Origin of the sequence: uncultured Tateyamaria sp., from assembly GCF_947504105.1 — a bacterium.
Taxonomy (GTDB): Bacteria; Pseudomonadota; Alphaproteobacteria; order Rhodobacterales; family Rhodobacteraceae; genus Tateyamaria.
Genome location: NZ_CANNGP010000038.1, coordinates 1 through 41,925, shown reverse-complemented (window position 1 = coordinate 41,925; position 41,925 = coordinate 1). Strand labels below are relative to the sequence as shown.

The 41,925-nt window shown below is 59.4% G+C and carries 41 protein-coding genes and 1 pseudogene; 25 read left to right on the top strand and 17 right to left on the bottom strand.

Annotated features, from left to right (window positions below; translation table 11 throughout):
* Positions 1–77: 77 nt before the first annotated feature.
* The 4 genes and pseudogenes from Q1A75_RS18720 to Q1A75_RS18705 all read left to right on the top strand — a co-directional run.
* Positions 78–929 (top strand): annotated as a pseudogene (locus Q1A75_RS18720) (IS30 family transposase); the annotation flags it as partial.
* Positions 930–1,143: 214 nt separating this feature from the next.
* Complete coding sequence (locus tag Q1A75_RS18715) at positions 1,144–2,532, top strand: cytochrome ubiquinol oxidase subunit I (RefSeq protein ID WP_299552063.1); 1,389 nt, start codon at positions 1,144–1,146, stop codon at positions 2,530–2,532.
* Positions 2,533–2,537: 5 nt separating this feature from the next.
* Positions 2,538–3,548 (top strand): cytochrome d ubiquinol oxidase subunit II, encoded by a 1,011-nt coding sequence (locus Q1A75_RS18710; protein WP_299552066.1) that lies wholly within the window; start codon positions 2,538–2,540, stop codon positions 3,546–3,548.
* A gap of 121 nt (positions 3,549–3,669) precedes the next feature.
* Complete coding sequence (locus tag Q1A75_RS18705) at positions 3,670–4,878, top strand: urate hydroxylase PuuD (protein ID WP_299552069.1); 1,209 nt, start codon at positions 3,670–3,672, stop codon at positions 4,876–4,878.
* A gap of 37 nt (positions 4,879–4,915) precedes the next feature.
* On the opposite strand, the gene Q1A75_RS18700 is transcribed toward Q1A75_RS18705, so the two are convergent.
* The 5 genes from Q1A75_RS18700 to Q1A75_RS18680 form a co-directional block, all read right to left on the bottom strand.
* Positions 4,916–6,184, bottom strand: a complete 1,269-nt coding sequence (locus Q1A75_RS18700; RefSeq protein ID WP_299552072.1) for an adenylate/guanylate cyclase domain-containing protein — start codon at positions 6,182–6,184, stop codon at positions 4,916–4,918.
* Positions 6,181–7,419, bottom strand: a complete 1,239-nt coding sequence (gene rmuC / locus Q1A75_RS18695; RefSeq protein ID WP_299552075.1) for a DNA recombination protein RmuC — start codon at positions 7,417–7,419, stop codon at positions 6,181–6,183. Before rmuC ends, Q1A75_RS18700 begins: the two co-directional genes overlap by 4 nt.
* Positions 7,416–9,230 carry a DNA mismatch repair endonuclease MutL gene (mutL, locus tag Q1A75_RS18690; protein WP_299552078.1) on the bottom strand — a complete coding sequence of 605 codons (1,815 nt, stop codon included), beginning with the start codon at positions 9,228–9,230 and terminating at the stop codon, positions 7,416–7,418. Before mutL ends, rmuC begins: the two co-directional genes overlap by 4 nt.
* 120 nt (positions 9,231–9,350) lie before the next feature.
* Positions 9,351–10,007, bottom strand: a complete 657-nt coding sequence (locus tag Q1A75_RS18685) for a ChrR family anti-sigma-E factor (RefSeq protein ID WP_299552081.1) — start codon at positions 10,005–10,007, stop codon at positions 9,351–9,353.
* A 5-nt stretch (positions 10,008–10,012) separates the two neighbouring features.
* Positions 10,013–10,561, bottom strand: a complete 549-nt coding sequence (locus Q1A75_RS18680) for a sigma-70 family RNA polymerase sigma factor (RefSeq protein ID WP_299552175.1) — start codon at positions 10,559–10,561, stop codon at positions 10,013–10,015.
* A 206-nt stretch (positions 10,562–10,767) separates the two neighbouring features.
* Between Q1A75_RS18680 and Q1A75_RS18675 the strand changes: the two genes are divergently transcribed.
* The 6 genes from Q1A75_RS18675 (at position 10,768) to Q1A75_RS18650 (ending at position 15,962) form a co-directional block, all read left to right on the top strand.
* Positions 10,768–12,069, top strand: coding sequence for an FAD-dependent oxidoreductase (locus Q1A75_RS18675; protein WP_299552084.1), 1,302 nt, complete (start codon positions 10,768–10,770; stop codon positions 12,067–12,069).
* Complete coding sequence (locus Q1A75_RS18670) at positions 12,066–12,827, top strand: DUF1365 domain-containing protein (RefSeq protein ID WP_299552086.1); 762 nt, start codon at positions 12,066–12,068, stop codon at positions 12,825–12,827. The genes Q1A75_RS18675 and Q1A75_RS18670 overlap by 4 nt, the downstream gene beginning before the upstream one ends.
* Positions 12,824–14,059 carry an MFS transporter gene (locus tag Q1A75_RS18665; protein WP_299552089.1) on the top strand — a complete coding sequence of 412 codons (1,236 nt, stop codon included), beginning with the start codon at positions 12,824–12,826 and terminating at the stop codon, positions 14,057–14,059. Before Q1A75_RS18670 ends, Q1A75_RS18665 begins: the two co-directional genes overlap by 4 nt.
* A 1-nt stretch (position 14,060) precedes the next feature.
* Positions 14,061–14,642, top strand: a complete 582-nt coding sequence (locus Q1A75_RS18660; protein WP_299552092.1) for a DUF3833 family protein — start codon at positions 14,061–14,063, stop codon at positions 14,640–14,642.
* Positions 14,639–15,376, top strand: coding sequence for an SDR family NAD(P)-dependent oxidoreductase (locus tag Q1A75_RS18655; RefSeq protein ID WP_299552095.1), 738 nt, complete (start codon positions 14,639–14,641; stop codon positions 15,374–15,376). Before Q1A75_RS18660 ends, Q1A75_RS18655 begins: the two co-directional genes overlap by 4 nt.
* A 259-nt stretch (positions 15,377–15,635) precedes the next feature.
* Positions 15,636–15,962 carry a DUF3775 domain-containing protein gene (locus Q1A75_RS18650; RefSeq protein WP_299552098.1) on the top strand — a complete coding sequence of 109 codons (327 nt, stop codon included), beginning with the start codon at positions 15,636–15,638 and terminating at the stop codon, positions 15,960–15,962.
* 81 nt (positions 15,963–16,043) lie between these two features.
* On the opposite strand, the gene Q1A75_RS18645 is transcribed toward Q1A75_RS18650, so the two are convergent.
* The 4 genes from Q1A75_RS18645 to Q1A75_RS18630 form a co-directional block, all read right to left on the bottom strand.
* Positions 16,044–17,096: a saccharopine dehydrogenase gene (locus Q1A75_RS18645; protein WP_299552101.1), complete on the bottom strand. Its 1,053-nt coding sequence runs from the start codon at positions 17,094–17,096 to the stop codon at positions 16,044–16,046.
* Positions 17,093–17,704, bottom strand: a complete 612-nt coding sequence (locus Q1A75_RS18640; RefSeq protein ID WP_299552104.1) for a glutathione S-transferase family protein — start codon at positions 17,702–17,704, stop codon at positions 17,093–17,095. Before Q1A75_RS18640 ends, Q1A75_RS18645 begins: the two co-directional genes overlap by 4 nt.
* A 36-nt stretch (positions 17,705–17,740) precedes the next feature.
* Complete coding sequence (locus tag Q1A75_RS18635; protein ID WP_299552107.1) at positions 17,741–18,394, bottom strand: histidine phosphatase family protein; 654 nt, start codon at positions 18,392–18,394, stop codon at positions 17,741–17,743.
* A gap of 100 nt (positions 18,395–18,494) precedes the next feature.
* Positions 18,495–19,538: an AbrB family transcriptional regulator gene (locus tag Q1A75_RS18630; RefSeq protein WP_299552110.1), complete on the bottom strand. Its 1,044-nt coding sequence runs from the start codon at positions 19,536–19,538 to the stop codon at positions 18,495–18,497.
* Positions 19,539–19,688: 150 nt separating this feature from the next.
* Between Q1A75_RS18630 and fdhF the strand changes: the two genes are divergently transcribed.
* Positions 19,689–22,454 (top strand): formate dehydrogenase subunit alpha, encoded by a 2,766-nt coding sequence (gene fdhF, locus Q1A75_RS18625; RefSeq protein ID WP_299552113.1) that lies wholly within the window; start codon positions 19,689–19,691, stop codon positions 22,452–22,454.
* A 73-nt stretch (positions 22,455–22,527) separates the two neighbouring features.
* Here the strand turns inward: fdhF and Q1A75_RS18620 are convergent, their stop codons facing one another.
* Positions 22,528–22,710, bottom strand: coding sequence for a hypothetical protein (locus tag Q1A75_RS18620; protein WP_299552116.1), 183 nt, complete (start codon positions 22,708–22,710; stop codon positions 22,528–22,530).
* Between the two features lie 96 nt (positions 22,711–22,806).
* Between Q1A75_RS18620 and Q1A75_RS18615 the strand changes: the two genes are divergently transcribed.
* Entirely contained in the window at positions 22,807–23,994 is a 1,188-nt protein-coding gene (locus tag Q1A75_RS18615; protein ID WP_299552119.1) for a hydantoinase/carbamoylase family amidase, read from the top strand.
* On the opposite strand, the gene Q1A75_RS18610 is transcribed toward Q1A75_RS18615, so the two are convergent.
* The 4 genes from Q1A75_RS18610 to Q1A75_RS18595 all read right to left on the bottom strand — a co-directional run bounded on the left by Q1A75_RS18610 (position 23,991) and on the right by Q1A75_RS18595 (position 27,587).
* Positions 23,991–24,212, bottom strand: a complete 222-nt coding sequence (locus tag Q1A75_RS18610; RefSeq protein ID WP_299552122.1) for a WGR domain-containing protein — start codon at positions 24,210–24,212, stop codon at positions 23,991–23,993. The two genes, Q1A75_RS18615 and Q1A75_RS18610, sit on opposite strands and share 4 nt — an antisense overlap.
* Before the next feature lie 27 nt (positions 24,213–24,239).
* Positions 24,240–24,941 (bottom strand): response regulator transcription factor, encoded by a 702-nt coding sequence (locus Q1A75_RS18605; RefSeq protein WP_299552125.1) that lies wholly within the window; start codon positions 24,939–24,941, stop codon positions 24,240–24,242.
* On the bottom strand, positions 24,938–26,830 hold the full coding sequence (locus Q1A75_RS18600; protein ID WP_299552128.1) for a PAS-domain containing protein: 1,893 nt from the start codon (positions 26,828–26,830) through the stop codon (positions 24,938–24,940). Before Q1A75_RS18600 ends, Q1A75_RS18605 begins: the two co-directional genes overlap by 4 nt.
* 154 nt (positions 26,831–26,984) lie before the next feature.
* Positions 26,985–27,587, bottom strand: coding sequence for an SH3 domain-containing protein (locus Q1A75_RS18595; protein WP_299552131.1), 603 nt, complete (start codon positions 27,585–27,587; stop codon positions 26,985–26,987).
* Between the two features lie 402 nt (positions 27,588–27,989).
* On the opposite strand from Q1A75_RS18595, the gene Q1A75_RS18590 reads away from it, so the two are divergent.
* The gene (locus tag Q1A75_RS18590) at positions 27,990–30,005 is read left to right on the top strand and encodes an AMP-binding protein (RefSeq protein ID WP_299552134.1); all 2,016 of its coding nucleotides are present in this window, start codon (positions 27,990–27,992) and stop codon (positions 30,003–30,005) included.
* A gap of 125 nt (positions 30,006–30,130) precedes the next feature.
* On the opposite strand, the gene Q1A75_RS18585 is transcribed toward Q1A75_RS18590, so the two are convergent.
* The gene (locus Q1A75_RS18585) at positions 30,131–30,295 is read right to left on the bottom strand and encodes a hypothetical protein (protein ID WP_299552136.1); all 165 of its coding nucleotides are present in this window, start codon (positions 30,293–30,295) and stop codon (positions 30,131–30,133) included.
* A gap of 82 nt (positions 30,296–30,377) precedes the next feature.
* Here Q1A75_RS18585 and Q1A75_RS18580 point away from each other — a divergent pair, with 82 nt between their 5' ends.
* The 5 genes from Q1A75_RS18580 (at position 30,378) to Q1A75_RS18560 (ending at position 33,814) form a co-directional block, all read left to right on the top strand.
* On the top strand, positions 30,378–31,196 hold the full coding sequence (locus Q1A75_RS18580) for an ABC transporter ATP-binding protein (protein WP_299552138.1): 819 nt from the start codon (positions 30,378–30,380) through the stop codon (positions 31,194–31,196).
* The gene (locus Q1A75_RS18575) at positions 31,189–31,632 is read left to right on the top strand and encodes a hypothetical protein (RefSeq protein ID WP_299552141.1); all 444 of its coding nucleotides are present in this window, start codon (positions 31,189–31,191) and stop codon (positions 31,630–31,632) included. The genes Q1A75_RS18580 and Q1A75_RS18575 overlap by 8 nt, the downstream gene beginning before the upstream one ends.
* Positions 31,622–32,209 (top strand): hypothetical protein, encoded by a 588-nt coding sequence (locus Q1A75_RS18570; protein WP_299592685.1) that lies wholly within the window; start codon positions 31,622–31,624, stop codon positions 32,207–32,209. The genes Q1A75_RS18575 and Q1A75_RS18570 overlap by 11 nt, the downstream gene beginning before the upstream one ends.
* A 71-nt stretch (positions 32,210–32,280) precedes the next feature.
* Entirely contained in the window at positions 32,281–32,790 is a 510-nt protein-coding gene (locus Q1A75_RS18565; RefSeq protein ID WP_299592686.1) for a hypothetical protein, read from the top strand.
* A complete protein-coding gene (locus Q1A75_RS18560) occupies positions 32,783–33,814 on the top strand; it encodes a branched-chain amino acid ABC transporter permease (protein WP_299552150.1) in 1,032 nt (343 codons plus the stop codon). The genes Q1A75_RS18565 and Q1A75_RS18560 overlap by 8 nt, the downstream gene beginning before the upstream one ends.
* Before the next feature lie 12 nt (positions 33,815–33,826).
* On the opposite strand, the gene Q1A75_RS18555 is transcribed toward Q1A75_RS18560, so the two are convergent.
* Positions 33,827–34,156, bottom strand: a complete 330-nt coding sequence (locus tag Q1A75_RS18555; protein WP_299552153.1) for an SHOCT domain-containing protein — start codon at positions 34,154–34,156, stop codon at positions 33,827–33,829.
* Between the two features lie 126 nt (positions 34,157–34,282).
* On the opposite strand from Q1A75_RS18555, the gene Q1A75_RS18550 reads away from it, so the two are divergent.
* The 6 genes from Q1A75_RS18550 to Q1A75_RS18525 all read left to right on the top strand — a co-directional run bounded on the left by Q1A75_RS18550 (position 34,283) and on the right by Q1A75_RS18525 (position 39,510).
* Complete coding sequence (locus Q1A75_RS18550) at positions 34,283–35,359, top strand: branched-chain amino acid ABC transporter permease (RefSeq protein ID WP_299552156.1); 1,077 nt, start codon at positions 34,283–34,285, stop codon at positions 35,357–35,359.
* A 90-nt stretch (positions 35,360–35,449) separates the two neighbouring features.
* A complete protein-coding gene (locus Q1A75_RS18545) occupies positions 35,450–36,724 on the top strand; it encodes an ABC transporter substrate-binding protein (RefSeq protein ID WP_299552159.1) in 1,275 nt (424 codons plus the stop codon).
* 68 nt (positions 36,725–36,792) lie between these two features.
* Positions 36,793–37,617, top strand: a complete 825-nt coding sequence (locus Q1A75_RS18540; RefSeq protein ID WP_299203797.1) for an ABC transporter ATP-binding protein — start codon at positions 36,793–36,795, stop codon at positions 37,615–37,617.
* A gap of 12 nt (positions 37,618–37,629) precedes the next feature.
* Positions 37,630–38,010 carry a cupin domain-containing protein gene (locus tag Q1A75_RS18535; RefSeq protein ID WP_299552163.1) on the top strand — a complete coding sequence of 127 codons (381 nt, stop codon included), beginning with the start codon at positions 37,630–37,632 and terminating at the stop codon, positions 38,008–38,010.
* Between the two features lies 1 nt (position 38,011).
* A complete protein-coding gene (locus Q1A75_RS18530) occupies positions 38,012–38,299 on the top strand; it encodes a hypothetical protein (protein ID WP_299552166.1) in 288 nt (95 codons plus the stop codon).
* Positions 38,296–39,510, top strand: a complete 1,215-nt coding sequence (locus Q1A75_RS18525; protein WP_299552169.1) for a phenylacetate--CoA ligase family protein — start codon at positions 38,296–38,298, stop codon at positions 39,508–39,510. The genes Q1A75_RS18530 and Q1A75_RS18525 overlap by 4 nt, the downstream gene beginning before the upstream one ends.
* Here the strand turns inward: Q1A75_RS18525 and Q1A75_RS18520 are convergent.
* Positions 39,507–39,863 carry a DUF1428 domain-containing protein gene (locus tag Q1A75_RS18520; protein WP_299552172.1) on the bottom strand — a complete coding sequence of 119 codons (357 nt, stop codon included), beginning with the start codon at positions 39,861–39,863 and terminating at the stop codon, positions 39,507–39,509. The genes Q1A75_RS18525 and Q1A75_RS18520 overlap by 4 nt on opposite strands.
* A gap of 204 nt (positions 39,864–40,067) precedes the next feature.
* Between Q1A75_RS18520 and Q1A75_RS18515 the strand changes: the two genes are divergently transcribed.
* Complete coding sequence (locus tag Q1A75_RS18515; RefSeq protein ID WP_299552178.1) at positions 40,068–41,669, top strand: iron ABC transporter permease; 1,602 nt, start codon at positions 40,068–40,070, stop codon at positions 41,667–41,669.
* Positions 41,670–41,925 lie beyond the last annotated feature (256 nt).

The following is a 41,925-nucleotide window of genomic DNA, read 5'->3' as shown; positions in this document are numbered from 1 at the left end:
CTGCGTTTCATAGTCCATCCTTTCTTGGGACGGATTACTAGCACCTCAGTGGCCTGATTTCAGGGGGCTGGGTCAGTGGGCGCAAGGCTTATGGCGCGGCATTGTCGGATCAGCGCGCATGGGACTGCGCAAGGCGGCCCAAAGCTTGTAAACTCGCCTTCAACGAACACTTGTGTCGGTTCATTGCCCGGAAGCTGCGGCTGAAGCGGTCGCCGCAGCAGATTGCAGGCTGGCTGATGCGCAGGCACCCCGACGAAGAGCAAAAGCGTGCGTCTCACGAAACGATCTATCGCAGCCTGTATGTGCAGACCCGTGGGGTTCTGAAGAAAGAACTTCAGCAGTGTCTGCGCAGCCCACGTGCTATCCGACGGTCCCGGCATGCAACGCAGAAGGGCCTGAAGCTGCGCAAGATCAAGGATGCGGTGCCGATCAGTGAACGCCCACCCGAGATCGAGGATCGGGCGGTGCCTGGGCATTAGGAGAGCGATCTGATCGTCGGGGCCAATAACAGCTACATCGCCACGCTGGTCGAGCGGCACTCGCGGTTCGTGATGCTGGCCAAAATTGCCAACAAGGACACACAAAGCGTTATCACCGCCCCGATCAAGCAGGCCCGCAAATTGCCCAAAGAGCTTTACCGCTCGCTGACATGGGATCGCGGCTCAGAGATGACTGACCACGTAACGTTCACCATGGCCACGTAGATCGACGTCTACTTTTGCGACCCGCAATCACCCTGGCAATGCGGCAGCAACGAAAACACCAACCGGCTTCTCCGCCAGTACTTCCCACGCGGCCTCGACATGTCGACCCACAGTCAGGCCAAACTCAGCGCAGTCGCCAGACAGCTCAACGAGCGCCCGAGAAAGACCTTGCAATACGAAACCCCGGCTGAAAAGTTTGCCCAGTGTGTTGCGGCGATCCGTTGAATCCTCGGATGCATAGCGGACACTGTTTTAGCCCATCAGACTCGCTAGAATACGACCCGCATCGGGCTGATGCTGACTTCGCAGACTGGAACAAGTCTGTGTGACAAAACGCGCAGGCGCACCCTGTCGCACCCCCGCTGATCTGCTGCGCGCGGTTTCTATATGTGGTTCACGACCAAACACGTAACCGTTATTCCTTGAGCGGAGACCTCGCATGGACACCCTCATGCTGTCCCGAATTCAGTTCGGCGCCAACATCTCGTTTCACATCTTGTTCCCGACGATCACGATTGCACTGGGCTGGGTGCTTTTGTTCTTCAAGCTGCGCTTCAACGCAACTGGCAACGTGCGCTGGATGGACGCCTACCGGTTCTGGGTGAAGGTCTTTGCCCTATCCTTTGCCATGGGCGTCGTGTCGGGCATTACCATGTCGTTCCAGTTCGGCACCAACTGGCCTGGTTTCATGGAAACAGTTGGTAACATCGCTGGGCCGCTCCTGGCCTATGAGGTGATGACCGCCTTTTTCCTTGAGGCCGTGTTCCTTGGCATCATGCTCTTCGGCTTTTCCCGCGTGCCGGGGTGGTTGCACACACTGGCCACGTTCCTTGTGGCCTTCGGCACCACCATGTCGGCCTTCTGGATCCTTGTGTTGAACAGCTGGATGCACACGCCCCAAGGATTCGAGATGCGCGAGGGCGTGGCCCATGCCACCAGCTGGTTCGAGATCATATTCAACCCATCCATGCCTTATCGCCTGTCCCACATGCTGCTGGCGTCGGGCCTGACCGTCGCGTTCCTGATTGCCGGCTTGAGTGCGTTCCGTTGGTTGCTCGGGGACCGCAGCAAGAGCGTACATGTGACCATGAAGACGGGCGTCTATATGGGCGCATTGCTGATCCCGTTACAGATTTTCATGGGTGACATGCATGGGCTGAATACGCTTGAGCATCAGCCGCAGAAGGTTGCAGCGATGGAGGGGAACTTGGACACTCAGTCCCACGTGCCGCTGTTGCTGTTTGCCCTTCCAGATGAAGAAGCCCGCGAGAACCGCATGGAAGTGGCCATTCCCAACATGGCCTCCATCATCCTCAAGCACAAAGCTGAAGGTATGGTGCCCGGTCTGAACGACTTTGTCACCGAGGAGGGTGAGGTCATGCACCCACCTGTCGCCCCCGTTTTCTGGTCCTTCCGCATCATGGTTGGCACCGGCTTTGCCATGCTGTTCCTGAGCTGGGGTGCCGCTATCCTCATGCTGCGCAAGAGGCGCGGACCTGCGGGCGTGCCGAAGCTTATGATGCTTGCCATGGTGCCGATGGCCTTTTCCGGCTGGGTGGCGACGTTGGCAGGCTGGTACACGACCGAGATTGGCCGCCAGCCATGGCTGGTGCAGGGCGTACTGACCACCGAAATGGCCGTGGCGGATGTGCCTGCCCCGTTCGTGGGAACCACTTTGGGGGCGTATCTGACAATCTATGTCCTGTTGCTGTCCGCCTATATCGGCGTACTGTTCTTCTTGGCGCGCAAGGCGGTGGACGGTGATGTCCCGCGGCCCCGCACCCCGTTGTCTGGTCACGCGGTCACCCGCGAAATTCCTGCGGAGTAGGATAGATGGAACTTTTTGGCGATCCGGCGGTGTGGCTGCCGTTCACCTTTGCCGCCCTCATGGGCGTGTCGATCCTGATTTATGTGGTCCTTGATGGTTTCGACCTGGGCGTCGGGGTGTTGTTCCCTTTCGCGACGGATGAGGAAAAGGACATGATGGTGGCGTCCATCGGTCCGTTCTGGGATGCGAATGAGACATGGCTGGTGCTGGCCATTGGCCTTCTGCTTGTGGCCTTCCCGACGGCCCACGGCACGATCCTGACAGCGCTGTACCTGCCTGTTGCGATCATGCTGATCGGGTTGATCCTGCGCGGCGTGGCGTTTGAATTCCGGGTCAAGGCACCCACCCCGCACAAGGCCACCTGGAACTGGCTGTTCTTCATCGGCTCGTTGATGACGTCACTGAGCCAGGGCTTCATGCTGGGCAAATACGTAATGGGACTGGAAAGCACGCTGGGCACCCGGGCCTTTGCGATGATCACGGCGGTGTTCCTGACCGTGGCCTATTCCATGATCGGCGCCTGCTGGTTGATCATCAAGACCGAGGGCATCCTGCAGGGCAAGGCCGTGGACTGGGCCAAGGGCGGCATCTGGGGATTGGTCTTGGGTCTGGGGGCGGTATCGCTTGCCACGCCGCTGGTCAGCGCGCGGATTTTTGACAAGTGGTTCACATACCCTGAGATCCTGCTGCTGGCCCCTCTGCCGGTCCTGTCGGCCGTGATGGTGATGATGCTGTGGCGGTCGTTGCAGAAACTGCCGAACGCGACCGATGCGGGTTCGAAAGGGCCGTTTGCCTATGCAATCACCCTGTTCATTCTGGCCTTCAGCGGCCTCGCCTACTCATTCTACCCCTACGTGGTTCCTGAAAAGCTGACAATCTATGAAGCGGCGAGCGCGCCTGAGAGCCTGATGATCATCCTTGCTGGGGCTATTGTCGTTATTCCAATGATCGGCGGATACACGGCGCTGGCCTACTGGGTATTCAAGGGCAAGGCGTCGGAACTGCGCTACGATTAGGCTTTCTTCTGGCCAAAAATACCTCGGGGAAGGCCGATGGCCTGGAGCAAAGCCCCAGCCCCCCCTTTCGTATCTCGCGCGCCCTGTCTAGTTTGGCGTTCGGGAACGAAAGGACGCCGACATGTATGACTTCGCCGCCATGGGCGCGTGGCTGGAATTTGCGGTGCGCTGGCTGCATGTAATCACGGCGATCGCATGGATCGGATCGTCCTTCTACTTCATCGCGCTGGACCTTGGCCTGCACCGCGACCGCAACCTGAAAAGCGGGGCGGATGGCGAAGAATGGCAGGTTCATGGTGGTGGGTTCTATCACATCCAGAAATACCTGGTGGCGCCGGACAATATGCCCGATGGGCTGATCTGGCATAAGTGGCAAAGCTACTGGACGTGGATCAGCGGGTTCATCCTGCTGGTGCTGGTATATTATCTGGGTGCAGAGTTTTATCTGATCGATCCCAACGTGATGGAGCTTGCCACGTGGCAGGCGGTTGGCCTGTCGCTGGTATCGCTGGCCGCTGGTTGGCTGATCTACAACACGCTCTGCAAGGTCTTTGTGGACGCGGATCAGACCGTTCTGATGGTGGCGCTGTTTGTCGTTTTGGTGGCGATGGCGTGGTTTTACACGCAAGTCTTCACGGGGCGCGCAGCGCTGCTGCATCTGGGGGCGTTCACCGCCACGATCATGTCGGGCAACGTGTTTTTCATCATCATCCCGAACCAGAAGATCGTGGTGGCCGACCTTATAGCGGGTCGCACGCCGGATGCGATCTATGGCAAGATCGCCAAGCAGCGCTCGACCCACAACAACTACCTGACCTTGCCTGTCATCTTCCTGATGCTGAGCAATCACTACCCGTTGGCCTTTGCCAGTGAGTGGAACTGGGTGATCGCGTCGCTTGTCTTCCTGATGGGTGTCACGATCCGGCACTGGTTCAACACGCATCACGCGCGCAAGGGAAATCCGCATTGGACGTGGGGCGTGACGGTCATCTTGTTCATCCTCATCGCGTGGCTGAGCGTCGTGCCGCCGGAGAAGCAGGAGGCCGCTGTTGTTACCCGCTATGCCCAAGCCGAGGGCTTCGCGGATGTGCACAACATTGTGCTGAGCCGGTGCAGCATGTGCCACGCGGCCGAACCCGGCTGGCCCGGCCTGCTCTGGGCGCCCAAGGGGGTCGTGCTGGAAACTGAAGCTGACCTGACGCGCAATGCGCGGGCCGTGTACCTGCAATCAGGTGTCAGCCACGCCATGCCGCCGGCCAACTTGAGCTACATGGAAGATGAGGAGCGGGCGGCCATCGTGGCGTGGTATCGTGCTGCGATCGACGGGTAAGGCGGAGGTGTCCTCCGCCCCTTTTTTGTGCTGATGCTCACTGTAAGGCGGAGGTGTCCTCCGCCGCTGCCGCGGTCATCCCCCAGGCTGAGATCGTTTCCTGGCGTCCGGGCAGCACCAATGATGGAAACGCTTGCCAGCCTGCGCCGACGTTCTCCAGCCCGTTCATGACCGCGTCCGAGATCAGCAACGTCACACCTTGTGTCTTCGTCGCTGTCTCGAGCCGGGCCGCGACATTCACGGCGTCGCCCAGAACTGTGTATTCCAGCCGACCCTCATCACCGACGACACCCACAAACACTTCGCCCAGATGAACGCCGATCCCCAAACGCACGTCATTGATGTGCTCAAGGAGGTCATGGGCAAAGGCGACAGAGCAGGTGGCAGCGTCACCATGGCTGTCGTCAAAGACCACCATCGCGCCGTCGCCAACGAACTTGTCCACGATGCCACCCGTCGCATCCGCCGACTTCGAAATGCGGGCCCGGTAGCGCGCCAGAAAGGCGGACAGGTCGGGTGCGCTCATGTTTTCGGCCATGGAGGTGAAACCGCGAATATCCACAAAGAGAATAGCCATCCGCTGCTGATGGCCCTCGCGCATGGCTTCGATCCCGCGGGCTGAAAGCTGGTCATTCAGTTCGGATGGTAGAAAACGGGTCAGCTGGCCGCGCGCCTCTGCCTCGTCAATCGAGCGACGCAGCAGCGCGCGAATCCGCATCGACGCAAAGACAAGCACCATCGCCGCCAATGAGATCATGACGATACGCACAAAGTTTGGCGGCCACCCAAAAAGAAAGATCAGTCCCGCCCGTGCCTGGGCCTCGGTCGCCAGAAATGGGATGGTCAGGATGGCGGCAAATCCTGCCACCAAGACCAATGACATGCAGGCCAGAAGGGCGGGATTGAACCTCAGCGCGCCGCAGGCCAGCACGACAGGGATCAGCCAGATGGTTGGAAAGGCCGCAACAAATTGGCCCGACAGCCCCATGTTGGACAGGCTCAGCCACGAACCCAACAGGATGAACACACAGTCGATCAAGGCGGACGGCCACGCCATCCAGGCGCGAAACTGGCCTGTTCGGATCACGAAGATGATGACCAGGCCAAGGGCGAAGTAGCTCGCCATGGTCATGGCGGCATACACAAGCTGCGATTCCAAAGCCTCTGATTCCGGTAGCCCGGTGAACCAGACGGTTACGAACAGAACGACGGCGAGGGACGTTGACATAACCATGCGCAGGATGCCGATGAACCATTCGGCCTGCGCTTCGGCTTCGAAGAAAATGCGTTGCGCCTGTGGGGTCATTCCGCGGCAGGTGGGCGGCTGTTCAGCGCAAGCGTGCCTTGATCATCCAGCTCTTCAAAGTCGAAATTGTCGAGGCGATGGGCGCGTTTGCCAGCCTTCTCCGCGCTGATCTTGATATCCTCGATATCTTTCGAGGCCTGGGAAAAGTGTCGGTCTAGATTGCCAACCCGCGTGCCAAGCCGGTCCACGTCAGTCACCAGCATCGACAATTCCTTGCGGATCGCCCCCGCCTGTTCGCGCATCCGCGCATCCTTGAGGATCGCGCGCATGGTGTTCAGCGTGGCCATGCAGGTGGTTGGCGACACGATCCAAACTCGTTTGTCGAAACCTTCACGCACAAGGTCAGGGAAGTTGGCGTGCAACTCGGCATAGACCGCTTCGGACGGCAGGAACATCAATGCACCGTCCGCTGTTTCCCCTTCGATGATGTACTTGTCCGAGATATCAGCGATGTGCTTTTTCACGGCGGTTTTCATTGATGCCACGGCCTGTTTCAGTTCGTGATCGGTCTCTGCCCGCCGTAGCGCTTCGTAGGCCTCCAACGGAAACTTTGAATCGATGACAATCGGCCCAGGCGGGTTCGGAAGATGCACCATACAGTCGGCCCGCTTGCCGTTGGACAGGGTAGGCTGCCACGCATAGCTGTCCTTTGGCAGGGCTTTTCCCACGATGTCGCGCAGCTGGATCTCTCCGAACGCGCCGCGCGTCTGCTTGTTCGACAGGATGTCCTGCAGGCTGAGCACATCGCCGGACAGCTTGGTGATGTTGTCCTGCGCCTTGTCGATGGCGGCGAGGCGTTCCTGTAATTGCGTCAGGCTGGTGGTGGTCTGCTTGGAGGAGCCGTGCAGGGATTCCTTCATGCGTTCCTGCATGTCCGTCATTGCGCGCTGGCTGCGCATCGCGTTGTCCGCAAGCCGTTCCTGCATCTGCTGCTGTACCGCGCTCAACCGTTGTTCGACGGTTTGCGCCAATTGTGCTTGTCCGTTGGTGGCCGTGTCCGACACGGTTTGGATCGAGGCGCGCAAGCCCTCTTGCCCCTGCGCCAACCCCTGCACATGTTGGCCGAGATACCCCATTTGCTGGGCGAGCGGCGCTGTGGCACGGGCTGAACGACCGGCGGCCCGTAGCGCCATGATCAGAAGGATCATGATCACCAACAGGGTCGCGGCCCCGATCATGGCCACCATCACCAGCGGATCGCTGGTGTCCAATGTCGTATCGCCAATCTGGATCATGTGCGCCCAAACAATCGTTCAATGTCTGCCAGCTTCAACTCTACATAAGTGGGCCGCCCGTGATTGCACTGGCCGGAATGCGGTGTCGCTTCCATTTCGCGCAGCAGGGCGTTCATTTCTTCGGCCCGCATTCGGCGGCCTGAGCGGATCGAGCCGTGGCAGGCCACGCGGGACAGGATCGCCTCAACTTTTGCCTGAACGGATTGCGACGACCCGAGGTCCGCAAGTTCATCCAGAATGTCGTGGATCATGGCCTTGGCATCCACCTCGCCAAGGATGGCGGGCGTTTCGCGCACGGCGATGGCATCCCCGCCAAAGGCTTCGATGCCAAGGCCGAAGCGCGCCAGATCATCTGCAATTTCCAAAAGCCGCGCACAGTCTCCAGATGACAGGCTCACGATCTCGGGGATCAGCAAGGCCTGTGCGGCAACGCCGTTTTCAGCCATCTGGGTCTTTAGCTTTTCATAGACCAGACGTTCATGGGCGGCGTGCTGGTCGACAATCACCATGCCGGTCGCGGTCTGTGCCACGATATAGTTCTCATGCACTTGCCCGCGCGCGACGCCAAGGGGAAGGTCGGTTGGATCAGCCTCTGGTGCGGGCATTGGCGCAGGGTCGACCACCTGCGCGCTATAATCTTGTGCCATCTCGGCAAAGCCGGTTTCGATGGGTGCACGAGGCCCAAGACTGGGGCGGTCCATCTGGTAAACGCGGGGCTCGCTCGGCTCCGGGCGCATGGCCCCCAAGGTCGCGCCCGCCACAGTGGTCGAGGCGCGGTGACCTGAATTCGCCAGCGCGTGACGCAAGCCGGACACGATCAACCCGCGCGCGGTTCCGGGATCGCGAAAGCGCACCTCGGATTTGGCTGGGTGTACGTTGACGTCCACAAGCTGCGGATCGCAGTCGATGAACAAGGCCGCCGCCGGGTGCCGGTCACGGCTGAGGAAGTCGAAATAGGCAGCGCGCAACGCGCCTGTCAGCAGTTTGTCCTTCACGGGTCGCCCGTTAACATAGAGGAACTGGGTCACCGCCGCACCGCGGGAGTAGGTGGGCAAGGCCGCATAGCCGGTTAGGTGCAGACCGTCCCGCTCTGTATCAATCGGGATGGCATTGTCCGTGAAATCTTGACCAAGTGTGTCGCGCAAACGTCCCTTGAGTGCATCCATCACGTCACCGGTCTGTGCCTCGACCCTGAAGACGGTGCGGGGGTCGTTTGACACATCGCGCAGCTCGAACCGTACAAAAGGTTCGGCCATGGCGAGACGTTTGATAACATCCGTGATTGCCTGCGCCTCGGCCCGATCGGTGCGCAGGAATTTCAGACGCGCGGGCGTGGCAAAGAACAGATCGCGCAGGGTGATGACCGTGCCTGCGTTCAATGCTGCCGGTTTGACGGCGCTGGCCGTTCCCCCGGCGACGCTGATCTCGGCTGCGTCCTCGCCCGGCACACGACTGGTGATGGTCAGGCGGCCCACGGCGCCCAGACTTGGCAGTGCCTCGCCCCGGAAGCCGAAGGTGTGGATATTGAGCAGGTCGCTGCCGTCGATTTTAGAGGTTGCATGGCGGCTGAGGGCGAGCGTCAGGTCCGTCGCCGCAATCCCGCAGCCGTCATCTGTGACCCGGATTAGGGTCTTGCCGCCATCAGCGATATCGATCAAAATGCGTTTTGCTTCCGCGTCAATGGCATTTTCCACCAGTTCCTTGACTGCTGAGGCAGGTCGTTCCACTACTTCGCCCGCAGCGATACGATTGATCGCGGCGTCGTCCAATTGACGGATTACAGGACGTATGTTGGGGGCGTGGGTGTTCATGCCACAAGACTTAGCATGCGACCCCGCGATTCGACCATGGCCGTTTTGGCGGACGACACGTCTGCCTTACAAAAGGTGTTGGCCCGCAGAAGGGGTGGAGGAGACCTCCGCCTTACACGGTCAGATCCTTGCGAAACGCTGGGCAATCTTCGGCAGTAGGCCCTGGAAGCGCAATGGCGCGTCGGTAACGGCCAGACAAATGCAATCCTCGTGGATGTCTGCCACTGGCGTGTGATGTAGATCACTGTCAGCCACTTCGACATCGCCGCGGGCGAAATAGTCATCTTCGTCTTGGAAAGCGCCTTGCAGGACCATCGTCATCTCGATCCCGTGGTGACCATGATCGGGCATGGCAGCGCCAGCAGGTATGTAGAGAAGCCGCGCCGACGCGTCTTTGGACGTTGGCAGAATAGCCTGCTTCACACCCATGCCGACCGAACGCCACTTGATGCTGCCGATACCGCCGCCGACGTAATCCTGCAGCGGCTGCGGCAACACAGCGTCTTGAGGGTGCTGGGTGCGAATCTCGGCCGGGGCACCGCCTGCGATCAAGGCCATTGTCGCGGCGAAACTTCCTGGGGCGAGCGCCATGTCGTGCTCCGGTGCTTCCTCAAGCACAGCCCCGCCCACAGCATCGTAACTTTCCACTCGCGCGCGGCATTCGTCGCAAAGAGATACGTGCGTCGCAACCATCAGGTTGAACGCCTCTGGCAGCGTCCCGGCTGCATAGCCCATCAGGATCTCGTCCGTCAGGTGATGTGTGATCTTCTGTTCCATATCCGTCACTTCATCGCGTGGCGCAGTCTTTCCAACGCCAACCTAATCCTAGATTTGATCGTGCCCAGGGGCAGACCGGTTTGAGCGGCGATTTCACTGTGGGACAGGTCCCCGAGATACGCCTTTTGTATCAATTCCCGCTGGGCTTCCGGCAATTCTTTGATTGCCTGACCCAACTGTTCACTTTCCTGCTGCAGGGCCATCACATCGGCCTGATCAGGTTCTTCTTCGGGCCCCCATGCCAGATCTTCGGGCTCCGGGCGTCGCTGCTTGCGCAGCACATCAATCCTTCGGTTCCGAGCGATGGTGAAGATCCAGGTCGCCACCGAAGCCCGCGCGGGGTCAAACATGTGCGCTTTGTGCCAGCAGGTCGCCATGACCTCTTGCGCGCATTCTTCTGCGAGCGACGCATCCGCGCCCGACTTCATCAGGAACCCTTTGACCCGTGGGGCAAAGTGGGCGAACAGCGCGGCAAAGGCCGCCTGATCCCTGTCGTCACGAATCCGGACCATGTGGCTGACCCACTGTATCCGTTTTCCATCGCTCTCTTGCATGAGTGCCGGTCCTGTTACCGCCCTCGGAAAGACCCCGACGGCGGACTGCGCATCTGTTTCAGACGTGTCTAAACCCGCAAACATATTCCGTCTACGCGATACAAAGAACTTCGGATCAAAAATAAATGTCTGGTTTTTCTACATCCGTTTGCGCCATCCCTCCGTAAACGAAACAGACCTTGAGACGTACGGGACAAGAACGACTTATGCCATTTGAACACGCCACGACCGCACCGAAACGCATTGCCGTGATAGGGGGTGGTATTTCTGGAATGGGTGCAGCCCATACGCTTGCACCTGACCACAACGTGACCCTGTTCGAGGCGGAGCCGCGTTTGGGTGGCCATGCTCGTACGATTATGGCTGGCAAAAGGGGTGATCAGCCGGTCGATACAGGCTTTCTGGTCTTCAACTATGCCAACTACCCCAACATGGCGCGGCTGTTTGACGAGCTGGATGTGCCGGTTGTCAAATCCAACATGAGCTTTGGTGCCTCCATTGATGGAGGACGGCTGGAGTATGGCCTGGCAAGCTTGAATGCCTTGTTCGCGCAACGTCGCAATGCACTGAATCCGAAATTCCTTGGCATGGTCCGGGACATCCTTCGTTTCAACAAGAACGCCCTGCGCGTCGCGAACGAGGATCGGACACGCACTATTGCACAATTCCTGGAGGTGATGGGCACAGGCAAATGGTTCCGCAACTACTACCTGCTGCCGCTGAGTGGTGCGATCTGGTCCACGCCGGTTGAGAAGATCATGGATTTCCCGGCCCACGCCATGATCCAGTTCTTTGAAAACCACGCCCTGCTGAACCACACTGGCCAGCATCAGTGGTACACCGTTGATGGTGGGTCTGTGGAATATGTGCGCCGGATCGAAACAGCCATGCTGGGCAACGGCGTAGATGTTCGCCTTGGCGCTCCGGTGCAGTCTGTGCGCCGCACCGCAGTTGGTGCGCAGGTCAAGGCCTGGGGTGGTCAATGGGAGATGTTCGATGAGGTCGTATTTGCCACCCATTCCGACGACAGCCTGTCCCTGCTGGCTGACCCAACAACTGGTGAACAGGCGGCCTTGGGCGCGGTGACGTACCAACCCAATGATGTCGTCCTGCACCGCGATGCGGCTATCATGCCCGAGCATCGGCAGGTTTGGTCAAGCTGGGTGTATACCGAGGACAAGAACGTGCAATCGGACCGCATCGACCTGACCTATTGGATCAACTCGCTTCAACCGATCCCGATGGATGATATGCACTTCGTGACGCTGAATACCAACCGCACGATCCGCGAGGAACTGATCTATGATCAGACGGTTCTGCGGCACCCGGTCTACGATCTTGCTGCACTTGCCGCGCAGGATCAGGTGCGCGCCATGAACGGGGCCAACAACACGTGGTATTGTGGGGCGTGGATGCGCCACGGGTTCCACGAGGACGGGCTGACGGCAGGGCTTGATGTGGCCCGCGCCCTGCTGCGCGCACCGCTGATGCAGGTGGCTGCAGAATGACGGCCACGGTCGATCATATCGAAGGTGTGACCTTTCATGGGCGCAAAGGGGCCATCGAAAACGCCTTTCGCTACAGCGTGGATTACATGCTGCTGGATGCCGAGGCGGAGCTGCGCGCCCCGCGCCTGTTCGGACGCAACCGGCGCGGCCTGATGGCGCTTGATGACAAGGACCACGGGGGTGCGCCCAAGGCGGGCCGGGGTGCGCCGTGGGTGCGCGAGGTGTTGCAGGCCCACCAAGTCACGGGCGTGACCAAGATCGAACTCTTGGCCCAGCCCAAGGTGCTTGGTCACGTGTTCAACCCTGTCAGTTTCTGGCTGTGCCGCCGCGCGGATAATCAGATGATCGCCGTCATTGCTGAGGTCACAAACACCTTTGGCGACCGCCACAGCTATCTCGTGAACCATGCCGATCTGCGCCCCATTGTGCCCGAGGACCGGTTGCGCGCCACCAAGATTTTTCATGTGTCACCCTTCCAACCCATCGAAGGCGGTTACGAGTTTCGGTTTGATATTCGGGACGACCGGATTGGGGTCTGGATCAACTATTCCCGAGACGGTGAGGGCGGGCTGATTGCCACACTCACGGGACGTCGATGTGCCCTCACCAACCATGCCATTTTGCGCGCCGCCCTGCGCCGCCCGTTTGGATCACGCCGTGTGCTGGCCCTGATTCACTGGCAGGCGATAAAGCTGTGGTGGAAACGCGCAACGTATCGCGCCCGCCCCGTGCCGCCGTCCGAGGAGGTGTCACGGTGAGCAACGCGCAGCCCCAACGACTTCCGGCTTACGCCGTGTTTGCTGGGTTGCTGAGCGCGGCCGGGCTGCCGATCTATATCCATGCGCCGAAGTTTTATGTCGATGAATACGGCGTATCGCTGGCGGCGCTGGGCGCTGTTTTGTTTGGATTGCGCCTGTTCGACGTGGTGCAAGACCCGCTGTTCGGGCGGTTGTCCGAAGCGTTGCGATCGCGTCGTGGCGTTGCCGTTCTGATCGGATGCACTGTCATGGCACTGTCCATGCTGGGCCTGTTCGCTGTACCACCGCTGCTGCCGCCACTGATCTGGTTTGCCCTGATGCTGACGGGCGTCTTCTCGGCCTTCAGCTTTCTGACCATCAATTTCTATGCCCAAGGTGTGGTCAAGGCGGACCGCCTGCCCGGGCAAGGCCACTTAATGCTCGCGCGCTGGCGCGAAACCGGTGCGCTGCTGGGTGTCTGTGTTGCAGCCATCGCCCCTGTCATGCTGGGCGGGTTCATGGGTGCGCCCTTTGCCGGGTTTGCCATCGGTTTTCTGGTTCTGGCCCTTGTCGCTTTTGTGATGATGCGGGGTGAGTGGGTCAGTGATGGCCTGCCCCCATCGGTTGGGTTCAAGGCTGTTCTGGGCGATGCGCTTGCCCGCAAGTTGCTGCTGATTGCGTTGGTCAATGCGGCCCCGGTTGCAGTGAGTTCTACGCTGTTTTTGTTCTTTGTCGAAAGTCGCTTGGACGCGCCGGGATACGAAGGGGCACTGCTTCTCTTGTTTTTCCTGTGTGCAGCGTTGGCAGCGCCCGTTTGGGGCCGCTTGGCCGAGCGATATGGACCTAAGCCGGTGTTGCTGAGTGCAATGGTGCTTGCCATCCTCGCTTTTGGTTGGGCAGTCACGCTGGGGTCCGGCGATTGGGTCGCTTTCGCCATAATCTGTGCTTTGTCTGGCGCGACGCTGGGCGCGGACCTGACCGTGCTGCCTGCTGTGTTCGCCAGTCGCATGGCCCGCATAAGTCCGTCGGCTGCCGAAGGGTTCGGCCTGTGGTCGTTCGTTTCGAAATTCACCCTGGCCTTTGCCGCCATCACCCTGCTGCCTGCGCTTGAGCGGGCCGGTTTTGACAACGCGGCAGCCACCCATCCGCCCGAAGCGCTTGCGCTTCTCACACTGCTTTACGCGGCTGTGCCTTGTGGCCTCAAAGTCGTGGCGATCGCGCTGCTCGCCACGACCGATCTGAAGGAGACCTGACATGGACGGTTTGATTTTTGCCCTGATCGGGGCAGTGGCCGCGATACTGCTTGGCTGGACGCGATCGCGCTATGCCGATTTTCTGGCCCAAAGCCCGGACAACTACGATGCCGGACACGGGCTGCAATTCGATGTTCGGACGCACTTGAACGGCCCCATCATCTGCGAGGGTGTGATTTTTGGCCCGACGGGTCGGGTTTCGTCCCGCTTCGTGGGCGAGTTCGACTGCAAATGGGAAGGCAATACCGGCGTCATGGACGAGGTATTCACCTATGACGACGGATCGCGACAGGCCCGGGCATGGCGTCTGAGCATTGGAAATGACGGCAAGATACTGGCCCGGGCGGATGACGTTGTGGGCGATGGTACCGGGCAACAGGCGGGCAGTTCGGTGCAGTTGAAATACAAGTTCCGTTTGCCCGAGGCGTCCGGTGGACACGTCCTGGACACCGTTGACTGGATGTATCTGGCGCCCAACGGGACGATCGTGAACAGGTCGCAGTTCCGAAAGTACGGGATAAAGGTGGCAGAGCTGGTGGCGACGATGCGCCCGGCCAACCAAGAGATGAAAGAAGCAGCATGAACGATTTGTCCCTAAGCGGCAAACGATACTGGCTGGTGGGGGCAGGTGATGGCTTGGGTCGTGCGTTGGCGCATTGCATGAGCCGCGCAGGGGTCGAGGTGATTGTGTCGTCGCGTGGCGAGGACAAGTTGAAAGAACTGGTGGAAGACCTGCCGGGGAAGGCGTCCTACCAGACGATCGACATCGCGGACGATGACAGCGTCAGAGCGGCGGCAGAGGCTGTGGGCGACATCGACGGTTTGGTGCTGCTGGCGGGGGTTTACTGGCCCTTCTCGGCCAAGGAATGGAATGCCGAACAGGCAACGGCAATGGCAGATGTGAACTTCACCGGCTTCATGCGGGTGCTGGGTCAAGTTGTGCCCGGTTTCGTGGAAAGGGATCTAGGTCACATTGTCATCACCTCATCTCTGACAGGTTTCCGGGGGCTTCCGGGGTCGATTGGCTATACCGCGTCCAAGGCCGCAACGATGTCACTGGCCGAATGCATGTATGCCGATCTGCGCAAAACGGGCGTGCGCGTACAGGTGGCTAACCCCGGCTTTATCAAGACGCAGTTGACCGACAAGAACGATTTCAACATGCCGTTCATCATGGAAGCCGATGCCGCAGCCCGCGAGATGTTCGAGTTGATGCTGACTGACAGTTTCAAGAAGAGCTTTCCAACCCTGTTTTCGTTGCTGTTTCGCGGTTCGCAGTTTTTGCCGGATTGGCTGTATTACCGGATCTTTTCCTGATCTCTGCATACGTTCGCTGATGGTGGTTGGCTCCTTCATTTCAAGCTGAAGATCGCGCGTTTCGCCGTGCTGTTGTTCTGCTCATCTGTCGCCGAAGGCAGGTCTGTGCTACTGTTCGCGGGTGATCCTCTTCGCTTTGGCTGTCGCCGTTTTCGAAGGGGAAATTGGCAATGTCAGTATGTTTGCCGCGCTACCATTTGATACGGATCAAGGCGGCAGGTTTGCTGACTGAGCAGGATGTGCTCAGGAGGTTTGAACCATGAATCTTGAGATTGAACGCGCCATCATCGCACAGGTGGTTTTGATGGGCCACGAACTGGAGCGGGCGGAAGGTGAATTGCGCGGGTTGATTGATCGTCTGGATACGGACGAACAAGCCGAACTCGTCGCGATCATGTGGGTTGGGCGTGGTGCGTTCGAGCCGGATGATTGGGCCGAAGCCGTTGCGACGGCAGAGGCCGAGGCGACGACGCCATGTGTTGATTACCTTCTTGGCACACCGCATTTCCCTGACCATCTGGAGGCGGGGATGGAGGCGTTGGGTCTGCCACTGGGCGAAGACGAAGACGCGTTGCTGGGTAGGTAGAGACAAGAACCCGCCTTTGACTATTGGTACCACCTGCCCGGCTATGCCCTGATTGCATGCAGCCTAAGCAACGGCTTGCGCTCAGTTTTCCAATGCCGCGTTAAAAGTGGCCTTGGCCCTTCCCCATACTCCAGTGTCGCGGTTGGCGAGTGTCAGAAGGCTTGGCAAAAGCTGATCTGCATAGTCTTCGCTGCTTTCCACCGGCAGCATCGACGGCAAATTGTCGATGGCCGTGACATCAAGCGGTGGCGCATCATGCACGCGCAGCGCAGGGGCATCCCAGGCGGTTGTCTGGTCGTTAACCTTGATTGGGGAAAAGTCGCTGTCCGGGTCACAGGCTATATCTCCGATCACGCTGAGTTTGCGAAGCTTGTGTGGTGTCACCGCGGGGATAAATATGGGCGTGCCGGGGCGTGCAAGAATGCAATTGAAGAAGATATCGTGTGCCAACACTTCAGGGAAGGGGCCGCCATGCGCGGTTTCCGCCATGTCCCAGCGGGTGGTGGGCACGCCCATGACCGTGCACAGGTCTGCGGCGCCAGTGCCGACGCGCCCCAACGCGCCGATGATCAGGGCCGTGGGGCGGTGCGTGCCGGTCGAAACAAGGTCCGATTGCAATTCTGCCAGCAGGTGGTTCGAGCTTGCATAGGATGTGACCGGACCTGAGATTTGACCCTTTTGCTGCGCGATCCAGCACTTAAGTGCGACTGCAGCGCCCGCGTACCCTGCCCAGTAGCCAAAGGCGGCGACACGTTTTCCGGCTTCGTCCACAAGGTATTCAAGATCATAGAGTGTGCCGCCCCCTGCTTTGAAACGTTGCAGCAGAATCCGGCCTGCCGGTTGCCCCTTGTAGGCGTGACCGAACATGATGTGCTGGTGCGGCAGTGATGTAGCGTCGTCTGGCAACTCCTTGAGGCCGAAGATGATCGCGTCCGTCGGTGCTGTCGGCCACGCGTTCTGGGGGACAATGGTTGCACCCACAATGGCATAGCGGTCGATCGGGATGCATCGGGTTTGGCTGTCTTCGACCGTGACCTTGATCCCGGCAGTGATCAACTTGGCCGCACCTTCGGGGGTCAGGCCGACGCGGTCCTCGTTTTCACGCTGTTCAGCACGGACCCAGAGGTGGGTCATCGCATCATGCCCTTGGCGCGGATCGTTTTGACGCTGTCGCGCGCATCCATCGTCTCCATGAAGGCGCGGATTTTCGGGAAGGGGGCCAGGTCAACATCGTCGCCCGGCAACCATGAGCAGACCATGAACAGATAAGCGTCTGCGATGGTCATCTGATCCCCCAGTATGAAGGGGCCGCTCAGGCATTCGTCTTCGACGAACTGCGCCGAGCCGGTCATGGTTTGCGGAACCTTGGCGGTCATGTCCTGCCAGCTGCTGTCCTGATCCGCCCAGCGGTGGCCGCGCATCTTATGGGCGTGGTTCACATGCATGGTCGAGGCGAGGTAGTACATGACGCTACGCGCCTTGGCCGCTTCGATAGGGTCGGCAGGCATGAGCGCGGGTGCACGTGCTGCGATGTAGTCTAGCAGGGCGCCAGTTTCCGTAAGGATTGTCCCATCCACGTCGAGCGCGGGAACCCGGCCCTTGGGATTGACCTTGGTGTAGTCTGCGGATTGTTGATCACCCGCTGCAAAGTCAAGTTTGTGGGTGTCGTAGGCAAGCCCTGCCTCTTCCAGTGCGATGGCGACGGCAATCGAGATTGTGCCAGTGGCGTAGTAGAGTTTCATAAGCTGCTCCTCGGACGTGCGATTGATTGTTCGACTTTACACATGCGTTTGCGCGTGATGCCGATCAGGGCGTTCCAGATGCGGGACGGCGTTGAACATCACAGGCGACCATGTGCCTCCGATGGGGTGCAGCCGATGCATCGAGGTGTTCATGATCGCAAGGGCGACATTGGCCATGGCCGAGACTTCAAGTCCCAGATGGAGCCGCATCGTCATTGCGATCAGTCCGCCCGAGGTGACGACGAGTGCCGGGCCGTCACCCTCGCCGATCTCGGTCAGAGCATCCTTGATGCGTTTTTCGAATTGCGAGAAACGCTCCGGTACGTTTTCAAGCTTGTCGTCCTGCCAATGGGCCAGAACTTTGGGAAAGTGGTGTACGAACTCTGACGGCTCGGTCGGGGCGGCGATGCCGTGTTCGGTTTCCAGCGCTTGCGCCATCGTGAAGTATTCCAGCTCGTTCAGCCGCGCATCTTCGGTTGCCTTCATGCCCGTTTCCATGCCGTTTGCCGTTTCGCGGTGCCGTCGGAGCGTGCCGGTATAGAGCCGCGTGTGGTGCTGATGCGTTACGCGCATGTGGTCGCCCAGCCACGCGGCCTGTTGGTGGCCAAGGTCGGAAAGCTGGTCGTAACTGGCTTCGTCCTTGGCATGTGTGTTGGCTTGGCCGTGGCGGATCAATGTGATGTGGGACATGGGAGCCTGCTGAGTATTTCGTCTTGTTCTAGGCGAGCGGTGTGTATGTGGAAAGTGCGGGTGCCTTCGGCGTTGGTTTATTTTGTGAAATGAAGATGGATCAGGCGCGTTTGATGCGCCCCACGAACGCAGGCAGCAGGATCGTGAGCAACAGCAGGCGGGCCACGTGGGCGGCAGCGACAAAGCCGGGATTTGCACCCAGCACAACACCCATTGCGATCATGGTTTCAAGGCCGCCCGGCGCAAAGGCAATCAGGACGTGGGTGGGGTCAAAGTCGAGCGCATAGACCACCGGCAGGGCTGCAACCATTGCTATGAAGATCGTCAGCGACGTGACCGTGAGCCCGGCCAAAAGCGAAGTCGCAAGGGCTGCGCGGGTGATACCGTCGAACCGGGCGCCGATCAACGTACCCACGGTCATCAGCCCGGCATAGCTGAGCCATGGTGCCATGACGCCCGGTGTGACTTCGGTCGCGTGGCCAAGGCTGGATGTGATCATGCCGCCAATCAACAGGGGGGCGGGCAGGCCGATCTTGTCGAGGGCATACCCGAGCGTGAGGCCACCCATAAGGAGCGCGGCAAGGTCGAGCCAGGCCAGCGGCAGGCCATTTGGCAGCACCTGCCCCGTCAGTTCAAAGCCGAAGGCGAGCGCGATGGCTGGCACTGTGAGCGTCAAGGCGAGCAGCCGGACCGACTGGATCACCACGATGCGGGTGGTATCAAGATGGAGCCCCGCCGAGAGCCCGACGACAAAGCTGAGATGACCGGGGGCGGATGCAAGATAGGCGCTGCGACGGTCCAGACCGAACCCATGGTGCAAGAGACGCCCGCAGAACAAAATTGTCGTCCAGAGCATCACTCCAAGTACTGCGAAGGCAAGGGGCCATCGCAACATGGCGTCTGTTGCGCTGCTGTCGACTCCGCTGCCGATGCTCACGCCAACAAGCAAGAAGACAAGGTTGCGTACGGTGTCGTCAATCCCAGTGCGCAACCCGGCGAGGGCAGCAAGGCTGACGACAAGCGCGGGACCCGTCAGCACCGCGATGGGAGCACCTATCATCTCAGCCAGGGCTGCCCCGATACCGCCCACGATCAGGGTTTGAGCCGTGATGCGCAAACTGTCGGGGGTGGGGCGTGAAAGCATGCGCAATCGCTACCCGTGTTGCCGGGGATGGGCAATGGTTGCGGATCGGAAACCTGCGTGGCGCAAAACCGGGGCTTGGTGTCGGGAATAGGAGTCCTATGCGCGTGACTTGCGCGCTACATAATATCAGACGGTAGGGAGACGTGCGCGATGACGGACAAGGTGACATTCACGCTGGATGGGCAAGAAGTGCAGGCTGAGGCTGGCATGACCATTTGGGAGGTTGCCAATGGGCGTGGTCTGGTGATCCCGCATCTGTGCCACAAACCTGCGCCCGGCTATCGCCCGGATGGGAACTGTCGGGCGTGCATGGTCGAGATCGAAGGTGAGCGTGTTCTTGCTGCCTCGTGCATCCGCGAACCGGCGGACGGGATGGTTGTCACGACCAATTCCGCGCGGGCCGAGAATGCGCGGAAGATGGTGGTCGAGATGCTGGTGGCGGATCAGCCCGAGCGCGATGTCGCCCACGACAAGTCCGCGCATCTTTGGGACATGGCCGAAATGAATGGCGTGTCCGAGAGCCGCTTTCCTAAGCTGGAAGAGGGGCGGATTCCGCTGCTTGACGACAGCCACGTGGCGATGTCCGTGAATTTGGATGCCTGCATTCAATGCGGCCTCTGTGTCCGTGCCTGCCGCGAGGTACAGGTCAATGATGTGATCGGCATGGCGGGGCGCGGCCACGATACTTATCCGACCTTCGACTTTGCCGACCCGATGGGCGAGAGCACCTGTGTCGCCTGTGGCGAGTGTGTACAGGCCTGTCCGACGGGGGCGCTGATGCCCTCGACCGTCGTGGACGATGCGCAGGTTGGTGACAGCGCCGATTATGATGATGAGGTCGAAAGCATTTGCCCGTTCTGCGGTGTGGGATGTCAGATCTCGCTGAAAGTGAAGGATGGTAAGGTCAAATATGTCGAGGGCATCAATGGTCCCGCGAATGAGGGTCGGCTGTGTGTGAAGGGCCGGTTCGGCTTTGACTACATCCACCACGATCATCGTCTGACCAAACCGCTGATCCGCCGCGAGGATGCACCCGCGAAGGGGTTGAACGTCGACCCGGGCAACTGGTCGACCCATTTCCGCGAAGCGTCTTGGGAAGAAGCGCTGGATTTCGCCGCAAATGGCTTGAAGGGTCGTGGGCGTGAAGTGGCTGGTTTTGGATCGGCCAAGTGCACGAATGAAGAGGCATACCTGTTCCAGAAGATGATCCGGCAGGGCTTTGGTCACAACAACGTGGACCACTGCACGCGGTTGTGCCACGCGTCGTCCGTTGCGGCGCTGATGGAGAATGTGGGTTCGGGCGCAGTGACCGCGACCTTCAACGAGATCGAGAATGCGGATGTGGCGATTGCCATCGGCTGCAACCCGATCGAGAACCACCCTGTCGCGGCCACCTATTTCAAGCAGTTTACCAAACGGGGCGGCAAGCTGATCGTCATGGACCCGCGCGGGCAGGCGTTGAAGCGCTTTGCCAGTCACATGCTGCAGTTCCGGCCCGGCGCGGATGTGTCGATGCTGAACGCGATCATGCATGTGATTGTCGAAGAGGGTCTTTATGACCAGCAGTACATCGACGCTTACACCGAGAATTGGGAGGCGGAGAAAGACCATCTGGCAGGCTTTACACCCGAGAAGATGGCTGAGATTTGCGGGATCGAAGCGGATGTGCTGCGCGATGTGGCGCGGACCTTTGCCGGGGCGAAGTCGGCGATGATTTTCTGGGGCATGGGCGTGTCTCAGCACATCCATGGGACGGATAACTCGCGTTGCCTGATCTCGCTGGCGCTGATGACGGGGCAGGTGGGACGCCCCGGTGCCGGGCTGCATCCGCTGCGGGGGCAGAACAATGTGCAGGGCGCGTCGGATGCAGGCCTGATCCCGATGTTCCTACCGGACTATCAGACCGTGACGGATGATGGCGTGCGTTCGGCCTTTACCGATGTGTGGGGTTCAGGTGATTTCTCCAATGAGAAAGGCCTGACGGTGACCGAGATCATGGATGCGGTCCACGCGGATGAGATCAAGGCGATGTATGTTCTGGGTGAGAATCCGGCCATGTCCGACCCGGATGTGGAGCATGCACGGGATGCGCTGGCCAAACTGGACCACCTTGTAGTGCAGGATATTTTCATCACTGAAACCGCCAACTATGCCGACGTGATCTTGCCAGCGAGTGCCTTTGCCGAGAAGACTGGCACGGTCACCAACACCAACCGTCAGGTGCAGATGGGGCGCCCTGCCGTGCCGCCACCGGGCGACGCCAAAGAAGATTGGTGGATCGAGGTGGAGTTGGCTAAGCGGTTGGGCCTGGGCTGGACCTATGACAGCCCGGCGGACGTGTTTGCCGAGATGAAGCTGAACATGAAGTCGCTGGATAATATCACGTGGGAGCGACTTGAGGGGCAGAACGCAGTCACTTACCCGTCGCTGTCGCCGGAGGATCCGGGCCAGGCCATTGTGTTTGGTGATGGCTTCCCTCGCCCCGATGGGCGCGCACGGTTTACGCCTGCTGCGGTGATCCCGCCGGATGATGTGCCGGATGCTGACTATCCCATGATCCTGACCACCGGACGGCAATTGGAGCATTGGCATACCGGGTCGATGACCCGCCGTGCGACCGTGCTGGACGCTGTGGAGCCGGAGGCCAACTGCTCGCTTCACCCGTCGACCTTGCGCAAGCTGGGGGTGGTCCCAGGTGACATGGTGCGGCTGACCACCAAACGCGGGTCGATCGATATCATGGCGCGCGAAGATCGGGCCGTTTCGCCTGATATGGTGTTCGTGCCCTTCGCCTATGTTGAAGCCGCCGCCAACATCCTGACGAACCCTGCGGTGGACCCATATGGCAAGATCCCGGAGTTCAAGTTCTCGGCCGTGCGGGTTGAATCAGTGACCGGGGCCGTGGCCGCGGAATAGTCTGACCATCCGTTCTAGAGAAGAAAATCGCTCCTTGGATATGGTCTGGCGGGCTTTTCATTACTTCGATCTTCTAGATGCACAACGCTCCGGTGGGGACCAGTTCGAAGCCGGTGATTTCGAATTCATACATGTCAGAGCGGTCTGGCTTTTCGGCGCGCGCGATCAGCTTGCCCGCATCATTGGTGTAGACCGCATGAGCCGTATGCAAGGCGCGATAACAGTGGGTTCCATCTGGGTAATAGTATTTGATCATTGATCAGCCTTTCGTTTGATTATGTGGAACGTAGACGGGGCCGGTGTCACGTCTTGGCAACAGGCGGCAACCTGCAGCTGACAAGGACAAGAGACCATGATCGATCCGAATCGTTTTCTTGACGACCTGCATGCTCTGCGCCGGTTCGGGGCGGCGGGTGTCGGCAAAGGTGTGGTGCGCCCTGCCTATTCTGAGGCGGACATGGCCGCCCGGGATTGGTTGGCATCGCGTATGGCCGAGGCTGGTTTGACGCCGCGCTTTGATGCGATGGGGAACTTGTTTGGATTGGCAGAGGGGCCGTCGTTGCTGCTTGGGTCGCATTCCGACAGTCAACCGCAAGGCGGGTGGTTGGACGGCGCGCTGGGTGTCGTCGCAGCATTGGAGGTGGCACGGGTAAGCACTGGGTCCGGTGGCCCTGCCGTTTCGGTTGTATCCTTTCAGGATGAAGAGGGCCGGTATGGTGTTACGACTGGATCCAACGTGTGGTCCGGCGGCTTGTTCCAAGCCGATGCGGACGCGCTGACGGATCACGACGGAGTGCCGCTTGGGCAGGCGCGGCAGGTTGTCGGAGATCGCGCAGGCGCGCCTGTTGATCCGGCGCAGTTCACCGGCTTCGTCGAATTGCATATCGAGCAGGGCGCGACGCTGGACACCGCAGGCGAGCAGATAGGTGTCGTCACCGATATCGTCGGCATTCGGGATCGGGTGATCACACTGACCGGACAGCAGAACCATGCGGGAACCACGGCCATGGCTCTGCGGCGGGATGCGTTTCAGGGGCTGGTTGCTTTTTCCAGTCGGTTGAACGAGCGGTTGCGAAATGTGGTCACGCCGCAATCCGTTTGGACTATTGGGCATGTGGCGCTCAGCCCCAATGCGTCGTCCATCGTGCCGGGCCAGGTGCGCTTTTCCATGCAATGGCGGGATGCGGATGTGGCCCGGTTGGCACGGATGGAGGCGGTGATCGAGGAAACGCTGTCCAAGGTCGCAGCGGAACTGGACCTTGGTGTCGAGAAAGGGCCGCTTCTGGGATTGGAGCCCGTGGCGATGGATGTTGATCTGTGCGCGCAGCTTGAAGCAGGTGCCGAGATGGTGGCACCGGGCAAATGGCGGCAGATGCTGTCCGGTGCCTTGCATGACGCGACAAATGTGGCCCGGTGTATGCCGGTTGCGATGCTGTTCGTGCCTTCAATCGGTGGCATCAGCCATGCGTTCGAGGAAAATACGGATGAGGCCGATCTTGTGGCGGGCCTGCACGTGTTGGCCCATGCTGCCGGGCTTTAGGCCGCGCGGGCGTAGCCGCGTTTGAGGGCCCGTTGCCTGTAACGGTCGGCGGCTGTGGATGCGGCGCGCAGATCGCTGTGGCAGGTTACACGCTGGCAGGGCTTGCCGCCGATCAGCCCCCACTCGATGACAACGGACGCTTCGGCAAACAGGTTCAGTGTGATCTCAACCCGATAAAACCGGCTGTGACTGGAACGGTAGAGGAGTGCTTCAATCATGTTTCGATTCTGCCACGGGTTGAATCGTCATGTCCACTGTACATCGCCCAAAAAGATGTAACCGGCGCCATAGATGGTTTTGATTAGGCGTGGGTTCTTTGGGTCTTCGCGCAGCTTGGTGCGCAGGCGACTGATGCGTACATCCATGGCACGATCAAAGCTGTCACCGGCACCACCGCCCAGGCTTTCCTGCATCTGTGCCCGGCTGATCAACCGTTTGGGCGCATCAAGGAAAAGTCGTAGCACCTCGCCCTCAGCATGGGAAAACGGGGTTTCCTGCCCGGAATCGTCGGTCAGTGTGTAGCTGTCAAAAGAGGCCTCCCATCCATTGAAGCGGGCGATCTGCCCGGTTTGGGTTGCTGCCTTGGGCGTGCGTAGTCGGACGCGGATACGAGCTACCACCTCGGCCGGATCGAAAGGTTTGATGATGTAGTCGTCGGCCCCAAGCTCCAATCCGGTCACACGGTCTTGCACCTGCGCGCGGCCGGAAATGATGATGACGGCGGCCCCTTGCTCAAGCGCCAGTTTGTGCACGAGGGCAAGGCCGTCGGTATCCGGCAGTCCCAGGTCAACGAGGCAGACGTCGGGTTTGTGAGATTTCAGCGCCGCCTCGAACGCTGCCGCGCGGGAAAAGGACAGGGTGCGAAACCCTGCCTCTTCCAGCGCATCGGACAGGATGGTGCGGATTGCCGGTTCGTCGTCAAGGATGGTGACAAGCGGTTTGGTCATGCGGCATCTGCCCGAAGAAGGGCGGCAAGGTCGGACGCCTCAAACGGTTTGCGCAGGACTGGAGCGGCACGAATGGCACTCTGGTACGTGGTATCGCCGGGGGGCAACGATGTCATCAGGATCACGGGCAGGGTACCGTTCAGTTGAGTGGCAAGGTCAATACCCGTACGGGCGCCGGACCCAAGATTGATGTCCGACAGCACAAGGCCGATATCGGGCAGGTCGGCGGTGAGAGCGATGGCCTCGTCCACACCTGCAGCTTCGATCACTGCATGGCCCATGGTCATCAGCAGATCACGGTAGTGCTGACGCAGGTCAGGGTCATCCTCAACCAGCAGAACAAGCGCACCGGCCAATTGCGGTGCCGGGCGCAGGGGCAGGCGCAACCGAACCTGTGCGCCGATGTCTCCGTTGTCCAGTTTCAGATCACCACCTGCGCGTTTGGTCATGTCGTACACCATGGGCAGACCCATGCCCGACCCTTCGGACCCCTTGGTGGTAAAGAACGGATCGAACCCATGCTCCAGCGCGTCATTCGAAAATCCGGGGCCGGTGTCGGCGACCGTGAATTCGATCCATGTGTCGTGGACTGGACGCGCTGACAAGGTTATTTCCCCCGTTGTGCCGCAGGCGTCGCGGGCATTCAGAATAAGGTTCAGCAGGCTGTCCTTGACCAACCCAGGGTCCAGCATGTGTGGCCCGGTTACGGTGGTGTAGGTGCTGAGTGTGAGGTCGGGTGGCAGGGTTGATTGCGCCATGGTGGTCACGTCGCTGAGTAGCGTTTCAATGTCTGTGGCCGCAGGACGCATGGCGCGGCCTGCTGTCATGTCGGCAATGGCGTTCAGCAGCTCACCGCCGCGGCGGGTGGCGGACAGCGTGCCGTCGATCAGGTTCTGTGCGCCGTGGGGGAGGTCGCCCATACGAGCCAGCTTGGCTTGCAGGCCCAGGATTATGGTCAGCAGGTTGGAAAAGTCATGCGCCATACCCGATGTCATCTGCGCAGCCAATGTGCGACGGCGGTTCTGTTGCAGAGCGACACGGGCCTGCGTCTCTTCGGTAATGTCCATGGACAGGATATAAACACCGCCTGACTCTTCCGGTGTGAATGCCACGCGGATACGTCTGGCGCTCGCTTCATCGGTGAATTCAAAGACGGATGCCTCACCTCTGTAGGCGCGGGTAAGGTTGGACGCGATGCGACCATAGGCAAAGGTGCCGAGCGCGTCCGAGATGTGTTGCCCGACGATATCAGACGGGCGGCTTGGAATGACTGTACTAAGCCGTCTGTTGGAGTAGGTGTAATGACCACTGGCATCTACAAGCGCGATGTGGGCTGGCATCATCTCGGTTGTCAGGCGCGTGCGGGCCTCGGTCTCTGTCAATTGGCGCTTAGCTTCTTCCAGCGCGGCCACGGTCGCGGCCAGTTGGCGGTTCGTGGCACTCAGGGCTTCGGTATGTTGCAGAACTTGATCTGAAAGCTCTGTGGCGCGGGCGCGCAACAATGCCTCCTGTGCCTTGATATGCGAAATGTCGGTATAGACAGTGACCCAACCGCCTTGCGGCAGGGGTGACCCTTCGACACTGATGGTACGGCCATTGGCACGGGTGCGTTCCATGTAATGCGGCTCGAAGGCAAGCGCCTGATCCACACGTTCCTGCACAAAGCTGTCCAGATCATCAACCGGGCCATATTCGCCGCGCTTGGCCAGATGCGTGATGGTTTCGCGAAAGGTTGAGCCGGGAGTGACGAGTGCGTCGGGCAGATCAAACATCTGCTGGAACGGCGCGTTGCAGACCGCAAGCCGCAAATCCTGATCATAGATCGTCAGCGCCTGCGCGATCAGGTTCAGGCCAGAGGCCGTGAGTGATGCCATGTGATCCTGTGACATGGCCCATGGCTAGCATTGGATTTGGCAAGCGTACAACGGGTCCGCGCTGTTGAACGTCAGATAAGCCTAATCTTCGTGTCACGGGTCACCGAATTTGTCGGGATTTCACAGTGTATGCGACACGCCGCGTGGATCAGGAAAGCCTCCATTATGCCTATTGCAGGCTACAACACCCGGTGTTTCCGTCACTGTCAAAGCAGTGAAAGCCATATGTGGCGTCACTCATGCTGTCATGACATCGGCCTGGCACGATGTTGGAACTAACTTTGTTTTGTGCGCGTAACCAAACAAGCCGGGCGCCGGTTTCGCGGATATCAACATTGTTTGTATTGGGCGATTCACCGTCAAGAGCATGTGTCGCTTTTCCCTGAGGTGTGGATACCGTAACTCCATTCTCTGTCCGACGAAGTGACCAAAAAGGCTCTGCTCCAAAACACTGCAACGATGCGGGCAGACCCGCCGGATCCAAAACGTCCTGCATACGCTCAAGAAAACGACCCGAGACCCACCCGGTCTGTCCATCGACATTTACCATTGCCCAGTCGCCCTTAAAACTGAAATCGATGACCTCGATATCTGACGTGCTGTTCGGTATCGACCCTATCACCTCAGCCGCGACATCGGGACGTGTTCGGACATTCAAGACGTCATCTGTTGTAACATCGACGACCTGATACAGCGCAGGCAGCAGAGGCGGTACGTCGTCAGCCTGAGCGATAAAAGGTGCAAACAACAGGGCGACGATCAAACGATACATGTATTTTCCAACGAGGTTTTGCCTTGTATAGAAGGACGCCCATCCACGCGCGAGAGCAGTTGCTCAGGACGATAACGGCACAATAATGGCCCATCAACACAACGGCCTCTGTGATCCGTGCCACGGCTGAAATCTGCCAGCTGCCCCTCGCTCGACTTGGATGATCGTCGGCAACTTGCGCAAAGCTGCCATCAGTTCAGGTCAGTGTGACACCTTGGGCATGGTGCTCTGACGCAGCTGTTCGCCCGGGCCTTGGATTTTGCAGATATCCGAAAAACGATGCGTGACGGATCACATGTGCCCTCTGTTACAATTCGTAAGGTTTGGGAAAACATCAGGAAAAAGTTGACGCGCAGCGTATGGACGACATCCTTAGACGCAGCAAGAATCGTCTGAGCGATCATGCGCACCGCTTTGGGAGAGGGGGTGCGCTGGGGAGGAATATACGTGGTCAAGTCGTCCGAGGGCGCAAGCGGGCTGAAATCCGTACCTGCGCTGCTACACCGGAATGCCAAGGAATTCGGATCGGCCCTAGCCTATCGCGAGAAAGAGTTCGGGATATGGCAGAGCTGGACCTGGTCGGAAACGTTGGAAGAGGTCGAAGCGCTGGCGCTCGGGCTGATTGATTTGGGCGTGCAACCCGGCGACCATATCGCCGTCATCGGGCGCAACCGTCCGTACTTGTACTGGTCCATGATGTCCGCGCAGATGGCAGGCGCGATCCCAGTACCGCTTTATCAGGACGCCGCAGCCGACGAGATGGCCTATACCCTCGACCATTCCGGTGCGCGGTTCGTGATCGCAGGCGATCAGGAGCAGGTCGACAAGGTGATCGAGGTGCAGGGCCAACTGCCCGAATTCGAGCAGATGATTTACCTCGATCCGCGAGGTTTGCGGAAATACGATCATTCCAAGCTGCATCAGTATAGCCATGTGCAGGATGCTGGCCGGGCCAAGCGGGATGAGCTGACGCCGGAAATGGCCAAACGGATCGCGGTTCTGGACTACGACAGCACGTGCGTAATGCTTTATACCTCTGGAACGACGGGAAAACCCAAGGGCGTCGTGCTGTCCAACCGAAACGTGATCGAGACATCGAAATCGTCGTCCGAATTTGATGGATTGCGCCAAACCGACGACATCCTCGCCTATCTGCCGATGGCATGGGTCGGTGATTTCATCTTTTCCGTGGGGCAGGCGCTGTGGTCGGGCTTCTGCACGAATTGCCCTGAGAGTGCTGACACGATGCATGTGGACCTGCGCGAAATCGGGCCAACCTACTATTTCGCCCCGCCGCGTGTGTTCGAGACGCAACTGACTAACGTGATGATCCGGATGGAGGATGCTGGCGCGTTCAAGCAGCGGATGTTCCACTACTTCATGGCGCACGCCCGCAAGGTTGGTCCCGCCATTCTGGATGGCAAGCCCGTGGGGTTCATGGACCGGATCAAATACGGGTTGGGTGAGTTGATGGTCTATGGGCCACTCAAGAACACGCTTGGCTTTTCGCGTGTGCGCGTTGGCTATACGGCGGGCGAGGCGATTGGCCCAGAAATCTTTGATTTCTATCGCTCTTTAGGAATTAACCTGAAGCAGCTTTATGGTCAGACCGAAGCGACCGTATTCATCACCGCCCAGCCAGATGGCGAGGTGCGCAGCGACACGGTGGGTGTGCAATGCCCCGGCGTGGAGCTGAAGATAGAGCCCAATGGCGAGGTGTTCTATCGCTCGCCCGGCGTGTTCGTGGAGTATTACAAGAACGCGGAAAGCACTGCCGATACCAAGGATGCCGAAGGTTGGGTGGCCACTGGCGACGCTGGTTTCATTGAAGAAGACACCGGTCATCTGCGCATTATCGACCGAGCCAAGGATGTGGGTCAGATGGCGTCAGGCGCGCTGTTCGCGCCCAAGTATGTCGAGAACAAGCTCAAGTTCTTCCCCAACATCCTCGAGGCCGTGGTCTTTGGCGATGCACGCGAGGAATGTACGGCTTTCATCAACATTGACCTGACGGCGGTTGGCAACTGGGCCGAGCGGAACAACATCGCCTATGCGTCTTATCAAGAGCTGGCGGGGCATCCGCAGGTTCTTGCGACCATCCAGGCGCATGTTGAGGATGTGAACCAATCCGTGGCCGAAGACGAGATGCTGTCTGGCTGCCAAGTGCATCGCTTCATTGTGTTGCATAAAGAACTTGACGCTGATGACGGTGAGTTGACCCGCACGCGTAAGGTTCGCAGACGCATCATTGAGGAGAAATACGCCGACATCATCGCGGCGCTCTATGACGGATCGGTGCTGGTGTCGACGACAACCGAGGTAACCTACGAGGACGGGCGCAAGGGTTCGATTTCAGCGACGCTCGAGATCCGGTCGGCGGCCACATCCGCCGTTGCGCAGAAGATGGCGGCGGAGTGAGGATGCTGGAACGACGCTCGGCTGCGCCATCGCCCCGCCCACCATCCCGTTGCGGAGGATTGCAGAGGGTGATTGCACCTCGGCTCTCTGGCAGGGAAGTCTTTGGAATATGGACGGACCTGATGTCAGTCTTCGAACACGTGCCGCACGGCACAGACGAGGCGGTTGTCGCCAGTGAAATGTCCGATGTTCCGTCGCATGACCTTGCGCGTTTCCGCAGCGCTCAGCCCCTTTCGACGGAAATCGAATGCGAGTTTCAGCAGGTAGCGGCGTTCAAGTGCGTCAAACATTGGGAACCCTCCGAAATGTGTCCCGAGCTTGCACATAAATTGGTTAACATCCCGCTTAGCGCGCGGACGATGGAGATGATGCATGCTTGATCAGACCGAAGGCTACACCACCGCCGATGGCCGCAAGATCGGCGGCGTAGTTATGGAAATGAAGAACATCACCCTGCGCTTTGGTGGGGTTGAGGCGATCAAGGATATTTCGTTTGACATCCGCGAAGGCGAAATTCGCGCCATCATCGGGCCCAACGGTGCTGGTAAGTCGTCGATGCTGAATGTCATCTCTGGTTTTTATATCCCCCAAGAGGGGCAGGTGTATTACAAGGGCGCCCCACGGCCACAGATGAAACCGTTTGAAGTGGCCCGTCAGGGGATTGCACGGACGTTTCAGAACATTGCCCTTTTTGAGGGTATGTCCGTGCTTGATAACGTCATGACCGGGCGTTTGACCCATATGAAGACGGGTCTGTTTGGGCAGGCCATATGGCGGGGGAAAGCCGAGGCCGAGGAGACGGCCAACCGCGAAATCGCTGAGAAAATTATCGATTTCCTTGAAATTCAAGCCATCCGCAAGACGCCTGTGGCACGGCTGCCCTACGGACTGAAGAAACGGGTGGAACTGGCCCGGGCGTTGGCGGCTGAGCCGTCACTCTTGCTGCTGGATGAGCCCATGGCGGGCATGAACGTTGAAGAGAAGGAGGACATGAGCCGCTTCATCCTCGACATGAATGATGAGTTTGGGACCACCATCGCGCTGATCGAACACGACATGGGTGTTGTCATGGACCTGTCCGACAGGGTGGTCGTGATGGACTATGGAAAGAAGATCGGCGATGGCACGCCAGACGATGTGCGCAACAACCAGGATGTGATCGACGCCTATCTTGGGGTGTCACATGATTAAGGCGCTGGCGCTTGTCGGAACATTCGTGTCTGGGCCCCTCTGGGCCGGATCGGCATGGGATATGTTCGAAGCGCGCTGTCTTGATCCCTATGAACATCTGACGGAACCAGTTGTTGATGGCCTTGCCGTGCAGCCCGTCGACGGCATGCACGAAAGCCTGCGTGCATATGGCCCGACCGACGATGGTTATCTTTTGGTGCTGGATGCCGCGCCCACTGCCGGTGAACGCACCTGTTCCGTGTACAAGCTCGGCAACACGGATTTCGAACCTACTTTTGTGTCTTGGGCAGAGGCCAACAAGACCAGCGGGCGCTATCTGCCAGAGCCCGGGCGCTATGTCAGTAACCAATGGATCGAACCTCAGTTGCACCTGATGGCCGAGATTCGGCCTGAGGGCCTGCACTATCAAGTGATGGAGACGGACCTTGAGAGCTAGGCTCCTGGCCATATGTGCCGCCCTCTGGGCCGGTCCTACGCTGGCAGGGGAACCAGCGATCTGTGATCCGGCTCAGCCTGAGATGGCGGGCCTGTGCAGCGTGATCGAAACGCGTTGCATGCCCTATCTTGAGGACCCGGCCAGCCTGTCGCCGCGTGATATCATGCCGATCCCGCGCACCTTCCGCCGGTACTTTGAAAGTACACTGAATTCCTATGCGCTTGGCTATCAGGAAACAGATTTGGACAACACGCTGGTGGTGTTCATGTATGACGAACCGGCGTGCGAGATCATCAGCCACGGGCTCAGCTATTCCGAGCTATTGGCGGCGTTCAACGAATGGCGGGGCGGGGCCGGTGCACGGTTTGTGTCAACAACCGCCTTTGAACCCGTCAGCCGAGTATCGATGGACCGCGCCTTTGCAGCGGCGTTCCTAGCCGCCCCACGCCGAGACGGACGGGTGACCGAGATCACACTGAACTGGAACCTGACATTTGAGGGGCTAACCCGTCTGCGGGTGAGTTATCAACCGCTTCGGGATCACACCGCTGACTTGATGGGGGTGGCAGTGAAATGAGACTATCCAAGCATCTGATGTTCGCGTTTGGCGGTGCCCTAGTCGCCCTTGCGGCAACGCCTGGATTCTTGATGGTCAAAGAACGTTTGCACGCAAAAAAGATGAGCGGAGATGTGGCGATGGCTGTCCAGACGGTTGTCGAAGACCATTGCGTGCCGTTTCTTGACGCTTGGGATGGCGGTAAAGCCGATCACTTTGACGGTACGGGACTGATAGTGCTGGCTGAACGCGATGGGCACCCACAGTTTTCCAACACGGCGAACTCCTTAAGGGTGACTCTCAGGCTTGTGGATAATCAAAACGCATCTTGCCTTGTGGAAAGCGTTCGTTCGCGTTGGACAGATAGCGATCGCGCAAATGTCGAGGACTACGCAACTGCGCTTGGTCTTAAATGGGTAGCGGAGCCTGCCAAGTTTATAGATTTGCGCGAGAAAACCGGCTTCTCTGTGCATCGTGTTTTTCGGCCCAAAGAAGAGACGGGGCGATTTGTGATGATCGCAACCACCGAACTAGTGCCCGGCAGTTTCCACACTTTTTTGAATGTGGGCAGGGCAGCCTTCGAGGAGGATAATGATGTCTGACCAACTGATCTATGCGAGCGAGGTTTTCCTCAACGGTCTGATGGCCGGGGTGCTTTATGCCCTAGTTGCTCTTGGCTTTGTCCTGATCTTCAAGGCTTCAGGTATCTTCAACTTCGCCCAAGGGGTCATGGCGCTGTTTGCGGCGATGACGCTGGTAGGTATACAATCCGGGCAAGTGCCATTCGCGCATCTGATCAACGCGATCTTCGGGACCAAGATTCATCACTTCGGATGGCATGTGCATTCGGTTGTCGCCATTCTGCTTACCGTCTTGGTGATGATCCTGCTGGCCTGGATGGTTCAGCGCTTCATCTTCAAGCATCTGGTGGGGCAGGAGCCAATTATCCTGTTCATGGCGACCATCGGTCTGGCGTACCTGCTGGAAGGCGTCGCCGACTTGATGTGGGGTTCTGAGATCAAGAAGCTGGATGTTTGTCTGGCCGAGGGCGCGTGCCTGCCGCAGGGCATCAACCTTGCCATTGACGAGGCGACGTTCAACCTGTTTGGCTACGGCTTCTTTATCGACAATCTGGACATCACGGCGACGATCATTGCGATCCTGCTGGTGACGTCGCTGGTGATCTTTTCGCAATACACCAAGCAAGGTCGGGCCATGCGGGCAGTGGCGGATGATCACCAGGCGGCTTTGTCTGTGGGGGTGTCGTTGAATTACATCTGGATCCTGGTCTGGTCGGTAGCGGGTTTCGTGGCGCTGGTTGCCGGCATCATGTGGGGCGCGAAATCGGGGGTGCAATTCTCGCTATCACTGATCGCATTGAAGGCCCTGCCGGTGTTGATGCTGGGTGGCTTTACCTCGATCCCTGGGGCCATCGTCGGCGGTCTGATTATCGGCGTGGGCGAGAAGCTCTTTGAGTTTTTCATGTCCTCGGGTGATCTGGCAGGTGCGTTCCTTGGCTTCACCATGAACGCGACCGAAAACTGGTTTGCCTATGTGCTTGCGTTGATCTTTCTGGTGTTCCGCCCGCAGGGCCTCTTTGGGGAGAAGATCATTGAACGTGTGTGACCCAACCCTTTGCTACCCATCCAACTGCCGGAACAACGTCACCGTCAACGCGGCAAGCACTGTGATGGACAATGTCATTGCCAGCATGAGGTCCCCGGTCAGCAACAAGGTCGAACCGGCACATAACGTCAGCACGAAGATGCACAGCAGTAGCGTTGGCCCAAGCCGCGCCGCAGGAGGGCGGCGTGGCACGGTACGCGCAGTTGCATGGACGGTTATCTCGTCCGCGTCCGGTACGGCCTCGAATAGCTTGGACTTGGCCGCCGCAAGATCGACGGCATTGATTTCACCCCGCGCATGCGCGGCATCGAGACGACGGATGTCGTCCAGAATTGCGGTCATAGATCCCACTCCATTTACCCAAGCTCAGATTGCCATGGGACCGGGCGGAAAATGTGGCAAAACGCAGAAACCCGACAGGTTGGTTAAAGCCGCGTTCACCACGCGCGCACTGGGAGGAGCAAGCTGATGTTCTATCGTGAGGCGGGCGATTTTTCGACGACATATCCGCAGGATAGCCAGACCTTCCCGATTAAGTTCGACCGCTATCGGTACTATGTCGTGCTGGCTGTGGCCGTGCTGGTCATGCCCTTCGTGATGACGGATTATCTGGTCAATTCTATCTTTTTGCCCTTCTTGATCTACGCCATTGCAGCGATCGGGCTGAACATCCTGACGGGATATTGTGGGCAGGTGTCGCTGGGCACCGGCGGGTTCATGGCTGTGGGTGCTTATGCCTGCTATAAGCTGATGACCGCGTTTCCGGATGTGAACATCTTTTTCCACGTCATCCTTGCTGGGGGCATTACGGCCCTTGTCGGCACCGCCTTTGGCTTACCAAGTTTGCGGATCAAGGGGTTCTACCTTGCCGTGGCGACACTGGCCGCGCAGTTCTTCTTGGTCTGGCTCTTCAACAAGGTGTCATGGTTCTACAATTACTCGGCCTCGGGTCAGATCAACGCGCCTGAGCGTACCGTGTTTGGCATCGAAGTCACCGGGCCGAATACCGAAGCATGGGCCACTTATCTGTTCTGTTTGGTCTTTACCGTCGGCGCCGCGATCCTGGCGCGTAACCTGACGCGCGGATCGATCGGGCGCGAATGGATGGCGATCCGTGATATGGACATCGCGGCCGAGATCATCGGGGTGAACCCGCTACGCGCCAAGCTGACGGCCTTTGCTGTGTCGTCCTTCTTTGTCGGTGTGTCGGGGGCCTTGTTCTTTGCGGTCTACCTTGGCGCGGTCGAAGTCGGCGAGGTGTTCGGTATCACCAAGTCATTCCTTGTTCTGTTCATGATCATCATCGGGGGCCTTGGGTCAATCTTTGGTTCCTTTGCCGGAGCCGCATTCCTGGTGGTCCTGCCCGTGGTCCTGAAAATCGTGGGTGTGGACCTGATGGGCTGGCCGACAGACATCGTGGCACACTTCCAACTTGTGATCGTGGGCGGTCTGATCATCATGTTCCTGATCCTTGAACCGCACGGGCTGGCGCAATTGTGGCGTGTTGCCAAGGAGAAATTGAGATTGTGGCCGTTCCCGCACTGACGGGGGGCCACCAAGAATGGCGGGGTGAACCCCGCCCTACGGATGGGCCGCAGGGCTCGCATCGGACAACCAATTAGGGAGGAATTACCGATGAAATACAAACTAGGCACCTACGCCGTCGCAGCCATGATGGTGGCAAGCCCGGTGATGGCGGACCTCGTGTTCCCATCGCTCAGCTACCGGACAGGCCCATATGCGGCGGGGGGCATCCCCTTTGCCGATGGCTACGCCGACTACTTTACACTGCTGAACGAACGTGATGGCGGCATCGGTGGCGTGGCAACGCGCGTGCTGGAATGCGAGACGGGCTACAACACCGAAAAGGGTGTGGAATGCTACGAGTCGACCAAGGGTGAAGGCTCACTGGTTTACCAACCGCTGTCGACCGGCATCACCTATCAGCTGATCCCCAAGACCACGGCTGACGGCATCCCCATGCACACCATGGGTTATGGCCGGACCTCGGCGGCGAATGGTGAGGTTTTCAGCCACACCTTCAACTACCCTGCCAACTACTGGAACGGGGCGTCGGGTGCGATCAACTACCTGATGAGCCAGGGTGACATAGCGGGCAAGAAAATCGCGCTGGTCTACCACAACTCCGCCTATGGCAAAGAGCCGATCCGCACGCTCGAAGAGCTGTCGGAAAAGCACGGCTTCGAGCTGATGCTGGTGGCCGTCGATCACCCCGGTCAGGAGCAAAAGTCGCAATGGCTGCAAATCCGCCGTGAGCGTCCCGACAATGTCATCATGTATGGCTGGGGTGTGATGAACCAGGTGGCGATCCAGGAAGCGGCGAACATCCGGTATCCGATGGAAAACTTCATCGGTATCTGGTGGTCCGGATCTGAAAACGACGTGCTGCCAGCAGGCGACGCGGCCAACGGCTACAAGGCGCTGACATTCCACGGTGTGGGCAGCGACTTCCCTGTCTTTGACGACATCCAGAAATACGTTGTGGATGCGGGTAAGGCGGCTGGTGCTGGTGATCAGATCGGCACGGTGCTCTACAACCGTGGCCTCTACGCCGCGATGCTGGCGGCCGAGGCGGCCAAGACCGCGCAGGACATCCATGGTGAGGCCGAGATCACGCCCGCGATGATGCGTGACGGCATGGAAGCATTGGAAATCACCGAGGCCAAGATGACCGAACTGGGTCTGCCAGGCTTTGGTCCATCCTTCAACGTGTCCTGCGAAAACCACGGTGGTCCGGGCCTGATCGGCATGACCCAGTGGGATGCATCGGCGGGCACATGGTCGCTGATCTCTGAATTTTCGGCCACGGACATGGATGTGATCCAGCCGCTGATCGACGAGGACAGCGCATCCTATGCCAGCGAGAACAACATCGAAGCGGGCTGCTAAGCCTGTGACCCGGCGGCGGCATCTGTCGCCGCTGGGATCCATGAGTATTTTGACAGGACAGGTGGCCCATGCTGGATGCCCAGGCACAGACCGAGACCGTTCTAGAGGTCAACAATATCGAGGTGATCTACAACCACGTGATCCTCGTGTTGAAAGGCGTCAGCCTCAAGGTGCCCAAGGGCGGCATCACCGCTTTGCTGGGCGGCAATGGCGCAGGCAAGACCACCACTTTGAAAGCCATTTCGGGCCTGCTGGCGTCCGAACGCGGTGAAGTGACCAAGGGGTCGATCCACTATCACGGCGAAAACACGGCCGAGAAGGACCCCGCCGATCTGGTCAAGCGCGGTGTCGTACAGGTGATGGAGGGCCGCCACTGTTTTGAGCACCTCACCGTTGAGGAAAACCTGCTGACCGGTGCCTATACCCGGACCGACGGCAAGGGCGCAGTCGCTGCTGATCTTGAGATGGTTTACAATTACTTCCCGCGGCTGCGTGAGCGCCGAAAAAGCCAGGCGGGCTACACCTCTGGTGGTGAGCAGCAGATGACCGCGATTGGTCGGGCACTGATGTCCAAGCCCGAGACGATCCTGCTGGACGAGCCGTCGATGGGGCTGGCGCCGCAGTTGGTCGAACAGATTTTCGGCATCGTGAAGTCTGTGAACGAGAATGAAGGCGTGACCTTCCTTCTGGCCGAGCAGAACACAAATGTGGCCCTGCGTTTTGCGCATTATGGCTACATCCTCGAATCCGGTCGTGTCGTGATGGACGGCCCTGCCGCCGAACTGCGCGAAAACCCGGACGTCAAAGAATTCTATCTCGGCATGTCGGACGAAGGGCGCAAATCCTTCCGCGACGTGCGGTCGTATCGCCGCCGCAAGCGGTGGCTCAGCTAAGGGAGAGTTGCGATGAAACACCTCATTCTGTCTGCAATGGCGCTGCTGATGGCAGGTGCCGCCTGGGCGCAGGACATCCAGCGCGAGGAACTCCGCCGCGCCGATGTGCCAGGGTCCGACACGATGGAAGTTGTCGTGACACGACTGACTGTGCCCGTCGGCGCGACCATCCCGCTGCACACCCATCCAGGTGACGAACATGCCATCGTGATGACAGCCGCCCGGGCTGAAGCGCCCAATGGGAACATTGTCGAGTTCGCTGTTGGAACGCCGCTCTATTTCCCCGAAGGGCAGGTGCATGGCGGTCTGACCAATATGGGCGACGAACCCATGGTCGCCATCACAACCCACGTGGTGCGCAAGGGTGAACCGCTGACCGTTCTGGCCAACTGACATGGACAAGATCGCCTGCCGCACCCCCGCCGAAGGGCGCGATGGGGTCACGAACATCCCGGCGTGGAAGTTCGACGCGGTGCGCGGCGCGATCCTCGGGGCCTTGGACGGTGGCACGGTCCTTTACAAGGATCTCAACGCGGCGGTGCAGGCGCGCCTGGATGACCAGACCCTTGCTGATCTTGGCAAACTCGGCTGGCATGTGGTGACCGTGAAACTGGAACTGGAAGTGCGGGGCGAGATCGAACGCCTCGATGTCAAAGGTCCGCAACAGATCAGAGCGGTATGAAAGAGATGTTGGACAAAGTGTACTACGACGATCTGGAAACACGCTCGACCGACGCGCGTCATACGGCTCAGCTTGAGGCGGTGAACGCTCAACTGGCCCGCGTGGCCGAGGCGGCTGGCAGCTGCCTGCCCGATATCGGCAAGCTCAAGTATCTCGACGACCTCGCTCATTTACCGGTTCTGCGCAAATCCGAACTCGCAAAATGGCAGGCGGAAAAGCCGCCCTTTGGTGGACTGCCGGTGTCCAACGTCGCCCATATCTTCCAATCCCCCGGCCCGATCTACGAACCGGGCGGTATCAGCCATGACTGGTGGCGCATGGGGCGGTTCCTACATGCGGCGGGCTTTGGTCCGGGCGACGTGGTGCAGAACTGCTTTGGCTATCATCTGACGCCTGCGGGTATGATCTTTGAAAACGGTGCGCGTGCAGTAGGGGCCAAGGTGTTGCCTGCTGGTACAGGGCAGACCGAACTCCAAGTGACAGCTGCGCGAGACGTAGGCACCACGGCTTACGCAGGGACGCCAGACTACCTGAAAATCATCCTCGACAAGGCGGATGAGATGGGTGTGACGCTTGGGATCACGAAGGCAGCCGTGGGTGGCGGTGCGCTCTTCCCGTCGCTGCGCGATCATTACAAAGACCGCGGCATCACCTGCATGCAATCCTACGCCACGGCGGATCTCGGCAACATCGCTTATGAGTCTTCAGCCCTTGAAGGGATGATCGTGGACGAAGGGGGCGTCGTCGAAATCGTCACTCCCGGTACAGGTGACCCGGTGCCCGAAGGTGAGGTCGGCGAAGTCATCGTGACCTCGCTCAATCCTGACTACCCGCTGATCCGCTTTGCCACTGGCGACATGAGTGCCATGCTGCCCGGACACAGCCCATGTGGCCGGACCAATATGCGGATCAAGGGCTGGATGGGCCGCGCCGATCAGACGACCAAGATCAAGGGTATGTTCGTCCGCCCCGAACAGGTAGCGGCATTGGTGGCCAAGCACCCCGAGGTCACCCGCGCCCGCGTTATCGCGCGGCGCGACGGCGAACAGGACGCAATGACAGTCCAGCTGGAAAGCCCTGGCGGAGATCAGGCAACCTATTTACAATCCGTGATCGACACCCTCAAGCTCAAAGGCACAATCGAGGTGCACGCCCCGAACACCTTGCCCAAGGACGGCCTCGTGATCGAGGATCAGCGCAGCTACGACTAGTCCGTGATCAGCACGGGCGCGAAGCCGCCAAAGATCATGCGCTGCCCGTCAAAGGGCATTGGGTTTTGGTCAGGCGACATGCGCGGGTCATCCATGACCTTGGCCCAGGCCGCATCCCGCGTGTCCTTGTCGGGCCACATGATCCAGCCAAGGCACACCTTTTCCCCTTCCTTCACGGCGACAGCCTTGTGCATCGAGGTGACTTCGCCTTCGGGCACATTGTCCTCCCAGGCATCGACAATGACATCGGCGCCGTATTCCTTGAATAGGGCGTGCTGGTCCTTGAGCCATGCGACATAGGTGTCGCGGTCTTCTGTGCGCACGGGGGCCATGAAGCCATCAATGTATGACATAACGCATCTCTCCTGCTTGGTGTGCCCTGAGCATATCAGATGTGGCGCATGTTTCGGGGCGCCTTGCTCCAAGGCGGGCACGCCAAAGGGCTGGAAACCCGATAGAAAACGTAAGATAACCCGGTGATCGCAGATGCAGGGTATCACGTGGCGCTGACCTCATTCTTCCAGTCCGACGCACCAAAAGGTGCCGCACCCCGTGCGCTGTCCATCATGGGGTGGACCGTTGCGCTGATCTGCCTTCTACCCATGCTTGCGGTGGCTCTTGCTGCGCTGACGGGCGGAACGGATACGCTGACGCATTTGCTCTCGACCGTGCTGTGGCGCTACACAGGCAATACGATCCTTTTGGTAGTCCTCGTGTCCACCGGAACCTTCGCCATCGGTGTGGGTGCGGCGTGGCTGGTCACGATGACTCGCTTTCCCGGTGCGCGCCTGTTCGAAATTGCGCTGGTGTTGCCACTCGCCTTTCCGGCCTACGTTCTGGCCTATGCCTACACCCATATCCTCGACCATCCGGGGATCGTGCAGACGACCCTACGGGATCTGACGGGTTGGGGGCCGCGGGACTACTGGTTTCCCGAAATTCGCTCGCTTGGTGGGGCGGCGGCCATGCTCGTGCTGGTGCTTTACCCCTATGTCTACCTGCTCAGCCGCGCCGCCTTCCTGCAGCAAAGCGGGTCCACCTTCATGGCCGCACGTGCGCTGGGATCCCGTCCGCTTGTAGCCTTCTTCCGGGTCAGCCTGCCACTTGCGCGCCCGGCCATCGCCGCCGGTGTGCTGCTGGCAGTGATGGAGACGATCGCCGATTTCGGCACCGTCGCCTATTTCGGCGTGCAGACCTTTGCCACCGGCATCTACACCAGCTGGTTCTCTTTGGGCGACCGGGCCGGAGCCGCGCAACTGGCGCTGTGCCTCCTGTCCTTCGCGCTGCTACTGGCGATCCTCGAACGGATGCAACGGGGGCAGGCCAAGTACCACGATCCCAGCCGCGGACAACGGCACCACCCGCCGCTCAAGCTGACGGGGTGGTCGGCTGGGGCCGCCATCACGCTCTGCGGCCTCCCAGTGCTTTTCGGCGCGCTCTTTCCCATCATCGCCCTGTTCAACATGGGGCTCGGGTCCGAGCAGGTGTTGACCAGCACACGGTATCTCGGCTTCATCCGCAACTCGCTTGTCCTGGCCTCCACCGCCGCAGTCCTGACGCTCGGGGCGGCCATAGCAGTTGGGTACTACATGCGCAGCCGCCCGGGCCGGTCCTCGACGACAGCAGCCTATATCGCGCGACTGGGTTATGCCGTGCCCGGGGGCGTGATCGCCGTGGGGCTGCTGGTGCCCTTTGCGGCCTTCGACAATGCGCTCGATGCATGGATGCGGACCACCTTTGACATATCGACGGGGCTGCTGATCACCGGGTCGATCTGGCTTCTGGTCTTTGCCTACATGGTTCGGTTCCTAGCCGCCGCCTTGGGTGCTTACGAAGGCGGGCAAGCTCTGGTGCACGCCAACATGGATGCGGCTAGCCGGTCGCTGGGCAAAGGCCCCTTTGCCACCCTGCGTCGGGTACACTTGCCGATCCTCACGCCCAGCCTGCTGACAGCCCTGCTGATCGTCTTCGTGGATGTGATGAAAGAGCTTCCGGCCACCCTGATCATGCGCCCGTTCAACTACGACACGCTGGCAGTGCAGGCGTATCGGCTTGCATCAGACGAACGCCTGAACGGTGCGGCGGTCCCCAGCCTCGTTATAGTGGCCGTAGGTCTCTTGCCCGTGATCCTGATCTGCCGCCAGGTGCGTCGCCGCTAGGGCGGAGGACATCCCTGCGCTACGAAGACGAAGCCATAGTGTTGCCCATTGCACGGCAGTGTTGGCCTGCGCGAATGGCGAGATTCCCAAGGCTGGGTGAACGCGCGTTGAGACAGATGCTGTGCAACAGCCTTAAGGCCGAAATGCGCAGAGAGATGACTTTTAGTACAGCTTCTTAAATGACTTGTGTGGATGGCACCCGCATAGCAAGGGTTAAATGGGATTGCGTGTACCTTTTCAGAAGCGGTCTTGTGTC

Coding starts and splice junctions, on each gene's coding strand:
- Q1A75_RS18550 (WP_299552156.1), top strand. CDS start 34,283: ATGTTCTATCGTGAGGCGGGCGATTTTTCGACGACATATCCGCAGGAT.
- Q1A75_RS18655 (WP_299552095.1), top strand. CDS start 14,639: ATGAACGATTTGTCCCTAAGCGGCAAACGATACTGGCTGGTGGGGGCA.
- Q1A75_RS18525 (WP_299552169.1), top strand. CDS start 38,296: ATGAAAGAGATGTTGGACAAAGTGTACTACGACGATCTGGAAACACGC.
- Q1A75_RS18555 (WP_299552153.1), bottom strand. CDS start 34,156: ATGACCGCAATTCTGGACGACATCCGTCGTCTCGATGCCGCGCATGCG.
- Q1A75_RS18590 (WP_299552134.1), top strand. CDS start 27,990: ATGCGCACCGCTTTGGGAGAGGGGGTGCGCTGGGGAGGAATATACGTG.
- Q1A75_RS18670 (WP_299552086.1), top strand. CDS start 12,066: ATGACGGCCACGGTCGATCATATCGAAGGTGTGACCTTTCATGGGCGC.
- Q1A75_RS18540 (WP_299203797.1), top strand. CDS start 36,793: ATGCTGGATGCCCAGGCACAGACCGAGACCGTTCTAGAGGTCAACAAT.
- Q1A75_RS18680 (WP_299552175.1), bottom strand. CDS start 10,561: ATGCAAGAGAGCGATGGAAAACGGATACAGTGGGTCAGCCACATGGTC.
- Q1A75_RS18630 (WP_299552110.1), bottom strand. CDS start 19,538: ATGCTTTCACGCCCCACCCCCGACAGTTTGCGCATCACGGCTCAAACC.
- Q1A75_RS18545 (WP_299552159.1), top strand. CDS start 35,450: ATGAAATACAAACTAGGCACCTACGCCGTCGCAGCCATGATGGTGGCA.
- Q1A75_RS18605 (WP_299552125.1), bottom strand. CDS start 24,941: ATGACCAAACCGCTTGTCACCATCCTTGACGACGAACCGGCAATCCGC.
- Q1A75_RS18705 (WP_299552069.1), top strand. CDS start 3,670: ATGTATGACTTCGCCGCCATGGGCGCGTGGCTGGAATTTGCGGTGCGC.
- fdhF (WP_299552113.1), top strand. CDS start 19,689: ATGACGGACAAGGTGACATTCACGCTGGATGGGCAAGAAGTGCAGGCT.
- Q1A75_RS18635 (WP_299552107.1), bottom strand. CDS start 18,394: ATGTCCCACATCACATTGATCCGCCACGGCCAAGCCAACACACATGCC.
- Q1A75_RS18675 (WP_299552084.1), top strand. CDS start 10,768: ATGCCATTTGAACACGCCACGACCGCACCGAAACGCATTGCCGTGATA.
- Q1A75_RS18610 (WP_299552122.1), bottom strand. CDS start 24,212: ATGATTGAAGCACTCCTCTACCGTTCCAGTCACAGCCGGTTTTATCGG.
- Q1A75_RS18640 (WP_299552104.1), bottom strand. CDS start 17,704: ATGAAACTCTACTACGCCACTGGCACAATCTCGATTGCCGTCGCCATC.
- Q1A75_RS18530 (WP_299552166.1), top strand. CDS start 38,012: ATGGACAAGATCGCCTGCCGCACCCCCGCCGAAGGGCGCGATGGGGTC.
- Q1A75_RS18700 (WP_299552072.1), bottom strand. CDS start 6,184: ATGACCCCACAGGCGCAACGCATTTTCTTCGAAGCCGAAGCGCAGGCC.
- Q1A75_RS18595 (WP_299552131.1), bottom strand. CDS start 27,587: ATGTATCGTTTGATCGTCGCCCTGTTGTTTGCACCTTTTATCGCTCAG.
- Q1A75_RS18650 (WP_299552098.1), top strand. CDS start 15,636: ATGAATCTTGAGATTGAACGCGCCATCATCGCACAGGTGGTTTTGATG.
- Q1A75_RS18660 (WP_299552092.1), top strand. CDS start 14,061: ATGGACGGTTTGATTTTTGCCCTGATCGGGGCAGTGGCCGCGATACTG.
- Q1A75_RS18575 (WP_299552141.1), top strand. CDS start 31,189: ATGATTAAGGCGCTGGCGCTTGTCGGAACATTCGTGTCTGGGCCCCTC.
- rmuC (WP_299552075.1), bottom strand. CDS start 7,419: ATGATCCAGATTGGCGATACGACATTGGACACCAGCGATCCGCTGGTG.
- mutL (WP_299552078.1), bottom strand. CDS start 9,230: ATGAACACCCACGCCCCCAACATACGTCCTGTAATCCGTCAATTGGAC.
- Q1A75_RS18710 (WP_299552066.1), top strand. CDS start 2,538: ATGGAACTTTTTGGCGATCCGGCGGTGTGGCTGCCGTTCACCTTTGCC.
- Q1A75_RS18615 (WP_299552119.1), top strand. CDS start 22,807: ATGATCGATCCGAATCGTTTTCTTGACGACCTGCATGCTCTGCGCCGG.
- Q1A75_RS18715 (WP_299552063.1), top strand. CDS start 1,144: ATGGACACCCTCATGCTGTCCCGAATTCAGTTCGGCGCCAACATCTCG.
- Q1A75_RS18535 (WP_299552163.1), top strand. CDS start 37,630: ATGAAACACCTCATTCTGTCTGCAATGGCGCTGCTGATGGCAGGTGCC.
- Q1A75_RS18620 (WP_299552116.1), bottom strand. CDS start 22,710: ATGATCAAATACTATTACCCAGATGGAACCCACTGTTATCGCGCCTTG.
- Q1A75_RS18580 (WP_299552138.1), top strand. CDS start 30,378: ATGCTTGATCAGACCGAAGGCTACACCACCGCCGATGGCCGCAAGATC.
- Q1A75_RS18520 (WP_299552172.1), bottom strand. CDS start 39,863: ATGTCATACATTGATGGCTTCATGGCCCCCGTGCGCACAGAAGACCGC.
- Q1A75_RS18565 (WP_299592686.1), top strand. CDS start 32,281: ATGGTCAAAGAACGTTTGCACGCAAAAAAGATGAGCGGAGATGTGGCG.
- Q1A75_RS18685 (WP_299552081.1), bottom strand. CDS start 10,007: ATGGAACAGAAGATCACACATCACCTGACGGACGAGATCCTGATGGGC.
- Q1A75_RS18560 (WP_299552150.1), top strand. CDS start 32,783: ATGTCTGACCAACTGATCTATGCGAGCGAGGTTTTCCTCAACGGTCTG.
- Q1A75_RS18585 (WP_299552136.1), bottom strand. CDS start 30,295: ATGTTTGACGCACTTGAACGCCGCTACCTGCTGAAACTCGCATTCGAT.
- Q1A75_RS18600 (WP_299552128.1), bottom strand. CDS start 26,830: ATGTCACAGGATCACATGGCATCACTCACGGCCTCTGGCCTGAACCTG.
- Q1A75_RS18645 (WP_299552101.1), bottom strand. CDS start 17,096: ATGACCCACCTCTGGGTCCGTGCTGAACAGCGTGAAAACGAGGACCGC.